We start from the raw sequence: 57,671 nt of genomic DNA, 5'->3' as shown, positions 1-57,671 counted from the left end.
TCGCGATTGGTGTCGTCGGCTTCGTGGTCTGGGCGCACCATATGTACACGGTCGGCCTGTCGCTCGACACGCAGCGCTATTTCGTGTTCGCCACGATGGTCATCGCGGTTCCCACAGGTATCAAGATCTTCTCATGGATCGCGACCATGTGGGGCGGTTCGATCACCTTCCGCGCACCGATGCTGTGGGCAATCGGCTTCATCTTCCTGTTCACGGTCGGTGGTGTGACGGGCGTTCAGCTCGCCAATGCCGGTCTCGACCGTGCACTGCACGACACCTATTACGTTGTGGCGCACTTCCACTACGTGTTGTCGCTCGGCGCTGTCTTCGCGATCTTTGCGGGCTGGTACTACTGGTTCCCGAAGATGAGCGGCTACATGTATAACGAGTTCACCGCGAAGCTGCATTTCTGGGTCACCTTCATCGGCGTGAACCTGATTTTCTTCCCGCAGCATTTCCTCGGTCTCGCTGGCATGCCGCGCCGTTACATCGACTATCCGGATGCCTATGCAGGCTGGAACATGGTGTCGTCCTACGGTTCCTATATTTCGGGCTTTGCCGTGCTGATCTTCCTCTACAATGTCTTCGAGGCATTTGCGAAGAAGCGTGAAGCAGGTGCAAACCCTTGGGGCGAAGGCGCAACCACGCTGGAATGGCAGCTTCCTTCCCCGCCGCCGTACCACCAGTGGGAACAGCTGCCGCGCATCAAGTAATCGTGCGAAGGGCGAGGTCTGCAAAAGACTTCGCCCTTTCCAACAAATTGTGCTAAAGGCGGGCGACATTCTGTTCCGCCCATCGCGTTATGACCGTACTGGCAGGTTTGGCCTGCCGACAATTGCACGGCATTTCCGGCAGGAACGGATGTTCTCCGGGAGGGACAAGTTGTGTTGGTTGTCGAACTGCATCGAACAAGATGCGGTGGTCGGACCGGTGAATTTGAGGTTATTGAAGTCTAATGTCGCTGGTGGAAAAAAACGTAAGCGTTTCGGGCCCGAATGACGCAGTCGCGTTCTCGGAGGCAACGGCGCGGGACTATCTGGTTCTGCTGAAGCCGCGCGTGATGTCCCTTGTGGTATTCACGGGGCTGGTCGGGCTTGTCCTTGCTCCGGGCACGATGAATCCTGTTCTGGCTGCCATCAGCATTTTGTGCATCGCAGTCGGCGCTGGCGCGTCCGGTGCGCTGAACATGTGGTACGACGCCGATATCGACGCGGTGATGAAGCGTACCCGTAACCGCCCGATTCCGGCCGGTGTGATTGCGCCCAATCAGGTTCTGGCTTTCGGTCTGACGCTGTCGGTCTTCTCGGTGCTGACGCTCGGCCTGATGGTCAACTGGCTGTCGGCAGCGCTTCTGGCCTTCACCATCTTTTTCTATGCCGTCATCTATACGATGTGGCTCAAGCGTTCGACGCCGCAGAATATCGTCATTGGCGGCGCTGCAGGCGCGTTCCCGCCCATGATAGGCTGGGCAGCGGCAACGGGCGAGATCACCTGGGACAGCGTTGTGCTGTTCATGATCATTTTCCTCTGGACGCCGCCGCATTTCTGGGCGCTGTCGCTGTTCTCGACCAATGATTACGAAGCAGCGCGCATTCCGATGATGCCGAATGTGAAGGGCGAGCTTTCGACGCGCCGTCAGGCGATGTTCTACACGCTGCTCATGGCGCCGGTGGGCGTATTGCCATGGGTGATGGGTTTTGCAGGCCCGGTTTACGGCGCCGTATCGGTGCTGCTGGGCGGAGCCTTTGTTTATTATGCCTGGCGCATGTGGATGGCCGCATCGCAGCCCGCCATGCTGGTGGCCGCGCGCAAGCTGTTTCGCTTTTCGCTGGTGTACCTGTCGGGCCTGTTCGCGGTTATGCTGGTTGAGGCACTGACGTTGAAGGCGCTTCATGCCTTTGGAGTGTTGTAATGGATAAGACGGTAGAAAAGCCGGTGCCAGTATCGGTACATGAGAAGCTGGAACTGGTCGTACCGACCGAACAGCAAAAGAAAGCCCAGCGCAACCGGTCCTGGGGACTGGCAATTGCTTTGGCGCTGTTCGTGCTGCTCGTCTATGTCGGTACGATAGCGAAACTGGGTGCCAATGTTCTGGTACGGCCGCTCTGACGAAAAGTTCGGGTTAGGCTGTTTCGGGAGGGAAACTGGGAGGAGACCATGGCAGATCAGCAGGATAAAGACGAAAAGCTCAAGCGGCAGCAGCGTTCCAACCGGACCATTGCCATTGCCTGCGTGTCTTTCTTCGTTTGCATGATCGGCGCAGCCTATGCGTCTGTTCCGCTTTACACGCTTTTCTGTCAGGTCACGGGTTATGGCGGCACCACGCAGCGTGTCGAACAATATTCCGATACGATCCTCGACAGGACGATCAAGGTGCGTTTCGACGCCAATACGGCCAATGGTCTGCCTTGGGATTTCAAGCCCGTACAGCGCGAAGTGACGGTGCGTATCGGCGAAACCGCCATGATCAAGTATGAAGGGCGCAACCTGTTTGATCAGACGACCTTTGGCCGGGCGAGCTTCAATGTTTCGCCGGGTCGTGCTGGCGCTTATTTCAACAAGGTCCAGTGCTTCTGCTTCACGGATACCACGCTGAAGCCGGGCGAAGACATGGAAATGCCGGTGGTTTTCTTCGTCGATCCGGAGATCGTCAACGATCCCGATCTGAAGGATGTGAAGACCATCACGCTTTCATACACCTTTTTCCCGATCGAAAAGCCGAAGCCGGTTGCTGACGCGAAGCCGGCGACGAAGACCGAAGCTGCGACGAGCAGCGGGGGATAAAGGGACACGAGTTTCGATGCGGCACATAATGCCGCAAAGACAAATGCGACGACTGGTTTTATTGTCGGATTCGGACCGTCGGTAAAACCGCTTGATTATTGACGGTATGCGGCATCTGGTCAGGGAGCCATCTGACGCAAAACATGGTCGCGCTTGCGTGTGTCCCTTCGTGGATTTCAGCAGGCAGGCACGAGAGAGGAGCCCCTCAGGGGATTACGGGGAGAGACATGGCGGACGTACACGAGAAGAACCACGATTATCACATTATAGCGCCCAGCCCTTGGCCGTTCCTGAGCTCGATGGGCGCTTTTGTGCTCGCAATCGGCGGCATCGCCTGGATGCGTTACATCAATTCGAGTGAGCTGCCATTCTTCGGGCACAACCTCGTAACGCCGTGGCTTTTCTTCATCGGCCTCGCAATCGTGCTGTATTGCATGTTCGGCTGGTGGTCGGACACGATCAAGGAAGCGCATGAGGGTCATCATACCCGTGTGGTGTCGCTGCATCTGCGCTATGGCATGATCATGTTCATCGCCTCGGAAGTCATGTTCTTCGTGGCATGGTTCTGGGCGTTTTTCGATGCAAGCCTTTTCCCGAATGAAGTGCATCAGGTAGCACGCGCCACGTTCACGGGCGGTGTCTGGCCTCCGAAGGGTATCGAGGTTCTCGATCCGCTTCACCTGCCGCTCTACAACACCGTGATCCTGCTTCTGTCGGGCACGACCCTGACCTGGTCGCACCATGCGCTGCTGCATAACGACCGCAAGGGCATGATCACCGGCCTCGCTATCACCGTGGTGCTCGGCATTCTGTTCTCGTTCGTGCAGGCCTATGAATACATGCACGCTCCGTTCGCGTTCAAGGACTCGATCTACGGCGCTACCTTCTTCATGGCCACCGGCTTCCACGGTTTCCACGTGATCATCGGCACGATCTTTTTGCTGGTCTGCCTGTTCCGCGCAATCGGTGGCGATTTCACGCCGAAGCAGCATTTCGGTTTCGAAGCTGCCGCCTGGTACTGGCACTTCGTTGACGTAGTCTGGCTGTTCCTGTTCTTCGCAATCTATGTCTGGGGTGGCTGGGGTGCGCCGATGCACGGCGGCTGATTGGCCGTAATCTGAATTTCGAGGCGGCCTTGGCAACATGGCCGCCTTTTGCTTGTCTGGAGCAGTATTGAAATGAAGGAGCGCGCTATGCCTGATGCCAATCTCTATCCGCCGGTTGATCCGATCAAAAGCGGTATGGCCGGGCGCTGCCCGCGCTGCGGCGAGGGAAAGCTCTTCAATGGTTTTTTGACGGTTGCGCCGCGCTGCAATTCCTGCGGGCTTGATTATTCCTTCGCGGATTCCGGTGATGGCCCAGCGGCCTTCGTGATCCTGATCATCGGCTTTATTGTCGTCGGGCTGGCGCTTTGGATGGAAGTCAATGTTGGCCCGCCGTTGTGGGTGCATTTCATCCTGTGGGTGCCGCTGGCGATCATCCTCAGCCTTGTCGCCATGCGATGGATGAAGGGTATTCTGATCAATATGCAATATCGCAACAAGGCTGCCCCCGGCACGATACAAACAAATGCTGACAGCCAGCCGGATACGAAAGAATGACAGAGCGCCAGTTTTCCCATCGTTTTCCCTGGGGTGTTGTCATCGCGTCCGGCATCGCGCTGATCATTCTGCTCGTGCTCGGCACCTGGCAGGTGGAGCGGCTGTTCTGGAAGGAAGCGCTGATCGCTTCCACCAATGAGCGCATCAAGGAACCGCCCTTGTCGCTGGCGGATATGGAAAAGCTCTATAAGGAAAAGGGCACGGTCGAATATCTGCCGGTCACGGTGTCGGGCACCTTCATGCATCAGGGCGAGCGGCATTTCCTGTCCACCTATGAAGGCGCTGCGGGCTATAATGTCTATACGCCGCTGATGCTGGAAGATGGCCGCTTCGTGCTGGTCAATCGCGGTTTCGTTCCCTATGAGAAGAAGGACCCGGCCACCCGCGCCGACGGACAGCTCGACGGACCGGTGAGCATAACCGGGCTGGCGCGTGATCCGCTGTCGGCGAAACCGGGCTTCTTCCTGCCGAATAATGATATCGCTAAGAATATCTTCTTCTGGAAAGATTGGGCGGCTATGGCGGAAAGCGCCGATCTGCCGGATATCAATCAGGTCGTGCCGTTCTTTATCGATGCCGACAACAAGCCCAATCCGGGCGGTCTGCCCATTGGCGGTGTGACGATCATCGAATTTCCCAACAACCATCTGCAATATGCCGTGACGTGGTATGGTCTCGCACTGGCGCTGCTCGGGGTGGTTGGAACGTGGCTATGGCGCTATCGAAAACAGCCAAGGGGTTGACTTTAGCCGCGTTGCGGCCCAACTCCGTGTCTACAGACCTTAGATTTTAGTCACGCCGAACCCGCGAGCTTCTTCATGACCGATCAGCGCCCCCCACTGGAAATCCGCCTTTGCGGTCCGCGCGGCTTTTGCGCCGGTGTCGACCGGGCGATCCAGATCGTCGTGCTGGCACTGAAAAAATATGGTGCACCGGTCTATGTCCGCCATGAGATCGTGCATAACCGCTATGTTGTCGAAGGGCTGCAATCCCGCGGCGCAATCTTCGTCGAAGAGCTTGATGAAATCCCGGCGGAGCATCGCGATCAGCCGGTGGTTTTCTCCGCCCATGGCGTGCCGAAATCGGTGCCTGCCGATGCGGAATCCAAGAACCTCTTTTATCTCGATGCAACCTGCCCGCTGGTTTCCAAGGTGCACAAGCAGGCCATGCGCCATCAGCGGCTTGGACGCCATGTCATTTTGATCGGTCATTCCGGCCATCCGGAAGTCATCGGCACGATGGGCCAGCTGCCGGAAGGCGCGGTCACGCTGATCGAGACGGTCGAGGATGCCCGTAGCTGCCATTTTGCCGATGAGGATAATCTGGGCTTCGTCACGCAGACAACGCTCTCGGTGGACGATACGGCAGGCATTATCGAGGAATTGCAGGCGCGCTTTCCCAATCTTTCGGCACCAGCGGCAGAATCGATCTGCTATGCCACCACCAACCGTCAGGATGCGGTGCGCGCGGCAGCACCGGGCTGCGATCTGTTCCTGATCGTCGGTGCGCCGAACTCGTCCAATTCGAAACGTCTGGTCGAAGTGGCGGAGAAGGCGGGCGCGCGCATGTCCATGCTGGTGCAGCGCGCCGCCGACATCGAGTGGGACAAGATCGGCGATATTTCTGTTGTCGGTCTTTCGGCAGGCGCTTCCGCACCGGAAATCATCGTCGATGAAATCATCGCATCGTTCCGCGATCGCTTCGATGTGCGTATCGAACTGGCGGAAACGGCAGTGGAAACCGAGAACTTCCTTGTGAATCGTGAAATTCGCGATGTGGAACTGACGGTGCAGGATATGGCATTCGTCAATGGCGAGAACAGGGTTGCCGGTATTCCGAAGCTGGCGCCCCAGATCATGCCTAAGATAATGCCCAAGGTCATATAGGGGAAATAAACGGCATGGCCGTCTATACTGATATCAATGAGATCGAACTTGGCGCATTCCTGCAGCAATACGATATCGGCACGCTGACTTCCTATAAGGGCATTGCCGAGGGTGTGGAGAATTCCAATTATCTCCTGCACACGACATCCGGCTCCTTCATTCTGACGCTTTACGAAAAGCGCACCAACCGTGAAGATCTGCCATTCTTTCTGGGTCTGATGCAGCATCTGGCGCAGCGCGGTCTCGACTGCCCGCAGCCGGTGGTGCGCAGCGATGGCGAAACGATTGGCGAACTTGCCGGCCGTCCGGCGGCCATTGTCACATTCCTCGAAGGCATGTGGATGCGCAAGCCAACCGTCGCCCATTGCGAGGCCGTGGGTGAGGGGTTGGCGCGCATGCATCTTGCAGGCGAGGATTTCGCCATGCGCCGCCGCAACGGGCTCACGCTGCCTGACTGGCGTCCGCTTTGGGACATGTCGCGCGAACGCGCAGACACGGTCGAGCCGGGTCTGGTCGAGGAAGCGGAAGCCGACCTCGATTTTCTGGAGAAAAACTGGCCTGCCGATCTGCCGCAAGGCGTGATCCATGCGGACCTGTTTCCTGATAATGTGTTTTTCCTCGGCGACAAGCTATCGGGCTTCATCGATTTCTATTTCGCCTGCACCGACATTCTGGCCTATGACGTCGCCATCTGCCTGAATGCATGGTGCTTCGAAAAGGACTTTTCCTACAATCGCACCAAGGGCGCGGCCCTTTTGCGCGGTTACACGTCGATCCGTCCGCTTTCGACGGCGGAAGCCGACGCGCTGCCTGTGCTCTCGCGCGGTGCTGCAATGCGCTTCATGCTGACGCGGCTTTATGACTGGCTGACCGTCCCTGATGGCAGCTTCGTCATGAAGAAAGACCCGATGGAATATGTGCGCAAGATGCGCTTCCACCGCCAGATCGTTTCGGCTGCCGAATATGGGCTGGAACCGCAGGGAGCGGATGCGTGAAGCAGATCGAGGCTTACACCGACGGCGCCTGCTCAGGTAATCCGGGCCCCGGCGGCTGGGGCGTGGTGCTGCGCTGGAACGGCAACGAGAAAGAGCTGAAGGGCGGCGAGGCCGACACCACCAACAACCGTATGGAGTTGATGGCGGCGATTTCTGCGCTATCCGCACTGAAAGAACCTTGCGAAGTCGATCTCTATACGGACTCGGTCTATGTCCGCGACGGTATTTCCGGCTGGATTGAAGGCTGGAAGCGCAATGGCTGGAAAACGGCGGCAAAGAAGCCGGTGAAGAATGCCGAGCTATGGCAGTTGCTGGATGAGGCGCGCAAGCCGCACAAGGTCAATTGGCATTGGGTCAAGGGCCATGCCGGTCATCCGGAAAACGAACGGGCCGACGAGCTGGCCCGCGCCGGTATGGAGCCGTTCAAATATGGCGGTCGCAAATCGCTGAAGGTGCAATAAGCGCCGGGTAAAACGATGTTTTGGGTATGAGAAAAGGGCGGTTTTCACCGCCCTTTTTGAATTTGATCAAAGCTGTTCGAGAATTCCGGCAGCAGCTGAAGTGACGGCCTGACCGGCCTGTTCTTCGATATTGAGCGTCTTGACCACACCGTCTTCGACGATGGCCGAATAGCGCTTGGAGCGAATGCCAAGGCCGCCAGCGGTTGCGTCGAGTTCAAGGCCTGCTGCCTTGGTGAAGGTGGCCGAACCGTCTGCCAGATAGAGGATCTTGCCTTCGCCGCCGGTGCTCTGTGCCCAGGCGCCCATCACGAAGGCGTCGTTGACGGCGATCACGGCGATCTGGTCCACACCCTTGGCGAGGATTGCATCGCGATTGTCGAGATAGCCCGGCAGGTGGTTGAGGCTGCAGGTCGGCGTGAAAGCGCCCGGAACGGCAAAGAGAACGACCTTCTTGCCCTTGAAGACTTCGTCGGTCGTCACTTCCTTGACGCCGTCCGCAGTCTTGACCTTGAAGGTTGCTGCCGGAAGCGTGTCGCCAACTTTGATCGTCATCTGTTTTCTCCTGAGGGCAGGGGACAAATCGCCGTCTGGTCCGCTGCCTGATTTTAAAACTGTCACTACCGCACCGCGAAGCGCGAGCCGCGACAGTTAAACCGATAATGGGGCGCTCGACAATTTCAAAACGCTGATGTCGCCATCAAAATAGAGGAGGGTCGGCAGCCGCTTCAGGCGAAGCAGAAATCGGCGGGATCAGTCGAGCGTGACCTGTCCTGACACTGCCTTGCCATTCTGCACGATGGTGTAGTCGACGGTGGCATACCGCGCATCACCCTTGACCTTTATCGTGAAGTTGCGACCGTCGGAGGTGACCGGATCGGACAGGCGAAGCGTGTCGCTGGCGACAAAAAGCTCGGCGGGCACTTTCGGGTCCGGTACGGCCAATGTGAAGATTGCGGTGTCCTCATCGCGCTTCACGGCGCTGACACCGAAAGTGGGAGAAGCCGTGGCCGGAAGACGCCCGAATGCTGTTTCCACGATGGTGCGCGCGGCAATGGCCTGCGGCTCGGGAGATTCAACACTTTCGCTCACGGGGAAGTCGAACTCTGCCTGCACGGGAATGCAGATATGTTCGCAAACGCCGAGAAAGGCATGGCCCTTGAGACGTGTATCATTGGGCTGCAGCTTGAAGATAATAGGCAGAGAAACCGGCTTCTTATAGCCGATGCCATCATCGTCACCACCGAACCGCACCGGCGCGGGATAATCGATCTGGGCGTTGGCGTTTCCGTCGAGATTGATCTGTGGCGGCACACCGGCATCGCCCGGATTGCGCCAGTAGGTTTTCCAGCCGGGCTGCAACTCGATCTGCAGCGCGCCGCGTATCTCGCGCTCGGGCCCGGCTTCAGCCGAAACCGTACCATCCTCAATGATGACGCGCACACGCCCGCCAGGAGTTTCCGTCCAGGCGGAGGTCGAAGCATATGCTGGCAAAGCTGAGGCTGCCAGCAGGCCGAGAGCGAGAATATTCAAGCGTGTTTTCATGACTTAAAAATGAAATGAAATCATGGTTGCTTCAAGTCCAACATTGTTGGGAGCAATTATATTTTTGCGTCCTTTGAAGACAAATTTGCGACGCCCATTGTTATTTTCTACAGGCTTGCTACCTTCATCACTATGACCACGATGCGGAAGCCAAACCAGGAGCAGGGGTTCTTAAACGGGCAATTCCTGCTTGCCATGCCCGGCATGAGCGACGAGCGTTTTGCCCGGTCGGTGGTCTATATCTGCGCCCATTCCGATGAGGGCGCGATGGGTTTCATCATCAACCAGCTTCAACCGATCGGGTTCCCAGATATTCTGCGCCAGATCGGCGTGATTGACGAGGATGAGCTGATTATACTGCCCCAGCGCACACAGCATATGGTGGTGCGCAATGGCGGGCCGGTGGATCGCACGCGCGGCTTTGTGCTCCATTCCGACGATTACATGGTTGATTCCACCATGCCGGTTTCTGAAGAGGTCTGCCTGACAGCAACGGTCGATATTCTGCGCGCCATTTATGGCGGCAAGGGCCCGTCGCAGGTTTTGATGGCGCTGGGTTATTCCGGCTGGGCGCCGGGGCAGCTCGAAGCGGAACTCGCCGATAATGGCTGGCTATGCTGTGATGCGCCGCTCGACATGCTTTTCGACAGCGACATCGAAGGCAAATATTCGCGCCTCATGATGCATATGGGCATCGACATGTCACGGCTGGTTTCCGACGCGGGACATGCTTGAGTTAGGGGAGTAGGGCAGTAAGGGAGTAGGTCAAAAGGACTTGCTTCAGCCCATCCGATTCGGTTTTTATTCCCCTATTCCCCTATTCCCCTATTCCCCTATTCCCCTATTCCCCTATTTCACGCTGCTGCCGCTTCCAGCTGTTCCTTGATCATACGGGTGGCATCTTCGCGGCTCGTTGGCTGGCCGAACATGAAGCTCTGCACATATTCGCAGCCCATCTGGCGAAGCTGGAGGGCGTCGCTTTCGCTCTCCACTCCTTCTGTCACGACCGCCAGACCCAGATCATGCGCCATGCTGACGATGGAACGCAGCAGGGTGGTCTTCTGCGGCTGGTCGCCCTTCACGAAGGAGCGGTCGATCTTGATGATGTCGAACGGGAAGCGTGTCAGATAGGCGAGCGACGAATAGCCGGTGCCAAAGTCATCCAGCGAGAGGCCGATCCCCATGGTTTTGAGGCGGGCCAGCACATGGGCTGACTGCTCTGGATTTTCCATGAGGACGGATTCGGTCAGTTCCAGCTTCAGGCTGCCCGGATTGAGGTGAATGCGCGACAGCACAGAGCGGACATCGTTGATGAGGTCTTGCCGGATCAGTTGCGTGGAAGACAGGTTGACCGAGACGAACAGGTCGAGTTTCGGGAACTGTTCCTGCCAGGCGAACAGGTCTTCGGCAGCGCGCTGGATGGCAAAAAGGCCAAGCTGCACGATCAGGCCGGAATTCTCGGCAATCGGAATGAATTCCGACGGAGAGATTGCGCCACGGCGCGGATGTTCCCAGCGCATCAGCGCTTCGAAACCGGCGATGGTGCCTTCGTCGAGCTTGACGATCGGCTGGTAGGCCATGCTGATTTCATCGCGTTCAAGTGCGCGGCGCAGATCGGATTCAAGCTGCAGCTTGTCGCTGCCGATGGCGCGGAAAGCCGGGCGGAACGGCTCAATCCGGTCGCCGCCAAAGCGCTTGGCCTGATACATGGCCAGTTCCGCATCCTTCACGAAATCCTCCGCTGTGGTGGCGGTTTTCGTCCAGGTGATGAGGCCGACAGAGGCAGTCAGGACGATCTCGCGCTTGGCATAGGCAATCGGCGCGCGGGTGGCCTGACGCAGCGCTTCCGCAAAGGCTGCGATGCGGCCCGGATCGCTTTCGGAGGCAAGCAGCAGGCCGAACTGGTCGGAAGACAGGCGCGACAGCGTGTCCTGCGGCTTCATCAGGCGGGCCAGACGGCGCGAAATGGTGAGAAGGATCGTATCGCCTGCCGACATGCCCAGACTGTCATTGACCTGCTTGAAACGGTCGATATCGATCATGAACACGGTCGGATGCAGATTGCTCTCGCCGCGCGCCATGTTCATCACATTGCTCAGGCGGTCGAGGAAAAGCTCGCGGTTGGGCAGGCCTGTAAGATTGTCGTGCACGGCATCGTGCAGCAGACGCTCTTCGGCTTTCTTCTGTTCTGTAACGTTGACCAGCGTGCCGACGCAACGCACGACTTCGCCATCCGAACCGATCACCGGACGGGCACGCAGCGCGTACCAGTGGTAATGGCCGTCATTGGCGCGCAGGCGGAAGATCTGGCCGATGCGTCCGCGACGGTTTTCCAGAATGGCGTCGAGCGTCGAGCGGAAACGGTCGCGGTCGTCGGAATGCATGACTGGCAGCCAGTTGCGCACCGGACCCTGCAAACTGCTTGCCGTATTGCCGAGCTGGTTGGCGATGTCCGGCGTCGTGACCACGCGGTCGCGTGGCACATCCCAGTCCCAGACGATGTCGCCCGCGCCGATGACGGCGAGCGCCTGCCGTTCCATGTCGGACAGCAATCCTTGCTGGAGCGCGCCGCCTGCAAAGGCGTGCTGCATGACGGTAAAACCGATCAGAAGCACGATAAGGACAAGACCACCGCCAAGTGCCGGCTGGACAATGTCATTGTCGAGGCGACCGGTGACGGCCATCCATGCGCCGAGCAGCCATATCAATGTGAGAAGCCAGGCGGGTATCAGCATGACCGCCCGGTCATATCCCTTCACCGCGAGATAGCCGATGATTGCGACACCGGAAACGACGGTGAGTGCGAGCGAAATACGGGCAATGCCCGAAGCGATGGGCGGATCAAAAACCGCAACACCAGCAAGCGCCAGCAGGCCCAGAACCCATGTCACCGCGCCATAGCTGAAATGGTCGTGCCAGCGGTTGAGGTTGAGATAGGCGAATAGGAAAATCACCAGCGAGGCGGCCAGCGCCACCTCTGTACCTGCGCGCCATATCTGTTCATTTCCGGGCGTGATTTCCATCAGCTTGTTCCAGAAGCCGAAATCGACGCAGATATAGGCGAGAACCGCCCAGGCCAGCGCCGCCGTGGCGGGGAACAACGAGGTGCCCTTGACGACGAAAAGAATGGTCAGGAACAACGCCAGCAGGCCCGAAATGCCAAGCAGGATGCCACGATAGAGTGTGTAAGAATTGACGGTGTCCTTGTAGGCTTCCGGCTCCCACAGGTAGAGCTGTGGCAGATTATGCGAGGAAAGCTCGGCAACGAAGGTAACGACGCTGCCTGGATTGATCGTGATGCGGAACACATCCGCGTCGGCGCTTGGCTGGCGGTCGAGCGCAAAGCCTTCGCTGGGGGTGATCGACGCAATACGCGGCGAGCCGAGATCCGGCCAGATGATGCCGGATCCGACGAGACGGAAATGCGGCGCGACGATCAGGCGGTCGATCTGCTGATCGGTTGGATTGGCGATGGAGAAAGCGGCCCAGTCGCCGGATGCATTGCTGTTCTGGTCGGCCTGCACTTCGATGCGGCGCACAATGCCATCGGGGCCGGGCGCGGTGGAAACCTGAACGCTTTCACCCTTGTTGCGCAACAGTTCAACGGCGCGCGACAGATCAAGGGCGGTGTCGTCCTTAGAAATCTTGATCGGTTCGACGGCAGACGCATGGACGGTCGAAAAGGCCAGAAGGACGATCAGCGCGAGAAAACGCGCGGCGTTCTGGAATAGCTTTTCAGAAAGACCCCTCACGAGCGTTCAACCTTGCCATTGATCATGCGGCTATCCAACATACGTTTGTCGCTTTCTATGAGGGCAAACAGCAGGTGGTCCTGCCAGAAGCCATTTATCTTGAGATAGGAGCGCAACAGTCCTTCTCTCTGAAATCCGGCTTTTTCGAGAAGCCGGACCGAACGTACATTATGGGGAATACAGGCAGCTTCAACCCGGTGCAACCGCAGTTGGTCGAATGCAAAGGGGATAACCAGAGACAGTGCCTCGGTCATATAGCCTTTGCCCGCGAAAGGAGCGCCGCTCCAATAGCCGATCATGCCGTTCTGTCCTACTCCGCGGCGGATATTGCCTAGCGTGATACCGCCGAGAATGCGGTTGTCGCTGTTGCGGAAAATGAAGAAAGGGTAGCCGGTTCCGGCAGAAATTTCTTCCTGAAAACGCCGCATCCGGTAGCGGAAGGCGCTTTTCGTCAGATCGTCGTCGGGCCAGGTCGGCTCCCATGGAGACAGAAAGGCCCGGCTTTGCTCACGCAAATTCGACCAGCCCGCAAAATCGCCCATCATGGGCTCGCGCAGATAAATGCGCGGTCCACGCAAAATAGTCGGATTATTGCGCCGGAACGAAAGGCCGATCATGACAGGATAGGGCAATAAGGCAGTAAGGTAGTAAGGCAATAGGGAAAGATGAAGGCATTCACCGAGCTAAACATACTGTCCTACTCCCCTACTGCCCTATTGCCTTATCTTAAACAGCTATCTTCCTCTTATGCGCATTGGTCGAAAGCGCATCGGACAGATCGTCAAAGCTCATCAGGCGGCCAACCGGACCGACGCCTGCGATGGTCGGCTTGTTGTCGAGGAACAGGCGACCTGCGAGATCCGTCAGACGTTCTGGCGTGATCAGGGAAAGACGTTCCATCAGCTCATTATTGTCGACCGGGCGGCCATAGAGCAGGAACTGGCGGGCAAGCTGGCCTGCGCGGCTGGCTGCACTTTCCTGCGACATGAGAAGGCTGGCGCGATATTGTGCGCGGGCGCGGTTGACTTCCTCGATGCTGATCGAGTCCGCTGCCTTGTGCAGCTCGTCAATGATGACCGGAACCAGTTCGACCAGTTCGTCGCGACCCGTGGCGGCATGGATGCCGAACAGGCCCGTATCCGAAAAGCCCCAGTGGAACGCATAGACCGAGTAACACAGGCCGCGCTTTTCGCGCACTTCCTGGAAAAGACGCGAGGACATGCCGCCGCCCAGCACCATGGACAGGAGTTGCGAGGCATAGAAGTCGCGCACATGATAGGCGCGGCCTTCAAAGCCGATCAGCACCTGCGCATCCATCAATTCGCGGTTTTCGCGGAAATCGCCGCCGACATAGGTTGCAAGGTCGAGGGTCGGCGCCGTGTTGTGAGCGCGGAAGCCGCCGAGACGCTTTTCAACTTCCTTGACGAAAGCATCGTGGTCCACGCCGCCGGCAGCCGTCACGACCATGCGGTCGGCGCTGTACTGCTCGTCCATGTATTGGCGCAGGTCGGCAGAGGAAAAGGACATCACCGTGTCCGGCTCTCCGAGAATGGCGCGGCCGATGGGCTGGTGACGATAGGCGGTCTCGGTGAAACGATCGAAGACGATATCGTCCGGCGTGTCGTGCGCCGCGCCGATCTCCTGCATGATCACCTGCTTCTCGCGCTCAAGTTCGTCTTCGTCGAATTTTGATGCGGTCAGGATATCGGAGAGAATATCGATGGCGAGCGGCATGTCATCGCGCATTACGCGGGCATAATAGGATGTGGTCTCGACGCTTGTGGCGGCATTGATCTCGCCACCGACGTCTTCGATATCCGATGCAATTTGCCAGGCGGAGCGGTTTTCCGTTCCCTTGAAGGCCATATGTTCGAGGAGGTGGGCTATACCGTGCCGGTCGGCGGCTTCGTTTCTCGCGCCAGCTTTAACCCAGATTCCCAGCGCCACGCTTTCCACATGTGACATGGTATCGGTGGCTATCGTCAACCCGTTGGGAAGACGCGTTACTTCAACACCCATAAGCGAACTGCTCCCTGCATTCCCCGCTCTGATTTTCCTGGGCCCGATCCCGAAAACAGGTTTCATCATTCGGGGCCGGGCTCAAATTTCCTTTCCGGAGCCTCAGGCGTGAGCTCTGGAATGGCGGCTTACATATTCTTCCACGATTTTCAGGTCGTTGTGAAGAACTGTGAAGCTTTCTTTTCGTTGCATCAAATCCGACAACCATGCGGGAAGCTGCGGTTCGACACCGCATGCAGCCTTTACGGCGTCGGGGAATTTGGCCGGATGCGCGGTGGCGAGCGCCACCATCGGAGCAGCGCCGGACACATTTTCGCGAGCCACTTTCACGCCGATGGCGGAATGCGGATCGAGAAGATAGCCGTTATCGGCCAGAACCGACTTGATGGTCTCCGCCGTTTCCGCAACCGTCGAGCGTCCAGCCGAAAATTCGGCCCGGATGGCCGAAAGCGGCTTCTCGGAAATGGTGAAGCCGCCGGACTGCTTCAGGCTCTGCATGAGGCCGCGCACTGCGTCAGCATCGCGGCCATGGGTTTCGAACAGCAGACGTTCGAAGTTGGACGAAATCTGGATATCCATTGACGGCGAGGTGGTCTGGGCCACGCCGCGCATTTCATAAGCGCCGGTGTCGAGCGTGCGCGAAAGAATATCGTTGTCGTTGGTGGCGACGATCAGGCGCTCGATGGGCAGGCCCATGCGCTTGGCCACATAGCCTGCGAAAATATCGCCGAAATTGCCGGTCGGAACGGTGAAAGAAACCGCGCGATCAGGAGCGCCGAGGCTCAAGGCGGCGGTAAAGTAATAGACCACCTGCGGCATGATCCGCGCCCAGTTGATCGAATTGACGCCCGAAAGTGACAGCGCATCGCGGAAGGCGAGGTCGTTGAACATGCCTTTCACGAGGTTCTGGCAATCGTCGAAATTACCTTCGATGGACAGTGCATGAACATTGGCAAAGCCCGACGACGTCATCTGGCGCTGCTGCACCGGCGAGACGCGGCCATTCGGGAACAGGATGAAGATATCAGTGTTGTCGCGACCGCCAAAGGCTTCGATTGCCGCGCCGCCGGTATCGCCGGACGTCGCGCCGACAATGGTCGCGCGTTCGCCACGGCTGGCCAGAACATAATCCATCATGCGCGCCAGAAGCTGCATGGCGACGTCCTTGAAGGCGAGCGTCGGGCCGTGGAAGAGTTCGAGAACGAATTCATTTGCGCCGGTCTGGACCAGCGGGCAGACGGCGTCATGCCGGAAGCTGCCATAGGCCTCGCGCACCATGCGCTCGAAATCGGCTTGCGGAATTTCGCCGCCGGTGAAAGGCGTCAGCACGGCAAGCGCGATATCGACATAGGATTTTCCGCGCAGGCTGCGGATTTGTTCCGGAGAAAATTGCGGATATTCCTGTGGCAGATAGAGGCCGCCATCGCGGGCTAGTCCGGCGAGCAATGCATCGCTGAAATCCAGGACCGGGGCTTCGCCGCGGGTGCTTACATATTTCATTTCGTCAGGCCTTCATTTCAGATCGGCTGCGCAAGTCTCATTCGACGCGCATCTTATTGGGATGCGTTTCAAAGCTGTGCAAATGCAATAGGGCGTCCATAAAAAAGCCGCAAGAAATTAAAACATCCCGGAGGGGATGGGGTTGCTCTTCGCGGCAAAAAACGGGAAAACGTCATCGCGCACTGTTTTGTGCGCAGTGGTATAGAGCATTTCCAGCAAAAGTGCGAAGCGGTTTTGCGTTGGATAATGCGACAGAGGAAGAGTTTGCATTTCCAGCAAAAGCGCGCAGCGGCTTTGCTGTTGGGAAAATGTGGCGGCGGAACAAATTGGGGTGGTCTGGCGATTTCAATGAAATGGCGGCGCTCTCAAACAAACAGATTAGTGCAGGGAAGCCCGATCTATGCAGAAAGCATCACAGAATCGTTCATCGTTGTTTCCAGTCTTTGCAACGGTTTTGCTCACGGCACTCGCTGGCTGCACGACCAGCGGCGGCGACAAGCCGGGGGCAACCGCATCTGCGGATCAGCCGCGGGTCAAGGCATCCGAACTTCGCGCTTATTGCCCGACGGTGACGCTGCGTGACGGGACTGCGTTCTTCAGCACCTATGCCAAGGGCGGCGACAAGGATCCGGCGCAGGTCATCTATCAGGCTTCGCTGACCGATGTGACGCGTGCATGCCAGTATGGCGATGGCACGATCACCATCGATGTGGCTGCCGCAGGCAAGGTTGTTCCGGGCCCGCAATATAAGAGCGGCACCATCACCATGCCGGTCCGCGTGGCCGTACGTCAGGGTGATCAGGTTGTCTATTCCAAGCTGCACAAGCAGACTGTCACGATCACCAACAGCGATACCGCAACCCAGTTTGTCTTCAACGACAAGGGAATTTCGCTGCCGATGCCGGACAGGCAGAATATCCAGATTTTCGTCGGCTTTGATGAAGGCCCGAATGCCAAGTGATTTTCGCGGCGCCTGACAGGGCGATGCGCGAATGAAAGCTCGAATGCACGGGAGAAATCTCGTGCATTTTTTGAAAGATTAATATTTAAAATGGGTTAGTAGAATAAATACATCCACATTCACTAATTAAAAGATAAATATATGTCCTTGGTTGGATGAGCAGAACATCATTTTGTGGGCCCACGACTTGGATTAATATCAAGTTTCTCCTCGAATCGGCGCAGCCGTTTTCCAGGCCGTCTTTACGGTTTTGTTCTAACGCGTGAAGGTCTTTTCAAGATTGTTTGTGTTAAAGAACAGTAATGCGATCGCTGCGCCACTGCATATTCAGGGTAGTCTGGCTTTTACCATGTGAGAATTGCGCTCGTGGCCGAATGAGGTGGGTAGGACCTTTCCACACAGTGGTTTTGCAGTTTCCGTCCAGACACACGCCTAACCGATCATTCGGGGGCTTGGTTCATCGGTCGACCTGAACAGAGGGCCGGTCACGCAGAAGGGCCAAAAGGGCAGGGTTGACGTAGAGGTTCTCGCGTCCCGCTTTGATCTCCTGAAGCAAGCCGTGGTCGGTGAGGGCCTTCAGATAGGTGGAGGCAGATTGACGTTTTGCTATGCCAGCCTGAACAAGATCCCTGATGCGGCAGTACGGGTTAACGAAGATGACTTCAGCCAATTCTCGTGAGTAGAGTTTCGGGAGATCTCGGCGAATTCTTTGGGCGGACTGATCCAGCAAATCACGAATAGCGTGAATACGCGCTGTTGACCACTCAGCCGTGTCACGAACAGCTTCGAGCATGTAGAGAATCCAAGGCTCCCATGCCTCTTCAGTGGTGACGGCTAGGAGCCGGTTGTAATAGTCGCTTTTGTTGTCAATGATATATCTGCTGAGGTAAAGGACGGGAATGTCGAGCAGCCCTTTGTCAACCAGATAGAGTAGGTTGAGGATGCGGCCCGTGCGGCCGTTACCGTCAATAAATGGATGTATGGCCTCAAACTGGTAGTGCATGACGGCCAGACGCACGAGTGGGTCAATTTCGTCAGCCTCATGAATATAGCGCTCCCAGTTGGCAAGCTTGCTCCGAAGCAATTCCTGTCCTTCAGGCGGCGAATAGATGACAGTGCCGGTGGCCTCGTTCATCAGAGCTGTGCCTGGCGTCGAGCGAATGTCGAGATCCACGCCTTTGATCCTGCGACAAACTGCGATAGCCGTGGACGTTGATACCGGGCGATCCCTAAGCGACTGAAACCCTTCGCTGAGAGCCGTGCGATAACGCAACGCCTCTTTTGTTGCGGGGTCGGCTTGATCTCCTGACTCGTTTGCGAAGCGGAACAGCCGATCTGTCGTGGTGACGATGTTTTCGATTTCGGAGCTTGCCTGCGCTTCAAGCAGAGGAATCGAATTGATGAGGACCGATTGGTTGGGGATAAGTTGTCCCGAGACGCGGAGCTCGGCAAGAGACGCTCTTGCTGCGATGCATGCCTTCAGAACAGCCTTTGTCTCAATGTCCTCGCGCGGCGGCAGGGATGGTAGATCATTATATGGGTTGTCTGGGCGGAATCTCATGTCGATCAATCCTCATTTTGCCGACGCAGGATGTTTAATATGTCGATAGCGTCGACAGGTCAGAATAATATGTCGATAAAAAATGACTTTATCGACATATTATTCTGACCGCGAGTCGTTTTTTCGATCCAAGGTGATCCGACAAAATCTTCGGTTTCAACGAGCAGGTATAATAGCGCTTTTACGAAGATGAGGAAACGGACGCGTTGGTAGTTGCATGAGGAAAGCGCCGAGAATGGCATTCTGATCAACGGAGAGGGCTGATTTTGCAGAAAATTCAATCCATTGGTCGAATTCTGGGTTCAGCTCAGTGAAATTAAGACATACGTGAAATCAAGTATTTAATCGCATTCTGTGAACATCCTAAAAGCGTAACGCACTTTAGCTAAAATTCGAATTAAATTGGATAGCGAAGTTCAAACGAAAAGCAACGAGTCTGCGCTAGTCTGCACCCATGAAACAGAAATTTGAACGTATTCTCGAACCGACGGACACCTGGGCGATCTTCGATACGTCCACGGGTGAACCCGTCATCATGGGGACCCGGCTGCTGATCGGTCTTGACGAGCAGGAAGCCGAAGAGCTGCTCGCCATCCTCAACGCGCCGCCGAAGGGGCGCAACAAGCGCTCTGCCGCCTGAGGCAGTGGGGTCGATAGCCCGGATGCTCGGGCTATCGCGATAATCAGATCAGACCGGGCGGTCTTGTCGGCACCTGTGCGTCAGGCGTCGGTCCAGATCGAAAGGGCTTCGATCACGCTGGGCAGGTCCTTGTGGCGGTGAATCACCGTCTCGGCGCCTGCGTCGGTCAGCCGGTCGGCATGGCCGGGATAGGTATGTGCTCCGCCCGTAAAGCCGATGACACGCATACCGGCAGCTCGCGCGCCCTGAATGCCGTGCACGGAATCCTCAATCACGATCACATTGCGCGGATCCACGCCGAAATGCTTGGCGGCATAGAGGAACACATCCGGGGCAGGCTTGGTCTTCTTGGTGCCGACTTCCTTGGCCGAAAAAATGTTGGGCGCGAAAAGGTCATAAAGCTCGACGCGCTTCAGCATCATTTCCAGCCGTGCGCTGGTCGAGTTGGAGCAGATGCACTTTGGCAGCTTCAGCGCTGAAACCACTTCCACGATATCGTCGACAGCCTGCACCTCATTTTTGAGGCGCTCGTCGAGAATGCTCTCCGATTTGTCGATCAGCGATGCGGAAAGCGCTATGCCTGCCTCGCGCTCGACCGTGAGCAGAATATCCTGCCAGGTGAGACCGGCGAAACGTTCGGCCAGTTCGTCGGCGGAAATCGGAAAACCAGCTTCGGTCAGAAGCACGGATTCAACTTCCGCAGCGATGATTTCGGAATCCACCAAAACGCCATCGCAATCGAAAATGATGAGGGACGGAGCCGCCATGTGGGTAGCCTTCTTCTTGGGAGGGGGACGCATTCACACTCGCAGGAACGCATCGGGAATTCAGCTACAACTTTATCGCCCCAGCGTCAAACCTCGCCAGAGACTTCGCGTCGTCTGCGGTCCAGCTCTTCACTATAGCGGCGCAGCGTATGGGCTTCACTCAACAGCCCCATGACTTTGCGTTCCTGCGCATTGTTGACCACGGCAAGCGCTTCGCTTTCGGAACGGTCAAACCGCACGACAGCTTCCTTGGCGTTCATCTGTGGCAACAGGAATTCATCCTGATACTTCAAAAGCTCGCTGATGCTGTGGTTTTCCGAACTGTCGAAACTATCGGCATAGACTTCCGGTACCGGGATCATGCCGACATAGCGGCCTTGCGCATCCACCGCGATAACGCGCTGGGTGGAGCCCAGCGGGAAATCATGGCGGAAGGTTTCAATATCCGTGTCGATCAGCACGGTGCGCACATCGTGACGCATCATGCGGCTGACGGTCAGATTGCGTATCCAGCCGATATCATGTGCCGAGCGGATGGCTTCGCCGCGCAGATGGAAGCGCCAGGTGGCGAAGGAGTAGCCGAAGGTCTTGCGGACCATCAGCGAGGAAGACACAACGGCTCCAAGCACCAGCATGGAAATCGGAAAGTCGCCGGTCAGTTCCAGCGCCAGAAAGGTCATCGTCATAGGGCCGCCGACAATCGCGACGGCAAGCGAGGACATGCCGATCACGGCATAGACTTCCGGCGCAAGCGTCAGGCTGGCGGGCAGCACCACGCCTGCCACGGCTGCGAAAAGCTTGCCGGTCAAAGCACCCAGAAACAGTGATGCAAAGAACAGGCCGCCGCGAAAGCCGGAGCCGATGGAGATTGCGGACGCCAGCGACTTTGTCAGGATCAGCAGCAATAGCGCCGAGATGGTGATATTCGCATTGAGGTCGAGATGCAGCGCGCCGTGGCCGGATGCCAGAACCTGCGGCGAGAAGAAGGCGATCAGCCCGACGATCGCGCCACCGATGGCGGGGGTGAGAACATTGGGCAGAAAGCTGCGTCGGGTGATTGTTTCGACGAAGGTCACGCCGCGCATGATCAGAATGGCAATGCCCGCAGAGACGAAGCCGAGCAGCAAAGCGGGCACGTAATCGCGTGGCGTGATGGCGTCGATATGGCCGATATCGATCAGGAAAGGCGCGCCGCCAATGGCTTGCGTCACCAATGTGCCGACAATCGCCGCAACGACGACCGGGGCCAGCGTGGCGATGGAGTAAACGCCGATGATCAGTTCGAACGCATAAAACGCGCCGGTGAGGGGGGCGTTGAACGCGCTGGCAATGGCCGCCGCAGCGCCGCAACCGACCAGCGTGCGCAAATCAGCCCGACGCAGCTTGAGCGCGCGCCCGATGCGCGAGGCGAAGCCGCTTGCCAGCTGTGTATAGGCGGCTTCCAGCCCGACCGAAGCGCCAAAGCCGTTGGAAATCAGGTTCTGCCCGACGAGGATAAAACTGTCGGTCAACGACAGGCGTCCGCCATGCAACGCATTGGCTTCGATGGGATCGACGATCGGACGCTTGCGCCATCGCGCCAGAACCCAGATGACGACCCCCATGAGAATACCGCCAGCCAGCGGGGCGATAAAGGCGCTTGGATAGAGCTGTGCCGCAGAACTCAGCTTTTCACCGGGTTCGAGCGCAAAAAGCGCCTGATGCATCCACTGCGATATGCCACCAATGGCGGCAACGGCCAAACCGGAAATGATGCCGATCACGACACCGGCGATGACGAGGCCGATTTCGCTGCCGCGCACAACGGCACGCATGCGGAAGGGAACGAAAAAAACTCTCAGATAACGATTGTGGCGCAGTTCTGCGAAATTCATATGCAAAGACCTGACAGGCACCGCTTCGGTCGGCTTAGTTTCTCCGAAGGCTGGATTGTTCGCAAATCATATACGCAAATGAATAACCGAGCCTTATTGGACACGACGCATTACCGGTCGGCCTTTGCATTTCGATGAAGGCGTTAAGATGGCAGCCGCGAAAATGTTGCTGATTGTTTGAAACGAAAAAGCCCGGAAAGCCGGGACTTTGCCGCCTTTTTAAGAAAAGGTTTACGATTTCAATCACTTGGCGTTAACGCCATATTTACCCTACCCGGTAACCATAAGGACAAGTTTTCGCGTCCACAGGTAATCGAGTATCCCATGTCCCTAGTACGTCTTGCCCATGAGTTGCCCATCGAGGCCCCGCGTACCGCCTGGCTCGACTCCATCATCAAGGGTGATTGCGTTTCCGCTCTGGAGCGCCTGCCGGATAATTCCGTCGATGTCATCTTTGCCGATCCGCCATATAATCTCCAGCTCGGCGGCGATTTGCATCGCCCGGATCAGTCGATGGTCAGTGCTGTTGACGATCATTGGGATCAGTTCGAGAGCTTTCAGGCCTATGACGCGTTTACCCGCGCCTGGCTGTTGGCCTGCCGCCGCGTTCTGAAGCCGAATGGCACAATCTGGGTTATCGGTTCCTATCACAATATTTTCCGCGTCGGCACGCAGTTGCAGGATCTGGGCTTCTGGCTCCTCAATGATGTCATCTGGCGCAAGACCAATCCGATGCCGAATTTCCGTGGCCGTCGTTTCCAGAACGCGCATGAGACGCTGATCTGGGCATCGCGCGACCAGAAGGGCAAAGGCTACACCTTCAATTATGAAGCCATGAAGGCTGCCAATGACGATGTGCAGATGCGCTCGGACTGGCTGTTCCCGATTTGCACGGGTTCTGAACGCCTGAAAGACGAGAACGGCGACAAGGTTCATCCGACGCAAAAGCCGGAAGCGCTTCTGGCCCGCATCATGATGGCTTCGAGCAAGCCCGGCGACGTTATTCTTGACCCGTTCTTCGGCTCCGGCACCACTGGTGCTGTGGCCAAGCGCCTCGGACGTCATTTTGTCGGCATCGAACGCGAACAGGCATATATCGAAGCCGCAACCGCCCGTATCGATGCGGTGGAGCCGCTCGGCAAGGCTGAGTTGACGGTCATGACTGGCAAGCGCGCTGAACCGCGCGTCGCTTTCACCAGCGTATTGGAAGCAGGTCTTCTGCGTCCCGGTACGGTTCTTTGCGATGCGCGCCGTCGCTTTGCCGCGATTATTCGTGCCGATGGCACGCTGGCCGCCAATGGCGACGCTGGCTCGATCCATCGCATTGGTGCGAAAGTGCAAGGGTTCGATGCCTGCAATGGCTGGACCTTTTGGCACTATGAAGTGGACGGCATTCTGAAGCCTATCGACGATCTGCGCCAGGTTATCCGCGATGAAATGGCAGTCGCTGGCGCATAACCAGCACCTTTTATTCTACCGCATTCTTGCGATTCCAAATGTTTCAATTTGGTAGCAAGATGCTCTATCGGACGGCCTCCAGCAAAGTCTGATCATGGGGCGCTCGGAGCGAAAGCTCCGGGCGCTTTCGTTTTTTAAAAGCTGAGGCCCAGAGATTTCAAATCGGCAGCAAGTTTCGGCGCGTCGGTAAAATGCACCGCCTGCCAGCCCGCGTCTTTCGCGCCATCGACATTGTGCAGCGAGTCATCGATGAAAAGCGTCGAGGCGGGGTCGAGGCCGAATGTCGCGACATGTGTCTCGTAGATTTCGCGGTCGGGCTTCAGCATCTTGACGTCGCCTGAAACAGTGACGCCACGGCTTTCCGTCAGGAATGGAAACCGCACCTGCGCTTCGCGGAACGTGTCGGAGGCGAAATTGGTGAGCATGGTGACGTCGTTCCCCGATGTGATCAGCCCGCGCAGAATGGCGACGCTTTCATCATAGGCATACGGCACCATGCGGGACCAGTTCTGCCTGAAAGCGAGAATCTGGTCGCGCCATTCCGGGTGAGTGCCGATCAACAGCGCTTCGGCATCCTGCCAGCTGCGCCCGCGATCCTGCTCCACATTCCACGCTCCGGTGCAAACGGTTTCCAGAAACCATTGCCGTCGCTCGGCTTCGGGAATGATATCGAGATAGGCAAGTTCGGGATCGTAATGGATGAGAACCTTGCCGATATCGAAAACCACATGTTTGATTGGAGTGGTCACAGCTTCTTCCTTTTGGGTTTGCCAGTCTGTTTGAATGCTTCCGGCACCGCCGCTGCGATGGCTTTCTTCATCACGGTGGGCAGGGCCTCTCCGGCCAATTCGTCCGGGGCCGACCACCAGCCATTGCCGGACATAGACTGGCTGACACCTGCGCTTACATTGTCGGCACGATAGACCGACAGCCGCAATTCGAAATGGGTGAAGACATGGGTGATGCTGCCGGACGGGGTCCATGACGCCGGAAAGGGGGCAGCATTGACCGTGGCATCTCCGTCAATACGCGCGGTCCATGGGCTGCCCGGCACTTCCGTCATACCTGCAAGCAGGCCTTCGCCTTTTCGTTTTTGTAGGAAAATGGCTCCATCTCCGGTAATCGCGACGAAGGCGGCACCGATGCGGATCGGCTTTTCCGCCTTTGGCGCCTTGACCGGAAATTCTTCCGGGTCGCGGGTGGCGAGTGCAACGCAATTATCATTGACCGGGCAGATCGCGCAGGCCGGTCGGCGCGGTGTGCATATTGTTGCGCCGAGATCCATCATGGCCTGTGCAAAGTCGCCGGGGCGGTCTGCTGGCGTCATCTCGGCCATCAGGGCACGGATTTGCGGCTTGGCGGCAGGCAAAGGCGTGTCGATGGCATAGAGCCGCGAAATGACGCGCTCGACATTACCGTCCACAACTGCGGCATTTTCGCCAAAAGCAATCGCAGCGATGGCTGCTGATGTGTAATCGCCGATGCCGGGCAGCTCTTTCAATGCTACCGCATTGTCTGGAAATTTGCCGCCATATTGTGTGGCGACGAGATCGGCGCATTTCTTGAGATTGCGGGCGCGTGAATAATAGCCGAGCCCCGCCCAGGCTCGCAAAATGTCGTCTTCGGTGGCGCTTGCCATTGCGCGCACGCTCGGCCAGCGTTCGACAAAAGCCGTGAAATAGGATTTCACGGCCTCGACGGTCGTCTGCTGAAGCATGATCTCCGACAGCCAGACCCGATAGGGATCAGGACGCATGCCACGTGCCTGTTCGGACGGCGTGACGCGCCAGGGTAGAACACGGTGGTGACGATCATACCAGGCCAGAAGCTGGCTGCTGGGTTTGGAACCGCTGTTTGGCTGACGAGAAGCGGTGATCGGGCGGACGGTATTGTTCAACGGCAAGGCAGCTTTCCCCGCAAGGTCTGTTTTCTGTAGTTGATAGAAAAAACATCGATGGTGTAAAGCCAAGCATGATCAGCACTTGGCAAAAGGGTCTGGCGCGCTACAAATCCTCCCATCGCGCTTTTGCCGTGGAAAGAGAATCAGTGATTAATTCCGTACCGGTTTATGTCATCAATCTCGCGCGTTCGCGAGACAGATGGGAGCGCTTGCAGAAAAGCGCCGACGCGTTTTCTCTCGATTTGCGGCGTGTCGAGGCTGTGGAAGGCAAGCTTTTGCAGCCGGACGAGCTTGGCGATTTCGACGAGGCCGGTTTCCGACGCTGCCACGGCAAGATTGCGATGCCTGCCGAGATTGGTTGCTATTTCAGCCATATTCGCGCGCTCGAAGTCATCGCCGCCGCCCCGGAACCTTTTGCGGTTCTGGTTGAGGACGACGTCCTTTTCACGCCCGCTTTTCAGCCCTTTATTGAAAAGGCTACGAAAATCAGCGGCTGGGATGCGATCAAGCTGGTCAATCATCGCACGGCGGCATTTCGGCCGTTTCGTCAGGTCGATGATGAGTTTGCAATCGGGCGTTGCCTGCACGGACCGCTCGGAAGCTCTGCAGCCTATGTCGTGACGCGTAAAGGAGCCGCAAAACTGCTGGATGCGATACGCCCCATGCGGGTGCCTTACGATGTTGCACTTGAACGGGGGTGGGCTGGCAAGTACGAGATTTTCACCACAGACAAACCGGTGGTGGAATTTTCCGATGCCGCGGTCTCGACAATCGCACAGGGACGATCAGTTTACGCTAAAAAACGACTGCCGCCATACAAAAGGCTAACTACGCTTTTGTTCAGGTCTGCCGATTATGTCAGGCGAATCGTTTATGCACTTGCCAAGAGGCAACTCAAAGGGGCGGTCCATTGAGCTATTTTAAAAAATCCTTTTTATTTCGTCGCAAGGTTGATCCCTGGGTCCTTGGCGTGGCCTCGGCGACGATGCCAATTCGGGTCGGAGTTGGCCCTTTGATTTTATTCGTATTCTCCTGCATCGGCATTTACATGGCTTGTGGTCGCCATGCGGTTGCCCGGCTACATTGCAAGAAATTCTATATTTTCATTCTGCTCTATGCGGCCTGGTCGCTTGGGCTGATCCTGTTTCGCGGTGAACCGTTCAACGATAACCGGCAGATCGGCTATACGCTGCTGATCGCCGTTTTCGCATTCGCCGGCTCCGGCATGGCTTTGATCCGCGATCCACTCCGCGCCTATGTGATTGGCGCACGCGTTGGTGTTATTGTCGCGACCATCACGGCATTGTACCTTGCCGTCACGGCTGGGGGGCGTATCGGCATTGGCGGCAATCAGGCGGTTTTCGCATTCGTCGTTGGCGTTTCGGCTATCTCTGCGGCTATCCCTTTGCGTCATGCATGGCGGTATTTGCCCAACGGACCGCATTGGCTGGTGCTGGGGCTGGCGGCCGTCCTGGCCTCGGAAACCCGGGCGGTTATTGTGGTTTTGCCGATCTTTGCGGCGGTTGAGATTGTTTTCTTTTTGAAGCGTTTCAGCATCCGTCAGCAGGGAAGCGTTTACGCTGCACTTGCTGTCGCTTTGGGGGCGCTGATTGTTGTGGGACCAGTCGGCGATGTCATCTCGAAGCGCTTTTCGGGCATGATCGAATATTACAACACCGGTGACAGCAAGCAGTGGGAAGACAAGATTTCCGCCGATATTCGCGAGGTGCTTTGGAAAAGTGCCAGCAAGATCATCGTGGATCACCCGATTGCAGGTGTCGGCTCCTATTCGAAAATGAACGAAGTGCGAGCGGAGGCCGGGGACAAGGCCGAAATGCTGGCCGGGTTCCGCCATGTTCACAACACGGTTCTCGATGAATTGCTGAACGATGGTATCGTCGGGCTGATCTTCATGACCGGCGCCTTCCTGTCCATTTTCATCTATCTCTGGCGCACGGCTGATAGCTGGGCGATGCGCAGGGCGCTGATCTATTTCGCAGTGGTCAGCGGCAGCTATGGCATGCTGCACAATCCACTGCTGCATGAAGTTACGATCTCGGCGACCATGTTCTTCCTTGCGGCGCTGAATGCAGCCGCGTCCCGTCGCGTCATGGCCGCACGGCGTGCCGGTCTTGAAACGTGCATATTCGGAAGGAAGTCGATTGCATGAAAGCGATAGTCACAGGGGCAGCGGGTTTCATCGGATACCACACGGCGCAACGCCTGCTGGACGAGGGCTGGCAGGTTGTCGGCATTGATAATGTCAACGACTACTATCAGGTCGAGCTGAAGGACACGCGGCTCGCAAACCTCCATGCGCGCGACGGTTTTCGTTTCGCCAAAGCCGATATTGCGGACGGGGAAGCGATCAAGGCTGCCGTCGGCGCGGACAGGGATGCCGATGTGATCGTGCATCTGGCCGCGCAGGCAGGCGTGCGCTATTCCATCGAAAATCCGGCTGCCTATGTTTCGGCCAATGTCATGGGGCAGGTCAATATTTTCGAGACCGCGCTGAAGCTCGAAAAGCGTCCGCCTGTGGTCTATGCCAGCTCATCGTCGGTTTATGGTGCCAACGAGAAAATTCCTTTCTCGGAAAGCGACCCGGTCAATCATCCGGTTTCGGTCTATGCGGCGACGAAACGCTCCGGTGAATTGCTGGCTTTTTCCTATAGCCATGTGCACAAGCTGCATTCGACCGGGCTGCGCTTCTTCACGGTTTACGGCCCCTTCGGGCGACCCGATATGGCGCCATGGCTTTTCACTTCGGCTATTTTGAAAGGCGAACCCATCCGCGTTTTCAACAATGGCGAGATGCAGCGCGACTTCACTTTCGTGGAAGATATCGTCAGCGGCGTCGTTGGCGCGGTGAAGCGCATTCTGGACAAACCGGCCGAAACCGCGCCGGTCTATAATCTCGGTAACAACCGCCCCGTCATGCTGAATGATTTCATTGCGGCCATCGAGAAGGCGACGGGTAGAGAAGCGATCCGCAAGCTGGAGCCGATGCCTGCCGCAGACGTTCCGCGCACCTATGCGGATATCACGCTTGCCGCCCGCGATCTGGGGTTTAGCCCCAAGACCACGCTCGATGAGGGTATTCCTTTGTTTGTGGAGTGGTTTCGCGGCTATAATGGAGCGCGATGAACGAGCCAAAATCAAAACGCGGATTTCGACCGCTGGCGGACATGACATCGGGGCTGATGGACCCGATGCTCCAGAAACGTGCGGGCATCAATCTCTCGCTGTTGCAATCGTGGGAAGATATCGTCGGTCCGGCCATCGGCGCGACGTCACGCCCCTTGCGCATTCTCTGGCCGCGTCGCTTGCATGAAGACGATCCGTTCAAACCCGCTACGCTGATCATCGCCTGCGAGGGTTTTGCAGCCTTGCAGATCCAGCACGAGACGGGCGAGATCATCAGCCGGGTCAACGGTTTTCTAGGTTTTTCGGCGATTGGGCGCATTCGCATCGAGCAAAAGCCGCCCATGCTGCCACCGAAGCGCCGGGTAAAGCGGCTCGCTCCGCTGGCTCCCTCCGAAGAACGGCGGATCGACAAGGCGACGGACGGTATCGAAGATGACGCCTTGCGGGCGGCATTGGCTCGGCTCGGCAAGAATATTCTCGCCGAAAAGCGAGCCTCCGTTAAAAAATCGGACTAAACATACTCTGACCGCAGTAAAACCCGCTTGAGGTTCAGCGCGCGGCAAGAAATTTCATGCAATTGCAAAAACACTTATTTGCGATACAAGGTGCCATAAATTTGATGCAAGCCTTGGTCAGTTTGCAGCGAGTTGAATGAGGGGCTGGGTCTGTCGTTCTGAATATGGAGACAATGTCGGCGCTGTGCTAACTTTCATGTGAACGATGCGGGTCTGGTGAATATCTCTCTGCCGCCTTAGATTGTATATCGAAACAACCGAATGAAACAGGACTGGATGATTCGTATGCCTGCAGTGCTTAATCGCAGACACGTCATTTCTCTCGCTGGATCGGCTGCTGCCGGACTGGCTTTTGCAGGAGCTTCTGCAACCGGCGCTCTGGCGCAGGACCGTGCCCCGGAAGGCACTGTCGATGCGGCCAAGATTGCCGAACCGGGCAAGCTCAAGGATATGGTCTACGGCAAGGCCGATGCACCGGTAACGATCATCGAATATGCATCGCTGACCTGCCCGCATTGCGCAGATTTCACGATCAATACCTTCCCGAAAATCAAGGAAAAATATATCGATAGCGGTAAGGCGCGGCTCATTTTCCGCGAGTTCCCGTTCGATCCGCGCGCAACTGCTGCTTTCATGCTCGCACGTTGCGCCCCGGAAGATCGTTATTTCCCGATGGTCGACGTGTTCTTCAAGCAGCAGCAGCAGTGGGCAACCGCCGAAGATGGCGAAGCTGCCCTGCTGCAAATCGCAAAACTTGCCGGTTTTACACAGGAGTCCTTCAAGGCTTGCTTGACGAACCAGCAAGTTCTCGATGATGTGAGAGCAACGATGGAGCGTGGATCGAAGGATTTCGGAGTCAATGCGACGCCGACTTTCTTCATAAACGGACAAAAATACGCTGGAGCCCTTTCGGTTGATGAGATGTCGGCAATCATCGACAAGCTTATCTGACCCGTTTTCCTGGATGAAAAGCGGACGTATCACTGCGTCCGCTTTTGTCGTTTCTGGAATGGGTGATAAAGTTGGGGGAGTTTGCTGATGCGCTTCTCCAAACTACGCCTTGTCGGTTTCAAGTCTTTCGTCGAACCCATGGAGTTCGTGATCGAAGGCGGGCTGACGGGTGTCGTCGGGCCAAATGGCTGCGGCAAATCCAATCTCGTTGAAGCTCTGCGCTGGGTTATGGGTGAAAACTCATACAAGAACATGCGCGCTTCCGGCATGGATGATGTGATTTTCTCCGGTTCCGCCACGCGCCCGGCGCGCAACACGGCGGAAGTGACGCTTTTCCTCGATAATTCCGACCGCACGGCTCCGGCCAGCTATAATGATGCCGATGAGTTGCAGGTGTCGCGCCGTATCGAGCGCGAGGCTGGCTCGGTCTATCGCATCAATGGCAAGGAAGCCCGCGCCAAGGATGTGCAGCTTCTCTTTGCCGATCAGTCGACGGGCGCACGTTCGCCGTCCATGGTCGGGCAGGGGCGCATTGGCGAGCTTATTCAGGCGAAGCCGCAGGCACGCCGCGCTTTGCTGGAAGAAGCTGCCGGTATTTCCGGCCTGCATACGCGCCGCCACGAAGCGGAATTGCGCCTGCGCGCTGCCGAGGGCAATCTCGACCGTCTGGACGATGTGGTCGGTGAATTGGGCAGCCAGATTGAAAGCCTGAAGCGGCAAGCCCGTCAGGCCAATCGTTTCAAGGCGCTTTCCGCCGATATCCGCCGTGCTGAAGCCGCCTTGCTGCATCTGCGCTGGAGCCAAGCCAAGGTTCAGGAAGGCGAGGCGCAAAGCGCCTTGTCGGCTTCCACTGCGACTGTAGGCGATATGGCGCAGGCGCAGATGAATGCAGCGCGCGATCAGGCAGTCGGTGCGCATAAGCTGCCGGAATTTCGTGATGCGGAAGCCAAGGCCGCCGCCGCCTTGCAGCGCCTTTCGATTGCCCGCACCCAGCTTGATGAAGAGGACGGACGCATTCGCGCCCGCCGCGCCGAGCTGATGAAACGGCTGGAACAGCTAACCGCCGACATTGCCCGTGAAGAGCAGATGGTGCGCGAGAACGCCGATATTCTGGCAAAGCTCGAAGAAGAAGAACAGGAGCTTGTCGCTTCCAACGAAGCTTCCGGCGAGCGGGATGAGGAATTGCGCGCGCTGTTCGAGGAAGCGGAAATCCGCCTGACCGATAGTGAAGGCGCTCTCGCGCGGATCACGGCTGAGCGCGCGGAAGCAACCGCTGAACGGGCGCAGATCGAGCGCGCGCTGAAGGAAACGCAAGGTCAGCGCGACCGCCTTGCCGTGCAGATGGATAATATCGAGCGCGATATTGCATCTGTCGTGGAGCAGATCGGCGGTCTGTTTGATCCGGCGGAAAAGCGCATCGTGGTCGATGCATGTGCGGATGCTCTGGCAGCGGCGGAGGAAGCAGTTGTTGCGGCAGAAGAGCTGGTCGCAGGCGCACGCGAAGTGGAAGCGGCAAGCCGCCAGCCATTGAACGAAGCGCGCACCGAACTGAACCGTATCGAGACCGAAGCACAGACGCTGGCGCGCATCCTCAATGCTGGCGAAACCGGCCAGTTTCCGCCTGTGGTGGAAGAGCTGCGGGTCGAAAAGGGCTATGAAATTGCACTGGGTGCGGCGCTTGGTGAAGACCTCGACGCGGCCAGCGATGAGCATGCCCCGGTCTACTGGGCTTATAATCCGGCGCCTGAAGCCGATCCGGTCTTGCCGCAGGGCGCTACCCCGCTTGACCGGCTGGTCGATGGGCCGCAGCAGCTACGTCGTAGACTGGCGCAGGTTGGTGTCGTGTCGGACAGCGACGGTCAGCGTTTGCAGGCGCTCTTGCGTCCCGGCCAGCGGCTGGTAAGCAAGGCTGGTGCGCTGTGGCGCTGGGATGGCTATACGGCGAGCGCCGATGCGCCGACGCCGGCTGCACAACGACTGGCCCAGAAAAACCGGTTGAGCGAGCTGGAGCAGGAATCGATCGTCGCTCGCAGACATGTCGAGGAGGCCGAACAGGCCGTGCATCGCGCCGAGGCTTCGGTGCGCGAAGCTGTCGAGCATGAACGCGTTGCGCGCGACCAGTGGCGGACCAACCAGCGCAAGCTGGACGAGGCGCGTGAAGCGCTGGCGGTCGCCGAGCGTGCGGCAGGGCAGCTTGCAACCCGCCGTTCGGCATTGGATGAATCCAAGGCGCGGCTGGAAGAGAATCTGGAAGAAGCGCAGATTCGTGTTGCGGAAGCGGAAGACCGGCTCGGTGATATGCCGGATCTGGAGGCCATTGCGCAACGTCTTGCGGCGCTGACAAGCGAAGTTCTGTCCGACCGCACGGCTCTGGCCGAAGCGCGCGCCGCTTATGAAGGGCTGCGTCGCGAAGCCGAAGCGCGGTTGCGTCGTCTGGACATGATTGCGCTAGAGCGGCGCAACTGGATTTCCCGTGCGGAAAATGCCGACCGGCAGATTGCGTCGCTGAACGACCGCCGCACGGAGACGGCGGACGAGGCTGAAGGTCTGGCCGAAGCGCCTGACGAGATTGAAGCACGCCGCCGGGCGCTCCTGAACGAGCTTTCGCTGGCCGATGATCGCCGCAAAGAAGCCGCGGATATTCTGGCTGCGGCTGAAACCGCTCAGGCCGAACTCGACAAGGCTGCAACGCTCGCCATCCAGCAACTGGCCTCAAGCCGCGAGCAGCGTGCCCGCGCCGAGGAACGTCTTGCCGCCGCAGAAGAGCGACGCAAGGATGCGGAAGCCCGCATCGTCGAGGCGCTGAACTGTGCGCCGCATGAAGCCATCCGCCACACAGGGCTGAAGGCCGACGATCCGATCCCTGATCCTGATCAGCTGGAGCGCCAGCTGGAGCGGCTCAAGATCGAGCGTGAGCGGCTTGGCGCGGTGAACCTGCGCGCCGAAGAAGAAAGCCAGGAGCTTTCGGATCGTCTCGATGCGATTGTGTCCGAGCGCGAGGATGTTATCGAGGCGATCAAGAAGCTGCGTCAGGCGATCCAGAGCCTGAACCGCGAAGGACGCGAGCGTCTGCTGGCCGCCTTCGAGGTGGTGAATGTGCAGTTCCAGCGCCTGTTCACGCATCTGTTCGGGGGTGGTACGGCGGAACTGCAACTGATCGAAAGCGACGATCCGCTGGAAGCCGGGCTTGAAATTCTCGCCCGCCCGCCCGGCAAGAAGCCGCAGACGATGACGCTGCTTTCAGGTGGCGAGCAGGCGCTGACGGCCATGGCGCTGATCTTTGCGGTGTTCCTCACCAATCCGGCCCCGATCTGCGTGCTGGACGAAGTGGACGCGCCGCTCGACGACCACAATGTCGAGCGCTATTGCAACTTGATGGACGAGATGGCGGCTTCGACCGAAACGCGTTTCGTGGTCATCACGCACAATCCGATCACCATGGCGCGTATGAACCGTCTGTTCGGCGTCACCATGGGTGAGCAGGGCGTTAGCCAGCTTGTTTCGGTCGATCTGCAGACGGCGGAACGCCTGCGCGAAGCAAGCTGATCACGCTTCGCATTTTTCGGGATGTGCTCCAGACCTGGCGTCTATTCTTCTTCCCCGTCTTCATCTTCATCGTCGTCATCAGATTCGATGACTTCCCAGATAAAGGCGTGAAGGCGGTCTTCAATACTCTTTTTGGAAGCGCCGGCGGCTTCCATTTCGCGTTTGATCCGGAAGAACCGATCCTTGTCGGATTGGGATAAGTATCGCGCTGCGGATTCGAGGGCTGACAAGGACGTGGACATGGGCTGCTCTAATTTTCACTCCATACTGCGAGTTCATTACCCGCCGGATCGGTGAAATGAAAGCGGCGTCCGCCTGGAAACGCAAAGATCGGCTTGACGATGGTGCCGCCAGCTTCCGTCACGGCTTGAAGCGCGGTTTCGAGCCTCAGCGCATAAAGCACGGGTAGCGGCTTCATTGTCGCTTGCGGGTCGGCGTCAAAGCCGCCGTCCAGCCCTTCGGAATAGGCGGAATAGGTCGGACCGTAATCGGTGAACGACCAGCCGAATGCCCGCGCATAGAAACTCTTTGTTGCGTCGAGCGAGCCATTGGCTGCGGGCATTTCCAGATAATCGAGTTTGCCAGTGATGCGCATCGCACTCTCCATTCGTTCATTGTTTGTTCTTATTTCTGCGACATCCGGTGAGGAGAGTCAATCTTCCTGTGTGGATATCAGCTGTCTAATTGATTCCATTGTCGGGGCTCGTCTTTCTTGTCGGTGCAGACAATGTGATCGCATGAGAAATGGACGCAGTTTCAGGGAGCGATTGCGTCTTGTGCAGGTTGTCATGAACCGTTCGTGTTTCTGGCGGCTTCGACCTTGAGAACATTCCCTAAAAGGTTCTTTGGCTTTTTGTTCGCCGCCTTCATTTTCCCAGCCACCTTGTCTTTGGCTTTAACGAAACCGCACCGTCACATCTTCGAAAAGGTGATTAAGTTTCGCATCGGCGGACCTATTTCCGCCAGTCATGTCTTTGGGATTGAGCCAGTTTAATTGTAATCAGTTTAATACGTTTGGCTGTGTCTCAAATTGCTCGTGATACGTAAAAATACAGATAAAATGGCGTATTTTTTCTCTTTTCCAGAGTTCGGCATCAAATTTAACTAAATAAAAAAAGATAGTAAAATGCTTTGAGCTGTGCGATTATCCAAACTGTAGTGCCGAAATTCCAACCTCATTGTCATCCCAAATAGGGGGCTTTTGGAAGGTAGCAGGATTGAGTTGGTTGGCACGTTTGTGAGGTCAGGAGTTAATCGTGGCAATCATGTTCGTCAGAGCACAGATGATCAGCAGAGGGGCAGGACGTAACATCATCTCTGCGGCCTCTTATCGTCATCGCACCCGGATGAGAGACGAACAGACCGGAACTTCGTTTAACTATCGTGGTGGCGACGATGATTTGGTCCATGAAGAACTGGCTTTGCCGGAAGATGTCCCTGCCTGGCTGCGCTCAGCCATAGAGGGCAAGACCGTCGCCGGGGCCAGTGAAGCCTTGTGGAACGCCGTCGATGCATTTGAGACGCGGGCGGATGCGCAACTTGCCCGTGAGTTGATCATCGCGCTGCCGGAGGAACTGACACGGGCGGAGAATATTGCCCTGGTTCGGGAGTTCGTCAGGGACAATCTGACTTCGAAGGGTATGATTGCGGACTGGGTCTATCACGACAAGGATGGTGATCCCCATATTCATCTGTTAACTGCGCTCAGACCTCTGACAAAAACTGGCTTTGGTCCTAAATATATGCCGGTTCTCCAGCCTGACGGGAAACCACTACGTGAAGTAAAGTCGAATCGCCATAACGGGGATATTGTCTATAGATGTTGGGCTGGTGACAAAGAGACCATGAAGGCGTGGAAGGTTGCCTGGGCAGATACGGCCAGCCGTTATCTTGCGCTCGCTGGTCATGATATTCGCCTTGATGGGCGCTCTTATGCTGAGCAGGGTCTGGATGGAATTGCCCAGAAACATCTTGGGCCAAAAAAGACCGCTATGTTGCGCAAGGGCGTGGAGATGTATTTCGCGCCGGCCGAGCTTGCGCGTCGGCAGGAAATGGCTGATCGGTTGCTTGCTGACCCAGGACTTGTCCTCAAGCGTCTTGGCAATGAGCGCTCAACCTTTGATGAGAAGGATATCGCCAGGACACTGCATCGCTATGTTGATGATCCGGGTGATTTTGCCAATATTCGCGCGAGGTTGATGGCGTCAGACGATCTTGTGCTGTTGAAGCCGCAGCAGGTGGACAGGCAGACTGGCAAGGCAATCGAACCTGCCGTTTTCACCAGTCGCGAGATTTTGCGTGTTGAATATGACATGGCGCAGTCGGCGGAGGTTTTGTCAAAGCGAAAGGGTTTTGGGGTCGCCGATGTGAAGATTGCAGCTGCCGTCCGGAGCGTCGAAACGGCGGATCCGGGAAAACCGTTCAGGCTTGATCAGGAGCAGATTGATGCGGTCCGTCATATTGCTGGCGATAGTGCCATTGCTGCTGTTGTAGGACTGGCAGGAGCCGGCAAGTCGACACTTCTTGCCGCTGCCCGTGTCGCCTGGGAACATGAGCATCGTCGTATCTTTGGAGCGGCCCTGGCCGGGAAGGCTGCGGAAGGTCTGGAGGACAGTTCCGGCATCAAATCGCGAACCCTTGCCGCCTGGGAACTTGCCTGGGAGAATGATCGAGACCGCCTCAAACGTGGAGACGTCTTTGTCATCGATGAGGCCGGCATGGTGTCATCTCAGCAGATGGCACGCGTTTTAGAGGCGGTTGAGAATGCCGGTGCGAAAGTCGTTCTGGTTGGAGATGCGATGCAGCTTCAGCCAATCCAGGCCGGTGCAGCCTTCCGGGCCATAGTGGAGCGGATTGGTTTTGCCGAGCTTGCCGGTGTGCGTCGTCAGCGGGAGGTCTGGGCACGCGGTGCCTCCAGGCTCTTTGCACGCGGCAAAGTCGAAGAGGGGCTCGATGCCTATGCTCAAAAGGGGCACATAGTGGCGGTTGAACACCGTGCTGAAGCAGTCGAGCGTCTTGTTGCCGACTGGAGCGACGCGCGCAGAGAGGCGATCGCACAGTCGCGGACGGCAGGCAAAGATGGAAAGCTTCGCGGCGACGAGATGCTCGTGCTTGCGCATACCAATGAGGATGTAAAACGCCTCAATGAATCCCTGCGCAGCGTCATGAACAGGGAAGGCGCTCTGACAAACGCTCGTGCGTTTCGCACGGAGCGCGGGGTTCGGGAATTCGGCTGCGGTGACCGGATCATCTTTCTGGAAAATGCCCGCTTTGTTGAAAAGCGCGCAAAGCACCCTGGTCCGCAATATGTCAAAAACGGTATGCTCGGGACTGTCGTTTCGACCGGTGACGCGCGTGGGTGTCCGCTGTTATCGATCCGTCTCGACAATGGCCGGGATGTGATGCTCAGCGAGGATAGCTATCGCAATATCGACCATGGCTATGCTGCGACCATCCATAAAGCGCAAGGTACGACCGTCGACCGGACATTTGTGCTCGCCACCGGCATGATGGACCAGCATCTGACCTATGTGTCGATGACCCGTCATCGTGACCGCACCGATCTCTATGCCGCACGCGAGGATTTTGCGTCGAAACCGCAATGAGGCAGGAAATCGCGTGTTGATCATGCAGCCGGTGTTGCCGGCGAACTGATTGCGACCGGTATGGCGGAGTTCCGGCCACAGGATAAGGATGCGGATCAAAGTCCCTATGCTGATGTGAAGAGAGATGACGGAACCGTGCATCGGCTCTGGGGTGTCAGCCTGCCCAAGGCACTGTCCGACGGAGGGGTGTTGGAAGGCGATACTGCACTTCTCCGAAAGGACGGTGTTGAAATCGTCAAGGTCAAAATCGCTGTCACAGACAAGGAAACCGGCCAGAAGAGTTTTGAGGAACGCGAAGTCGAGCGAAACGTCTGGACGGCAAAGCAGCTCGAACCCGCAGCCTCGCGTCGAGAGCGGATCGAGCGCGAAAGCCATAGGCCGGAACTGTTCGGGCAACTGGTTGAACGTCTTGGCCGTTCAGGTGCCAAAACCACGACGCTCGATTTTGAAAGTGAGGCCAGTTACCGGGCGCATGCGCATGACTTTGCCCGCAGGCGTGGTATCGACACGCTTGCCGGAGTTGTGGCCGCAATAGAAGAGCGTGTCGGACAAAAGCTGGCGTGGCTTGATGACAAGCGCGGGCAGGTGGCAAAGCTTTGGGAACGGGCGAGCGTGGCGCTTGATATCAGGATCGAACGCGAGAAAAGCGTTTCCTATAATGAGCAGCGTTCAGAAAACCTTGCAGCACGAGCAGCGGAAACATCAGAGCAACGCGGCGAAGACGGCGCATATCTTCTTCCACCGATAATCCGGTTCGCCCGCAGCCTCGAAGAGGATGCCAGACGTGCGCAATTACATTCGGATCGCTGGAAGGAACGGGAGGTCATTCTTCGCCCTGTGCTGGAGAAGATCTATTCGAAGCCTGACGGAGCGCTGGCCAGGCTCAATGCCCTTGCGTCAAACCGGCAAATAGAACTACGTGGCCTTGCCGAAGATATTGCCGCTAAACCAGAACGTCTTGGCCAGCTCCGGGGATCGGATCGCCTTTTTGACGGCGGTGCTGCTCGCGATGAGCGTAAACAGGCGCGCGCCGCGCTGACAGAACTCCGCCCTCTGGCGCGGGCCCATGCAACGGAATTCCGGCGTCAGGCGGAACGCTTTGGCAAGGGCGAAGAGCAACGCCGCGCCTGTATGGCGCTGTCGATCCCCGCACTCTCAAAGCAGGCAATGGCCCGCCTTGTCGAAATTGAGAAGGTGCGCGAGCGCGGTGGACCCGACGCCTATAGGACGGCCTTTGCGCATGCTGCGGAAGATCGTTTGCTGGTCCAGCAAGTGAAGGCGGTCAATGAGGCGCTGACCGCGCGTTTTGGCTGGTCGGCCTTTACGCAAAAAGCTGATGTCCTGGCTGAACGTAATATATTCGAGCGCATGCCGGAGAACCTTGATCCGGATCGGCGCGAGAAACTGACGCGTCTCTTTGCTGTAGTGCGCCGCTTTGCAGACGAGCAGCATCTTGCGGAAACAAAGGACCGCTCGAAGGTCGTTGCAGCTGCCAGCATCGAGACAGGCGCGAAAACAAATGCCGTGTTGCCGATGCTTGCAGCCGTGACGGAGTTCAAAACACCAATTGAGGACGAGGCAAAGGTGAGAGCGCTCACAGCCAACCATTACGGCCACAATCGCGCAGCCCTTGCCGAAACAGCAGCCAGCATCTGGCGTGATCCGGCAGGTGCCGTCGACAAAATAGAATCTTTGCTCGTGAAAGGCATTGCCAGTGGGCGGATTGCAGCAGCCGTTGCCAACGATCCGGCAGCCTATGGCGCTTTGCGTGGTTCTGGCCGCATCATGGATAAGTTTCTTGCATCCGGGCGTGAACGAAAGGAAGCGCTTCTGGCTGTTCCAGACGCAGAAAGCCGTGTTCGGTCACTGGGTGCATCTTACGCGACGGCACTGAGCAACGAGACCAAAGCGATCACCGGGGAGCGCCAGCGCATGGGAATTGCCATTCCAGGTTTGTCACCTGCAGCCAACGAGGCATTGCGTGAGCTCACACAGACAATGAAGAAGAAGGGCGCAAATCTCAAAGTGGAGGCTGGGTTGCCCGGCGCCGATATCCTGCAGGAATTCGCCACTGTCAGCCGCGCGCTCGATCTGAGGTTCGGCTATGATGCCGTCCGGAGCGGGGAGAAAAACCTCATAAACGGCATACCGCCATCCCAGCGCCGGGCATTCGAGACAATGCAGGAACGTCTGAAGATCGTACAACAAACCGTTCGCATACAGGCAAGCCAGCAAATCGTAGCAGAACGTCGGCGTCGCAGCATCAATCGGGGACGTGGTGTCATCCGATAGTTGCCTTGGGAAAACGACAGGAAGTCCAGCATGGTCAGTCATCTTGCCAAAAAAGCTGATCGTGCTCGGCCGCTCCCGTCTGACGTTCAATGCCGGAGTGCTGTCGTTCGCATCCTCTACACCAATCGCTGGCACCCTCCCGCAAAGCGGGGGCGTTCAACGGACCCATGTCGGCCATTGAAGAAGCGCTAGTTGGCGGTTCATGAATGTCTAACGCGAAGAGGGAAGTGCTTTTAACGGGGTCTCACTCATCTTCGTTAGGTGAACGGCACATACTTTCTCGACCACGGCGATGAGCAGGTTCGTTTGTTTCAAAAGCCAGTGTAGTGCTTCTTCTGTGATGTCAAAATGCGGAGAATAGCGCGCCTTCACATAAGCTTCATTGACGATATTGAACCACGCCTTGTAACGCTGTTGATCTTGCGGCCATGCCTTGGCCAGTTCATTGCGTTGCCCTTCTGCAAGCCGACGCAAGAATTTCAGGTTGTGTGAAGCCGGAGAGTAGTTTGTTGTTACCAACAGGAAGGTGGAATAAGCCTGTTCTATGGCCTGATGAAGGATGAAGGTTGCTTCTTTAAGGTCACCCCTCCTGCAGCAGAAATCCCGCCGTTTTTGCAAAAACTCTTGCATGCGGTAGCCGATCATCAAAATATTCCTTAGCGATACGATAGGCGTCTTCCGGATTGAGAATGCCGGGCTGGGCAAGGGGCTCGGGATCAAGTTCGTAGAGGACGATGCCTTCTTTGCGAATGTCAGTGAAGAAATATCGTCCTTCCTTAATTCGCGTGTTCACCTCGCGCAACGAATGGACGATGAAGTTTACCGGTGTCTGCACATCCCGCAGGCGCATAAGCCGATCCTCGGTTTTGCGCCAGAACTCAAAGTCCGTCAGTTTCCGGTTGTTGACGATGATCAGCAGATCAAAATCAGAGCGGTAGCCTTTGCCGGTATGCGGCTCATCCACCTGTGTGCCGCGCGCATAGGACCCAAAAAGAATCACCTTGACGATACGACCGCGCTTCTTGAACTCAGCCGAACCTTCCTTGAGCGCATCCTCGAATTCCTCGAAGATAACTTCCAGCACGCGCTGCAACTCACGCTGCTTTACGTGAGGCAAGTGATCAATACGGTCTTTCATCAGCACGGGCGCACCTGTCGGTTTAAGTAACGGTTAAGATATGTCATGCGTCGGTTCAGAATGCAAAAGTCGATGTTGATGATCAACTAAGCTATTGAAAAAAGTTATAAAAATATTCGTCTTATTCAGAGACATGCAATCGATCTATTTGAATGTTAAAGGATTTAGGTTAGGCGCGAGCGAAACGTTTGAAGTACATTGAACATCTATTTGAGACTTGGCCACTTATCACTCCAAACTGCCAACTCATTACCTGCGGACCGGCGTCAAAGCCCCCGTCCAGCCCTTCGGAATAGGCGGAATAGGTCGGACCGTAATCGGTGAACGACCAGCCGAATGCCCGCGCATAGAAACTTTTTGTTGCGTCGAGCGAGCGATTGGCTGCGGGCATTTCCAGATAATCGAGTTTGCCAGTGATGCGCACTGCATCCTCCAAGTGTTCGTTATTTGTTCTTATTTTTGCGGTATCCGGTGAGGAGAGTCAATCGTCCTGTGTCGATATGGACTGTCTAATCGATTCTATTGTCGCGGCTTGTCTTTTTTGGTTGGCAGCAGCCTTGTGGATCGCATAAGCAACGGAAGCAGGTTCTGGGAGTACTTGCAATTGTTGCAAGCCTTTTATGAACCGGTCCTGCATAAAGGGAGGCCATAATGGCGAAGTGGGTGTACACATTCGGCGACGGCAAGGCAGAGGGCGCTGCGAGTGATCGCAATCTCCTCGGCGGCAAAGGAGCGAACCTGGCTGAGATGAGCAGCCTTGGTCTGCCCGTACCGCCAGGCTTTACTATTACCACCGAGGTCTGCACCTATTATTACGACCACGATAGCAACTATCCGTCCGAACTGGACGAGCAGGTGCGTTCCGCGCTTTCCCATATCGCCAAGGTGACTGGCCGCAATTTCGGCGATGCCGACAAGCCGTTGCTCGTGTCGGTTCGCTCCGGCGCGCGGGCTTCCATGCCCGGCATGATGGATACGGTGCTCAATCTTGGCCTCAACGACGAAACCGTGCAGGCTATCGCCCGCGAAGCGGGTGACGAGCGCTTCGCCTATGATAGCTACCGTCGTTTCATCCAGATGTATTCGGATGTGGTGCTGGGCGTCGATCATGGTTTCTTCGAAGAGATTCTTGAAGACAAGAAGGACGATCTCGCTGTCGATGTCGACACGGCGCTGACGGCTGAAGACTGGAAAGACGTCATCTCGCTCTACAAGGCCAAGGTCGAGGAAGAGCTGGGTCAGCCTTTCCCACAGGACCCGCACCAGCAGCTTTGGGGTGCTATCGGTGCTGTTTTCTCCAGCTGGATGAATGCACGCGCCATCACCTATCGCCGTTTGCATAGCATTCCGGCGGCCTGGGGTACGGCGGTCAATGTGCAGGCCATGGTATTCGGCAATATGGGCGAGACCTCCGCCACGGGCGTCGCCTTCACCCGCAACCCGTCGACCGGCGAGAAGAAGCTTTACGGCGAATTCCTCGTCAATGCACAGGGCGAAGACGTTGTGGCGGGCATTCGCACGCCACAAAACATCACCGAGGAAGCGCGTATCGCTGCCGGTTCCGACAAGCCGTCGCTTGAAAAGGTGATGCCGGAAGCCTTTGCGGAATTCCTCAAAGTCGCGGACCGTCTGGAACAGCACTATCGCGATATGCAGGATCTGGAATTCACCATCGAGCGCGGCAAGCTCTGGATGCTCCAGACCCGTTCGGGCAAGCGCACTGCCAAGGCTGCCTTGAAAATGGCGGTCGAAATGGCTGGTGAAAAGCTGATCACCGAAGAAGAAGCCGTGCTGCGCATCGATCCGGCAGCGCTGGATCAGCTGTTGCATCCGACCATCGATCCCCGTGCCGAGCGTCAGATCGTCGGTCAGGGCCTGCCTGCCTCTCCGGGCGCTGCGACGGGTGAAATTGTCTTCTCGTCGGAAGATGCCGAACAGGCAAAATCGGAAGGCCGCAAGGTCATTCTGGTTCGTATCGAGACCAGCCCGGAAGACATTCACGGCATGCATGCGGCAGAAGGCATTCTGACGACACGCGGCGGCATGACCAGCCATGCGGCGGTCGTGGCGCGCGGCATGGGTAAGCCTTGCGTTTCGGGTGCAGGATCTTTGCGCGTTGATTATCGCAACGGCACCATGCTGGCTGCCGGACAGACCTTCAAGAAGGGCGATGTCGTCACCATTGACGGTTCGAGCGGGCAGGTGCTGAAGGGTGCCGTTGCCATGCTCCAGCCAGAGCTTTCCGGTGACTTCGGCCAACTGATGGAATGGGCCGACCGTCAACGCCGCATGAAGGTGCGCGCCAATGCGGAAACCCCTGCCGATGCCCGCACGGCGCGGTCTTTCGGCGCGGAAGGCATTGGCCTTTGCCGCACCGAGCATATGTTCTTTGACGGAAGCCGTATCGTTGCGATGCGTGAAATGATCCTCTCCGACAATGAAGAAGGCCGTCGTGCAGCGCTGACCAAGCTTTTGCCGATGCAGCGTTCGGACTTTGCCGAGCTGTTCGAAATCATGAAGGGGCTGCCGGTCACGATCCGTCTGCTCGATCCGCCGCTGCATGAATTCCTGCCGCATACGGATGAGGAAGTTGCCGAAGTGGCCAGCTCCATGGGCGTGGATGCAGTGAAGCTGCGCGAGCGCGCCGAAAGCCTGCACGAGTTCAACCCGATGCTCGGCCATCGCGGCTGCCGTCTGGCGATTTCCTATCCGGAAATTGCGGAAATGCAGGCGCGGGCGATTTTCGAGGCAGCCGTTGAAGCAGGCAAGAAGACCGGCGAGCCGGTCGTGCCGGAAGTCATGGTGCCGCTGGTCGGTCTCAAGGCGGAGCTGGATTTCGTCAAGGCGCGCATTGATGCCGTGGCGCAGGATGTCATGAAGGAAGCGGGCGTCAAGATCGACTATATGGTCGGCACGATGATCGAACTGCCGCGTGCCGCCTTGCGGGCAGCAGAAATTGCCGAAACGGCAGAGTTCTTCTCGTTCGGCACCAACGACCTGACCCAGACCACCTTCGGCATTTCGCGTGATGATGCGGCAGGCTTCCTCACCACCTACCAGCAGCGTGGCGTCGTGGAGCAGGACCCGTTCGTGTCGCTCGATGTGGATGGCGTGGGCGAACTGGTGCAAATCGCTGCCGAACGTGGACGCAAGACGCGCGACAAGATCAAGCTTGGCATTTGCGGCGAGCATGGCGGCGATCCATCGTCGATTGCCTTCTGCGAAAAGACCGGGCTCGATTATGTCTCCTGCTCGCCGTTCCGCGTGCCGATTGCACGACTGGCAGCGGCACAGGCCGCAGTGCGCAAGGCGTAACATCAAAGAAAGCGCCCCGGAGAAATAGGGGCGCTTTTGCGGCAAAATCAGTGGGAAATCAGCCTGACGGGCTGGTTTCCCACTTGCCGCGAGCGGGGAAAGTATCCAGAAACCAAATCGTTAGCGTGCCGGTCTGCTGTAAGCGGAGCGGCCCACTGGACAATATTACCCGACGTATTAAAATCCTTCGAAATTTACACTTTCAGAAGAACGGGCCATGCGTCGTTTCATTTCTGCGGCGGGGGCCGCGCTTGTTTTCATGTGCAGCGCGGCGGGCGCTATCGAGGTTTCACCGCAGGATGCGGCAAAACCGGAAAAGATTCGTATTGTAGAACCGCAGCTGCGCATAGCGCGGGGCGGGGCTGCAACGCCGCAAGTTGCGCTGACGCTCGATGCCTGTATGGGCAAGACGGATCACCGCATTCTCGATACGCTGGTCAAGGAGCGTATTCCCGCCACGATTTTTGTGACGGGGCGCTGGTTGAAACAGAATCCCGAAGCCTTTGCAGTGATGAGGGCCAATCCCGATCTGTTCGCGATTGAAGATCACGGCGCTATGCACATTCCGGCCATTACCAATGCGCCGACCATGTATGGCATCAAGACCGCAGGGTCGCTGGATGCCGTGCGCTCGGAAATTGAGGGCGGATCGACGGCAATTGTCGGGGCTGGTGCGCCAAAGCCGCAATTCTATCGCGATGCCACGGCTCGCTATTCAACCGACGCCGTGGCGCTGGCCACAAGTCTTAGCTACAAGATCGGCGGTTATTCGCTGAATGGTGATCAGGGCGCTTCGCTGCTGGCGCCGACAGTGGCGCGGCGGATTTCGGCAGCGCGCGACGGCGATGTGATCATCTCGCATATCAATCAGCCGACACGCTCGGCAGGTGAGGGCGTTGCCAAGGGCATTGTGGCGCTGAAGGCAAGGGGCATGAAATTCGTGCTGCTGCGCGATGTCGAAACGTCGATGACGCTGAACCCGGTGCCTGAGCATAATCTTCAGGCCGGTGTTCCGGCAGCGAAAAAGCCAGTCGCGGAAAAGGTGAAAGCGAAGGTGGATACGGGGAAATAGTGCATCTGGCCAAATGGGTTCATTTGGCTTTGCACATATGCGCTTCGATCAGCCGCCGTTCGTCTGTTCTTTGGGTGACAGGCTCTTCATGACGGCGGCATAGTTGCGGCCGAGGCTTTCGAAAAGCGCATTCTCGCCTTTTGGCGGTTCGACTGACAAGGTTGTGCCGTCATTGCGCAGCGTGACGAAAATCACCTGATCCTGCGGCTGACCTGCAATGGCGATTGCGCCGATGCGCTGGGCTTCGCTTGTGTCGAGTGCCGGCATGTTGAAAAGAACTTCGCCGCCGACACGTTCCGCAGCCTTGGCAAGGGCTGCGTCGAACCCCTCGATCAGCACGTCAATGGCGCCGAGCGCAAACTCCAGCTCGACGGCTTCGAGCGTCATCGTGCTCGCTTCAAGACTCGTCTGGGCGCTTTCTTCGGCGCTGCCCGACTGGGTCGTGGTGCCAATCCCGTTGGCACTGTTTTCAGGCGCATGGTTCATTCCGTCCTCTCCGACGAATCCGAAAAAAGCCCCCTAATAATTGATCATGCCCTTCATTAGAAGTTGCTGCAATGCTCTTTTGATTGATTTACCTCGCTTTTTTCTGTTAGGCGGCAATAGGGAGCCGGAAGTTGCTTACACTTCATGCGTTTTTACGGTGCCGTGATCGCGTATAGCGTGTGCCTTTTCGGCGAGTAGAGATGAATATGAAAGGCTGAACAGCGGGATGTTTTGCCGGGGTCGAATCTCTCTGCTATTCATAAGCGTGGCTGAATGTTGTGGCCGTTTTGGGATTCTGACGTTTTGTTTTTCACGCACATCTGGTCCGAAAACCGCTTTGCACTTTTCGGGATGTGCTTCTAGGGATCTAGATGAGAAAACTTCGCTATCAGCGGCGGCAGTCGCGTTCTGCGGTCTGGGCCTTGCGGTTTGGCGTCTTTGCTGCCGTGCTGCTGGTACTGGCGTTTTTGCTGCATCGCTTCTGGAAGCTTGAAACGCCTGATTTCGTCCTGGCTGCCGGATTGAGCGGCGCTCTGGCGTTGCTGGCGCTGCTTTGCGCAGCCAAGGGTTTTCGCAATCTCTGGGTCAATGGCGACAAGGGCGGGGCGCGGTCTTTCACGGGCTGCATGTTTGCCTGCATCGTGCTGGTGCCTCTTGGATTGCTCGGCGTTCTCTGGATCAGCTCGCCAGCGCTCTATGATATCTCGACCGATTTCGACACGCCGCCGCAATTTCCCACCAACATGCCGCACCGCCTGCAATGGATGAACCCGCTGACACCGGCAGTCAGCGGCGATGCACTGACGCAGCTCACCGCCTATCCCGATGTGCTGGGTCGCCGCTATGAGGCTGCGCCTGACCGGGTGGCGCAGGGCGTGCAGACGGTGTTGAAGAGTTTCGGATGGCAGGTAATCGCCAATGATGCGCCGTCGCCGGAAGAAAACGCCACACGCTTTGTGGCGACCGCACATAGTTTCATTCTCGGCCTCAAGAGCGATATCGTCATCCGGCTGCTGGATGAAGGTGAAGCCACCTATGTCGATATCCGCTCGCTCTCGCGTTACGGCAAGCGCGATATGGGGCAGAACGCGGCCTTCATCACCGATTTTCTTGGGAGCCTGGAAGGCGAAGTGAACAAGGCGCCTGCCGACGTTGAATAGTGCGACTTACTTGGGCTGGTAAATGCCGTCGAGCGATGGGTCGCCATCGGTCACGATTTCGCCGCGTCCGACCAGATCTTCCAGATGTGCCAGCACCGAAAGGGCTGCTGCGCCATGCAGGCGCGGATCGGTATCGCGATAGATCGCCCTTACCATGTCGCCGATAGTGCGATCGCCCTGAATGATCCGCTCAAGTATGGCGCGCTCGCGCATTTTGCGGTGCGCGCGCAACCCGCGCACAAAGGCTGCGGGCTTGGTCACTGCGCCGCCATGGCCGGGCAAGTAGACATGATCGTCACGGGCCAGCAGTTTTTCGAGCGAGGCCATATAATCGCTCATCGAGCCGTCCGGCGGTGCAACGATGGAGGTTGCCCAGGCCATGACATGATCGGCTGAAAACAGGATATCTGTGCCTTTCAGCCCGAAAGCCATGTGGTTCGCGGCATGGCCCGGTGTGTGGAGGCCTTCAAGGGCCCAGCCGTCGCCTTCAACTATACCGCCATCAGCGAGCACGATATCAGGCGCGAAATCCGTGTCGGCGCTGGCTTCAAGCGCATTGACCTCGCCCGCATGATAGGGGCGGGCAGGCCGGTGCGGGCCTTCGGCGACCGTCTTCGCGCCAAGCTCGTTTTTGAGGCGCTCGGCCAGCGGCGAGTGATCGCGATGGGTGTGGCTGACGAAAATATGACTGACAGGGCGTCCCGCAATGGCGGCAAGCAAGGCTTGATAATGGACCTCATCGACCGGTCCCGGATCGATCACCGCAAGCGTGTCGTGGCCGATAATGTAGCTGTTGGTGCCATGAAAGGTGAAGGCGCTCGGATTGTTGGCCGTCAGGCGGACAATCCCTTTACTTAGCTCAACCGGCTTCCCATATTCAGGAGAGAAACTACTGTCGAAAACAAGCGCCATGGAAGTCACTTCCAATTTATCTGTGGTGTCATTGTCGAAACGGCATAGGACTTATATAGTCGGGTTTCAAACGTTAACTGTCTGATACGGCAAGAATTGACGTCAGACGGTTGCGCGTTCGAAATTCGGAAATCGTATTCATCACGTTCAGGAGTTGGATATGCCGCATAGAGCCAAGTCACGCGTCGCTACCGCATCGCTCGCCGCCGAATCTCGTCAAACCAAACAACTGGCCCGAATATTCTCGTACATTTCGTTTGGCTTGATCGCGACGGCCCTCCTTGCGATTGTTTCCGGGGTGAAGGTTGATTTCATCTATATGATCATGGCGGTGCAGGCAGTTGCGCTCTTGGGCTTTTCAGCGCTCTACGGCTTTTCAAAGAAGAAGTGACACGCGCCAACGGCGCATGATTGTCAAACCTATCTTCCAATGGCTGCGAAGGCCGGATGACGTCCGGCCTTTATTCATATCTCGTTGAAACTGCTTCGCGATTGACAAGTGACGCCGGACGACGCTTTGTCATCCTCCCGTTCTGATTTGTGGGAGGCACAGTTGAAGGTTGAGACGCTGGCGGTAGAGCCGCTGACCAAGCAGGCATTCACACCTTTCGGTGATGTCATCGAGGTTGAAGGGGCGGAGCGACGTCTCATCAACAATGGTTCCACCGAGCGTTTTCATGATCTGGCCCGGGTTGAGGCAGATGGCACGGAAGCGCGCGTGCTGATCAATATTTTCCGTGGCCAGTCCTTTGAAGCGCCCATCGATATCGTCATGATGGAGCGTCATCCCTTCGGCTCGCAGGCCTTCATTCCGCTGGAACGGCGTCCGTTTCTCGTCGTTGTGGCCGAAGATGCGAATGGCAAGCCCGGGCGTCCGCGTGTTTTTCTTGCCAAGCCTGATCAGGGCGTCAACTATCTGAAGAATGTCTGGCATCATCCGCTTCTGGCGCTTGAGCAGAAATCGGATTTTCTCATCGTTGACCGTGCTGGCAAGGAGGATAATCTGGAAGAATATTTCTTCCCGGATGTCGTTTTCCGCATCCAGTCGGCCAAGCCAGACTGAAGTTTATCGAGGGGTAACATGGGTAGACTTTCCACGCACGTTCTCGACACAGCACATGGCAGCCCGGCTGCGGCAATGCGCATCGAGCTTTATCGGGTCAGCAAGGGCGCACCGGAACTGATCAAGCGCGTTGTCACCAATCTGGATGGCCGCACCGATGCTCCGCTGCTGACCGGCGACGAAATGCAGGTCGGTATCTACGAGCTGCAATTCCATGTGGCCGAGTATTTTGAAGGCCGCGGTGCCGATCAGGCCAATCCGCCTTTCCTTGATCTCATTCCGATCCGGTTTGCTATCGCTGACGTGGAGGGGCACTATCACGTGCCGCTGCTCGTCAGCCCATGGTCCTATTCGACCTATCGCGGCAGCTGACGGGCACTTATCCCCGCGTGGTTCACCAAGACTAGACTCCTCGCAGTATTACTCGAGGAGCCGAACATGGACGAAACACCCAATCTGAAACTTCCCTATATTCTGCCCAGTCAGGCGCAGAATCATGTCACGCATAATGAAGCATTGCGGCTGCTGGATGCGGTCGTAAATCTAAGCGTGAAATCGCGCACCCTGACCGCGCCGCCGACAACGCCCTCCGCTGGTGCACGCTATCCTCCGCTGGTGCACGCTATATTGTGGCATCATCAGCGACCGGCGCTTGGTCGGGCAAGGAAGGTACAATCGCCTCGTTCATTGACGACGGCTGGCTGTTCATTCAGCCCGCTACTGGCTGGCAGGCCTATATCGAAGCGGAAGCGCAGCTTTTGGTTTTCGACGGGGCGCAGTGGAATCCGGCAAGCGGTAGCGTGCCAGATACACTGTCTGTTTCGATGCTTGGCATTCAGGCAACGGCAGATACGGTCAATCGTTTTGCGGTTTCGTCGGCAGCGAGCCTGTTCAACAATGCGGGCGCTGGACACCAGATCAAGCTCAACAAGCAGGCGGCGACCGACACCGCCAGCCTTTTGTTTCAGACCAGCTGGACCGGCTATGCCGAAATGGGGCTGAATGGCAGCAGCGATTTCAGCATCAAGGTCAGCGATGATCTCGGCCAGTGGCGTCAGGCCATGTATGTGGATCGTGCGACAGGCAATGTCGCCATCGGAACCACTACCCCACTGACGCGGCTTGATGTCGATGGGCCGATCCGGCCAGCATCCTATTCCAAAATCAATCTGCCTCAGGCATCGAAACAAGGCACAGGCGCGATGGTCTATGTAACGGATGCATCGGCCAGCGCGCAGCTCGCTTATTCCGATGGTACGGCGTGGCGCAGCGTCAGAACAGGTGTTGCGATATCCTGAGGGGATAATCCCGCCCTATCTGTCTGGAAAATTGGAATTTTTCCGGACAGATTGTCTTTTTCAGACGCATTTTTGCCGCACGCGCGTTTTAACTGCCTGAAACATGTTCGTTAACTATATGCAGGATCAATTAAGATGGTTCGCGTTGCGGACTCATGCTAACGATTGCGGAAATGCGAGGGGCTTCATTGTTGGTTAAGGTAAGGAATTTTTGCCGCCGACAGTGTGGGTGATTGTTTCGCTCTGTTTTGAGAGCAGGATAATGCGCGTATGAGTTTGAGATATCCTTGGCAAAGGCTGGCGCTTTTGCCACGAATTACCAAGCAAATTATTTTGATGCTGAGCGATTGCGTTCTGCTTCTGCTGAGCGCTTATCTGGCGTTCGTTATCCGTTTGGGCTTTGTTTTCGCACCGAATAATGCTCAGCTTTTTCTGATCATCATTGCGCCCATTCTGGCAGTTCCGGTTTTCATCCGGTTCGGACTTTATCGTGCGATCATCCGCTATCTGGCAGAGCGTGCGATCTGGCCAATTTTTCAGGCGACTGCTGTTGCGGCTCTTTTCTGGGTTGCCCTGGTGTTTTTGATGGGGCTCTACGGCGGCGTCGGTCTGCCACGCTCCGTGCCGCTGCTCTACTGGCTGTTGAGCACCGTGCTGATCACGGCCAGTCGATTCGGCGCGAAGTGGTTGTTGCGCAATGCCGAAACCGGCCGGAATTTTACCAGTTCAGCGCTGATTGTCGGCGTCGGAGAGCCGGCGCGCCAGCTTGCAACAGCTTTGCGCAGCCACAGTGACACATTGGTGGTTGGCTTTGTTGATCCAGACGGGCAGCTCAAGGGGATGGATATCATTGGCCTGCGTGTTTACGCGCCTGAAGAAATCCCCGGCCTTATCGAAAATTACGGCGTTAAGCAGGTGCTGGTGTCTGAACCCTCGCTTGATCAGAAGCAGCGGCAGGATTTTGCGCGTCTGCTTGGGCGGCTTCCGGTCAATACGCGCATTCTGCCGCCGATTGCCGATCTGAGCGCGGGCAAGTATCTGGTTTCAGCGCTGCGCAATATCGAGATCGACGACCTTCTCGGCCGTTCGCCGGTGCCGCCAGATGCAGAACTGCTGCGCGAAGTGGTCGAAGGTCGTCGCATCATGGTCACAGGCGCTGGCGGTTCCATCGGCAGCCAGCTTTGCCGGACCATCGTGCAATGGAATCCCGAATGTCTGGTACTGTTTGAATCGAGCGAGTTCGCACTCTATCAAATTGAGCGCCAGTTGCGTCAGCTTGCTTCCTGCCAGATCGTGCCGGTGCTGGGTTCTGTGCGTGACCGCGCTTACGTCGAGCAAGCACTGCGCGATAACCGCATCGACACGGTTTATCACTGTGCTGCCTATAAGCATGTGCCCTTGGTTGAAAAGAACCCGTTGATCGGCATCTGCAACAACGTATTTGGCACACTGGACGTGGCCGCAGCGGCGTTGGCTACCGATGTTGAACGCATGGTGCTGATCTCCTCAGACAAGGCCGTTCGCCCGACCAATGTCATGGGCGCAACCAAGCGCTGGGCCGAGTTGGTCGTCTATTATTATGGCCTGCTGGCCGCACAAGTGGGTAAGCAGAAGGCGTTCTATTCGGTCCGTTTCGGCAATGTGCTTGGATCGAACGGTTCAGTTGTGCCGCTTTTCCGCGAGCAGATCGCCAATGGCGGTCCGATTACGCTGACCCATGAGGACATGACGCGTTATTTCATGTCGATCAAGGAAGCTGCAGAACTGATCGTCCAGTCAGGCGCGATAGCCGAATCCGGTGACACGGTGCTGCTGGAAATGGGCGAACCGGTCAAAATTCGCGATCTGGCTGAAAACATGATCCTGCTCGCCGGTTTGACCGTGCGCAATGGGGAGAATCCTGCGGGCGATATCGCCATTGAGGTTACGGGCATCCGCGAAGGCGAGAAGATGTATGAAGAGCTCTTCTACGATCCTTCGCAGGCGCAATCGACGCGACACCCGAAGATCATGCGCGCTCCAAAGGGAAACAAGGCCGCTGTGGATGTGCCTGAGAGCCTTCAGCGCCTTCAGGCGGCCATGGAAAGCGGTGATGTGGACGCTGTTCGCAAGATACTGTTTAGCGTCATAGCTTCCTGAAACGTCCGCGAAAGTCCAGAAGCAACACCAGCGTGGCTACTACCGCAACCAGCAGGAATGCCACGCGGGTGATGAGATGATCAAGCGCCAGCAGCGCGACGGCACAGGCAATCAGGATGAGATTGAGCAGTGCCACATGGCCGACAACCTTCAAGACGCTCCAGCCTGCGCGTTTGGCGACCTGATAAGCATGTTTCGAGTGGGCTTTCAGGATATTCTCGCCTTGGCCGAGACGCAAGATAATGGTCGAGCCCGCATCAAGGATATAATAAAGCGGCAAAATCAACGCCACGACGATATGAGTCTCGCGCGCCAGAAGAAGCAGGGCAGTGCCGGTGATGAGCCCGAGCGGCAAGCTTCCTGAATCGCCGAGGAAAACGCGGGCAGGGGGGCGGTTGAAGCATGCAAAGCCAAGCAAACCACCCGCAGTTGCTGCGCTCAGTCCACCGCTTTCCATGCCCGCAACGCCAAGCGCTGCCAGCAGAGCGATACCCGCCAGCGGCAAACCCAATCCGGCGACGGTCATCAGATCCAGGCCGTCCATGAAGTTCGTGACATTGATGGCGATAAGAAGCGCAAATACGATCAACGCAGCTTCCAGCCAATGTGGCAGCACATCCTCTAAAAGCCGGAAGTCAGGTCCCAGGCCATAAAGGACAAGGCTGGCAGCCAGAAGCTGCGATCCGAGCCGAATTATCTCGGAAAGCTCATAACGATCATCCAGTCCGCCCACAATCCACAGCAAGGTCGATGCACCGATGAGGCAGAGCAACAGCCTGTTGGCAATTTCGAGATCAGCCCCGAAAATCAGCAAAGTCGCCAGCGTCGCCGGTATCAGAGCCAGTCCGCCAATCTGCCTGGCTGCCACGGTGTGATTGGAGCGCAAATTCATGCGCGCTGCCAAAAACGTCGCCGGCAGAAGGCGTGAAAGGATCACAAGCCCCAGAACGCACAGAACTGCACTGAATAGAAAAGCGATTGCTAAGAAAAGCATAGGGATACCGACGGCAAATGAAGCTGATAGCAGGGATTATCAGCTTTGTTGGTCTGCGCAAATCCCTGCTTTCATTGACGGTGGAAGAAGCGAGCTGATTGAATGATTATGACGCTCGAACTGGTAGTTTGCGCATTGCCGTTGATTTCGCGATTAGGCGATTGCGCTTGCCAAATGAAGCGGCTATAAGGCCGCGCAACCGATTGCTTCGGTTTGATTTGTTGGGGCGTAGCCAAGCGGTAAGGCAGCGGTTTTTGGTACCGCCATTCCCTGGTTCGAATCCAGGCGCCCCAGCCAAAATGTAGTATTGAGTTTCCTTTTCGGTCAGTTTTAATCCGCAGACGCGTGCTTAATCAAGAGCGTCTATTCAGTTGACGTCCTAGTCACCTGAATCTAAAGTTCGGTTCATTGTTTTCTGGCAGAAACGCTTGACCGACGCGAGGATTTGATCGGCAGATTTAACCCATTTGTAGGGTGCGGGGCTTTCGTTGTGTGCTTTGATGAAGGCAATAATGTCAGCCTCGAGTTCTGCTGTTGAACGGTGTGCGCCACGCTGTAACTGCTTTCGCGTCAGTTCTGCAAACCAACGTTCGACCTGATTAATCCAGGATGCCGACGTAGGTGTGAAGTGAACATACCAATGAGGTCGCCGCGCGAGCCAGGCTTTGATCTTAGGTGTCTTGTGGGTTGCATAGTTATCCATCACCAGATGCACGTCTGGCCCGTCGGGCAATTCGGCGTCGATCCGTTTTAGAAAGTCAAGAAATTCAGCGGCTCTGTGACGCTTGTAGCAACGACCGATTACCGCGCCAGTGGCAACGTCGAGCGCGGCAAATAGGGAAGTTGTGCCATTGCGCACATAAGTATATGTCCGCCGTTCAGGGATACCCGGTGCCATTGGCAGAACTGGCTGTTCACGATCCAGCGCCTGGATTTGCGACTTCTCATCTACGCATAGAACAATCGCGCGATCTGGTGGCGACATATAAAGCCCAACAATGTCCTGGACCTTGTCAACAAACAGCGGATCGGTGGACAGTTTGAATGTCTCCGATCGATGTGGTTGCAAGCCAAAGGCTCGCCAGATCCGCCGGATAGTGGTGTGCGAAAGCCCGCTATTGGCCGCCATCGAACGGATGGACCAGTGCGTGGCATCTGTGGGTATAGTGTTCAATGTACGCTCAACAACCTGAGCAACCTGCGCATCGGAAACCGTTCGCGGTCGACCTGCACGATACTCATCTGTCAGACCCTCGATGCCATCCTGTGCAAACCGGCGGCGCCACTTACCAACAGTATGTTCGTGAACACCCAAGCGTTCGGCAACCTCCTTGCTGTGCAGACCCTGGGCGCACAGTAAAATCATCTGGCAACGATCTGACAAGGAACGGGGCGCTTTATGCTTACGCACCTGGGTTTCAAGGAAGTTTTTGTCCGCCTCGTTTAGAACGACGAGGTTCGCTGGCCGGCCAATCATGATAAAAACTCCTGTTCCTCTGACAGAAGCTAAACAATATGAGGCTTACTTTAGTTCCACCTGACTAGGCCGTGCACTCATAAATAGGCCAGCTATTTGAATTGATTAGTGCTTCAAAGCCTTGGATTTCGAGGTCTTTGATGTCACGTAGCCGCTTTGAACTCACAGAATGGGAATGGTCGATTATTGCGCCGCTGTTATCGTGCAAACCACGTGGCGTGCTTGGGTTGACGATCACATGGTCCTCAATGGCATTCTGTGGTGTTTCCGCACCGGGTCATGATGGTCGGAAATACCGGAGCGTTACGGTGTTGCAGCGACTTGCTACAACCGGTTTGTTCACTGGCGTCGTGCCGGTGTCTGGAATAGGCTGCTTAAGGCTGTCTCGCAGGCTTCTGACGGCGACATCGTGATGATCGATGGCACCTGTGTTCATGTTCACCAGTACGGAGCTACAGGAAAAAGGGGGGCACCGACCATGGTTACATTGGACGTTCCCACGGCGGCCTCACAAGCAGAATCCACGCGATTGTTAATGCGGAAGGCTGCTCGGTCAATCTTTGCCTGATCGGCGGCAGGTTGCCGATTGCTCTCAGGTCGAGGGTCTCACTGAACGCATCAAAGCGGGCGGTACGCTGCTTGTGCACAAAGCTTACGATGCCGATGCCACCCGCAAGGGCGTCTTCGCATTTTCGCCACGGGTATATCGCTAGAGAAATCTGTTCGAGCGCTTCTTTAATCACATCAAACACTGTCGTGGTATAGCCCCGCATTACGACGAAAACCCTGACAATTTCCTAGCTGCAATTAAACTCATCGCATTCCGCATCTGGCGCAACAGTTTATGGGTCTCCGTTATGGGCAGCGTAGGCGAATTTGAGCCAGAATCCCTGCGGTGGTGCTTGAACCATGCTGATAAAGCTCTCTACGAGCTGTCCGTATCGCGGGTGGCAATGGGTGCGGTAGGCAAGATCATCACGAATGGCATCAGCATCATCAACTTTGACACAAGCTGTCGTTGCCGTAAGCGCGATCTGCCAGCAATATCTGACTCGGCCCGACCGCCTCAAACATATCGACCGCCGAGCGCCCATCATGCGTTTGTATCGCGGTCAGTTTCAGATGGATCGGACAGCCAACCGCATCAGCAAATGCATGGATTTTGGTTGTCATGCCACCACGTGAACGTCCCATGCAACGGGATCGCTCATCTTTTTTGGCCGTTGGCTGCGTGTTAATGGACTCGGAGCGAAGAACTGTCGATCATCTGAAATCGTCGTTGTAAGGTAACGGCCCGATTGCTACCGCCTGTTGAAGCAAGGCCTCGTGACGTAAGACACGTCTTTAGCGACGTCGTTAATGACGTGTCTTGCGATTGAGGTAGACAATGCGGATGGAGATACTGGGCCACGAACGCCGACGTCGGTGGCGGGTCGAAGAGAAGCTTGCGATAGTCAGGTCGGTTGGGGTTGATGGCGCGACAGTCACAGAAGTTGCGCTCCGTCACGATGTATCGCGGCAGCAGATTTATATGTGGCGTAGCGAGTTGAAGAGGAAGGGGCTTCTGCCTGCGTCGGTAGAGCCGTTGTTTCTTCCCGTTGATTTGACTGCCGCTCCGCTCGGTTGTGAGGCGAACAGTTCCGTCGATGCTTCATCCTCAATGGTTGAATTGCAATTGCGCTGCGGCCGTCGACTTTGTTTTGGCAGCCAAGTGGAAGGCGCAGTGCTGACGCGGCTGATCCGGGCGGTGGAACACGAGGCCAATAGAAGTTGGACGCCGGAATTGGTTATTCGCGGGCGCTGATACTGGCGCGGAAACTCTGGCACGCGCCATGACGATCATTGAAACGGCGAAGATGAACGGCATCAACCCGCAAGCCTATCTGGCCGATGTGCTCGACCGCATTCATCATCACAAGATCAATCGGCTCGATGAGTTGCTCCCATGGAACTGGGTGCCTCTCGTGGCAGAACATGCTGAGGCAGCCTGATGGCCACGGTCACGTTTGTCTACACCACAGACTATGTCACCGAAATGCTCGAAGAGGATGCTGACCTTCTGTATGCGATCATCCGCAATGACGATAACCTGACCTATGGAAACATAGTCACTGTCGTAACCGGTGACGATCAAACCACTTCCGCTTTGACGAACGACGGCATCGATGAACTCAGACAGATGCTGGCCGACGCGCGTCAATCAGCCCAAAAATGGCAAGAATTCCTCGAATGCTTTGTCGATGACGAAGAGATCGTCGCCCGCGTCAAGACATATTCCCCACGGTAACAATCGGGCCGTTACGTTGTAAGTTTCTCATGTCGCATTGAGAATACGCCCCAATGCCCGGCAAGACGCCAGCGGTTAAAACGGTTCGCGACGATCGTATAGAGCGTACCGGTGTTCCGCTCTCACGTTGTCCTCGCAGCTCTAATCTGTGATCGCATATCCATGGACGAACAACAACGAATGGCCCAATATGGGCATCGGCGGCATCACACCCCACAGAAACTAAAAATAGCTGCGCAAATTCTACCGCGGAGCCCCGTTAAAAACAGGTAGCTAGTGTCCTGTCCCGCAAATAGCTTTACAAATATCGCAAATGGGCTGAAAATTCGTTGTCTGCAAGGAGAACGGATATGGCGCGTATTGGTCGACCGCAGGAACGCATACTTTGCCTGAGTGAAGGCGAGCGCGAGGAGCTGGAGCGCATCAGTCGCTCCCATTCGGCACCGCACAGTGTGGTTCGCCGTGCACAGATCGTGCTGGCCTGTTGATTTGCACTGAGAAGTGACCCGGCATTGCCGGATATTGTCATCGAGAATTGACCCATGTTTTGAACCTTGCTCCGCGTGTTTTTAACGG

Annotated in this window: 47 protein-coding genes, 1 tRNA gene and 6 pseudogenes (1 of these 54 running past the window's edge); 35 read left to right on the top strand and 19 right to left on the bottom strand. The window is 56.8% G+C overall.

Translation table 11 applies throughout. From position 1 onward, the window contains the following. The 10 genes from ctaD to rnhA form a co-directional block, all read left to right on the top strand. A protein-coding gene (ctaD, locus tag FHW00_RS10010; protein ID WP_078338071.1) for a cytochrome c oxidase subunit I crosses the window boundary here: on the top strand, positions 1 to 713 show its 3' portion. 946 nt of this gene lie to the left of the window's left edge; the window shows 713 of its 1,659 coding nt (coding positions 947–1,659); its start codon lies beyond the left edge, outside the window; its stop codon occupies positions 711 to 713. A gap of 242 nt (positions 714 to 955) precedes the next feature. Beyond that, on the top strand, positions 956 to 1,912 hold the full coding sequence (locus FHW00_RS10005; RefSeq protein ID WP_078338072.1) for a heme o synthase: 957 nt from the start codon (positions 956 to 958) through the stop codon (positions 1,910 to 1,912). After that, complete coding sequence (locus FHW00_RS10000) at positions 1,912 to 2,109, top strand: hypothetical protein (RefSeq protein ID WP_078338073.1); 198 nt, start codon at positions 1,912 to 1,914, stop codon at positions 2,107 to 2,109. Before FHW00_RS10005 ends, FHW00_RS10000 begins: the two co-directional genes overlap by 1 nt. A 48-nt stretch (positions 2,110 to 2,157) precedes the next feature. Continuing rightward, positions 2,158 to 2,784, top strand: coding sequence for a cytochrome c oxidase assembly protein (locus FHW00_RS09995; protein WP_078338074.1), 627 nt, complete (start codon positions 2,158 to 2,160; stop codon positions 2,782 to 2,784). Positions 2,785 to 3,011: 227 nt separating this feature from the next. Then, the gene (locus tag FHW00_RS09990) at positions 3,012 to 3,890 is read left to right on the top strand and encodes a cytochrome c oxidase subunit 3 (RefSeq protein WP_078338075.1); all 879 of its coding nucleotides are present in this window, start codon (positions 3,012 to 3,014) and stop codon (positions 3,888 to 3,890) included. Positions 3,891 to 3,977: 87 nt separating this feature from the next. Continuing rightward, entirely contained in the window at positions 3,978 to 4,385 is a 408-nt protein-coding gene (locus tag FHW00_RS09985) for a DUF983 domain-containing protein (protein ID WP_078338130.1), read from the top strand. Beyond that, positions 4,382 to 5,128, top strand: coding sequence for an SURF1 family protein (locus FHW00_RS09980; protein ID WP_078338076.1), 747 nt, complete (start codon positions 4,382 to 4,384; stop codon positions 5,126 to 5,128). Before FHW00_RS09985 ends, FHW00_RS09980 begins: the two co-directional genes overlap by 4 nt. A 75-nt stretch (positions 5,129 to 5,203) precedes the next feature. Then, the gene (gene ispH / locus FHW00_RS09975; protein ID WP_078338077.1) at positions 5,204 to 6,271 is read left to right on the top strand and encodes a 4-hydroxy-3-methylbut-2-enyl diphosphate reductase; all 1,068 of its coding nucleotides are present in this window, start codon (positions 5,204 to 5,206) and stop codon (positions 6,269 to 6,271) included. A 14-nt stretch (positions 6,272 to 6,285) separates the two neighbouring features. Next, positions 6,286 to 7,266 (top strand): homoserine kinase, encoded by a 981-nt coding sequence (locus tag FHW00_RS09970; protein ID WP_078338078.1) that lies wholly within the window; start codon positions 6,286 to 6,288, stop codon positions 7,264 to 7,266. Further along, positions 7,263 to 7,727 carry a ribonuclease HI gene (rnhA, locus tag FHW00_RS09965; protein WP_078338079.1) on the top strand — a complete coding sequence of 155 codons (465 nt, stop codon included), beginning with the start codon at positions 7,263 to 7,265 and terminating at the stop codon, positions 7,725 to 7,727. Before FHW00_RS09970 ends, rnhA begins: the two co-directional genes overlap by 4 nt. Before the next feature lie 66 nt (positions 7,728 to 7,793). Here rnhA and FHW00_RS09960 read toward each other — a convergent pair whose 3' ends face one another. Both FHW00_RS09960 and FHW00_RS09955 read right to left on the bottom strand, forming a co-directional pair. Further along, on the bottom strand, positions 7,794 to 8,279 hold the full coding sequence (locus FHW00_RS09960; protein WP_078338080.1) for a peroxiredoxin: 486 nt from the start codon (positions 8,277 to 8,279) through the stop codon (positions 7,794 to 7,796). A 198-nt stretch (positions 8,280 to 8,477) separates the two neighbouring features. Continuing rightward, positions 8,478 to 9,269 carry a protein-disulfide reductase DsbD domain-containing protein gene (locus FHW00_RS09955; RefSeq protein WP_182514650.1) on the bottom strand — a complete coding sequence of 264 codons (792 nt, stop codon included), beginning with the start codon at positions 9,267 to 9,269 and terminating at the stop codon, positions 8,478 to 8,480. Between the two features lie 132 nt (positions 9,270 to 9,401). Here FHW00_RS09955 and FHW00_RS09950 point away from each other — a divergent pair, with 132 nt between their 5' ends. Then, positions 9,402 to 10,004, top strand: a complete 603-nt coding sequence (locus tag FHW00_RS09950; RefSeq protein WP_078338081.1) for a YqgE/AlgH family protein — start codon at positions 9,402 to 9,404, stop codon at positions 10,002 to 10,004. 119 nt (positions 10,005 to 10,123) lie between these two features. On the opposite strand, the gene FHW00_RS09945 is transcribed toward FHW00_RS09950, so the two are convergent. From FHW00_RS09945 to thrC, 4 genes are all read right to left on the bottom strand, one after another. Then, positions 10,124 to 13,021, bottom strand: coding sequence for a sensor domain-containing phosphodiesterase (locus tag FHW00_RS09945; RefSeq protein ID WP_078338082.1), 2,898 nt, complete (start codon positions 13,019 to 13,021; stop codon positions 10,124 to 10,126). Further along, complete coding sequence (locus FHW00_RS09940; protein WP_078338083.1) at positions 13,018 to 13,638, bottom strand: GNAT family N-acetyltransferase; 621 nt, start codon at positions 13,636 to 13,638, stop codon at positions 13,018 to 13,020. Before FHW00_RS09940 ends, FHW00_RS09945 begins: the two co-directional genes overlap by 4 nt. 109 nt (positions 13,639 to 13,747) lie before the next feature. Then, complete coding sequence (locus FHW00_RS09935; protein WP_078338084.1) at positions 13,748 to 15,040, bottom strand: M16 family metallopeptidase; 1,293 nt, start codon at positions 15,038 to 15,040, stop codon at positions 13,748 to 13,750. Between the two features lie 102 nt (positions 15,041 to 15,142). Further along, entirely contained in the window at positions 15,143 to 16,540 is a 1,398-nt protein-coding gene (thrC, locus tag FHW00_RS09930; RefSeq protein WP_078338085.1) for a threonine synthase, read from the bottom strand. A 400-nt stretch (positions 16,541 to 16,940) separates the two neighbouring features. Between thrC and FHW00_RS09925 the strand changes: the two genes are divergently transcribed. Beyond that, positions 16,941 to 17,501, top strand: coding sequence for a hypothetical protein (locus FHW00_RS09925; RefSeq protein ID WP_078338086.1), 561 nt, complete (start codon positions 16,941 to 16,943; stop codon positions 17,499 to 17,501). 457 nt (positions 17,502 to 17,958) lie between these two features. Here the strand turns inward: FHW00_RS09925 and fic are convergent, their stop codons facing one another. Next, the gene (fic, locus tag FHW00_RS09920; RefSeq protein ID WP_078338087.1) at positions 17,959 to 19,062 is read right to left on the bottom strand and encodes a protein adenylyltransferase Fic; all 1,104 of its coding nucleotides are present in this window, start codon (positions 19,060 to 19,062) and stop codon (positions 17,959 to 17,961) included. A gap of 454 nt (positions 19,063 to 19,516) precedes the next feature. On the opposite strand from fic, the gene FHW00_RS09915 reads away from it, so the two are divergent. Then, positions 19,517 to 19,702, top strand: a complete 186-nt coding sequence (locus tag FHW00_RS09915; RefSeq protein WP_078338088.1) for a hypothetical protein — start codon at positions 19,517 to 19,519, stop codon at positions 19,700 to 19,702. Between the two features lie 80 nt (positions 19,703 to 19,782). Here FHW00_RS09915 and FHW00_RS09910 read toward each other — a convergent pair whose 3' ends face one another. Together FHW00_RS09910 and FHW00_RS09905 are read right to left on the bottom strand one after the other, a co-directional pair. Then, positions 19,783 to 20,469, bottom strand: coding sequence for an HAD family hydrolase (locus tag FHW00_RS09910; protein ID WP_078338089.1), 687 nt, complete (start codon positions 20,467 to 20,469; stop codon positions 19,783 to 19,785). An 86-nt stretch (positions 20,470 to 20,555) separates the two neighbouring features. Beyond that, positions 20,556 to 22,343: a chloride channel protein gene (locus tag FHW00_RS09905; protein ID WP_182514649.1), complete on the bottom strand. Its 1,788-nt coding sequence runs from the start codon at positions 22,341 to 22,343 to the stop codon at positions 20,556 to 20,558. A gap of 324 nt (positions 22,344 to 22,667) precedes the next feature. Here FHW00_RS09905 and FHW00_RS09900 point away from each other — a divergent pair, with 324 nt between their 5' ends. Further along, complete coding sequence (locus tag FHW00_RS09900; RefSeq protein WP_078338090.1) at positions 22,668 to 23,801, top strand: site-specific DNA-methyltransferase; 1,134 nt, start codon at positions 22,668 to 22,670, stop codon at positions 23,799 to 23,801. A 134-nt stretch (positions 23,802 to 23,935) separates the two neighbouring features. Here the strand turns inward: FHW00_RS09900 and FHW00_RS09895 are convergent, their stop codons facing one another. Further along, positions 23,936 to 24,550 (bottom strand): HAD family hydrolase, encoded by a 615-nt coding sequence (locus tag FHW00_RS09895; protein WP_078338091.1) that lies wholly within the window; start codon positions 24,548 to 24,550, stop codon positions 23,936 to 23,938. Beyond that, a complete protein-coding gene (gene mutY, locus FHW00_RS09890; protein ID WP_078338131.1) occupies positions 24,547 to 25,677 on the bottom strand; it encodes an A/G-specific adenine glycosylase in 1,131 nt (376 codons plus the stop codon). Before mutY ends, FHW00_RS09895 begins: the two co-directional genes overlap by 4 nt. A gap of 170 nt (positions 25,678 to 25,847) precedes the next feature. Here mutY and FHW00_RS09885 point away from each other — a divergent pair, with 170 nt between their 5' ends. From FHW00_RS09885 to FHW00_RS09860, 6 genes are all read left to right on the top strand, one after another. Continuing rightward, positions 25,848 to 26,615, top strand: coding sequence for a glycosyltransferase family 25 protein (locus FHW00_RS09885; RefSeq protein WP_078338132.1), 768 nt, complete (start codon positions 25,848 to 25,850; stop codon positions 26,613 to 26,615). 98 nt (positions 26,616 to 26,713) lie between these two features. Continuing rightward, the gene (locus tag FHW00_RS09880) at positions 26,714 to 27,871 is read left to right on the top strand and encodes an O-antigen ligase family protein (protein WP_445557897.1); all 1,158 of its coding nucleotides are present in this window, start codon (positions 26,714 to 26,716) and stop codon (positions 27,869 to 27,871) included. Beyond that, positions 27,868 to 28,845 (top strand): SDR family NAD(P)-dependent oxidoreductase, encoded by a 978-nt coding sequence (locus FHW00_RS09875; RefSeq protein ID WP_078338093.1) that lies wholly within the window; start codon positions 27,868 to 27,870, stop codon positions 28,843 to 28,845. Before FHW00_RS09880 ends, FHW00_RS09875 begins: the two co-directional genes overlap by 4 nt. Further along, positions 28,842 to 29,360: a DUF721 domain-containing protein gene (locus tag FHW00_RS09870; RefSeq protein ID WP_078338094.1), complete on the top strand. Its 519-nt coding sequence runs from the start codon at positions 28,842 to 28,844 to the stop codon at positions 29,358 to 29,360. Before FHW00_RS09875 ends, FHW00_RS09870 begins: the two co-directional genes overlap by 4 nt. A gap of 285 nt (positions 29,361 to 29,645) precedes the next feature. Beyond that, on the top strand, positions 29,646 to 30,311 hold the full coding sequence (locus tag FHW00_RS09865; protein ID WP_078338133.1) for a DsbA family protein: 666 nt from the start codon (positions 29,646 to 29,648) through the stop codon (positions 30,309 to 30,311). A gap of 87 nt (positions 30,312 to 30,398) precedes the next feature. Further along, a complete protein-coding gene (locus FHW00_RS09860) occupies positions 30,399 to 33,857 on the top strand; it encodes a chromosome segregation SMC family protein (RefSeq protein WP_078338095.1) in 3,459 nt (1,152 codons plus the stop codon). A 250-nt stretch (positions 33,858 to 34,107) separates the two neighbouring features. On the opposite strand, the gene FHW00_RS09850 is transcribed toward FHW00_RS09860, so the two are convergent. After that, positions 34,108 to 34,452: a VOC family protein gene (locus tag FHW00_RS09850; RefSeq protein ID WP_078338097.1), complete on the bottom strand. Its 345-nt coding sequence runs from the start codon at positions 34,450 to 34,452 to the stop codon at positions 34,108 to 34,110. A gap of 661 nt (positions 34,453 to 35,113) precedes the next feature. Between FHW00_RS09850 and traA the strand changes: the two are divergent. Then, a pseudogene (gene traA, locus FHW00_RS09845) lies at positions 35,114 to 39,754 on the top strand (Ti-type conjugative transfer relaxase TraA). Between the two features lie 210 nt (positions 39,755 to 39,964). On the opposite strand, the pseudogene FHW00_RS09840 reads toward traA, so the two are convergent. After that, positions 39,965 to 40,892 (bottom strand): annotated as a pseudogene (locus tag FHW00_RS09840) (nucleotidyltransferase and HEPN domain-containing protein). 262 nt (positions 40,893 to 41,154) lie between these two features. After that, positions 41,155 to 41,316, bottom strand: a pseudogene (locus tag FHW00_RS09835) (VOC family protein); the annotation flags it as partial. Between the two features lie 227 nt (positions 41,317 to 41,543). Between FHW00_RS09835 and ppdK the strand changes: the two are divergent. Beyond that, positions 41,544 to 44,207 carry a pyruvate, phosphate dikinase gene (ppdK, locus tag FHW00_RS09830; protein WP_182514648.1) on the top strand — a complete coding sequence of 888 codons (2,664 nt, stop codon included), beginning with the start codon at positions 41,544 to 41,546 and terminating at the stop codon, positions 44,205 to 44,207. Positions 44,208 to 44,424: 217 nt separating this feature from the next. After that, complete coding sequence (locus FHW00_RS09825) at positions 44,425 to 45,279, top strand: polysaccharide deacetylase family protein (protein ID WP_078338098.1); 855 nt, start codon at positions 44,425 to 44,427, stop codon at positions 45,277 to 45,279. Positions 45,280 to 45,327: 48 nt separating this feature from the next. On the opposite strand, the gene FHW00_RS24530 is transcribed toward FHW00_RS09825, so the two are convergent. Next, positions 45,328 to 45,666 carry a hypothetical protein gene (locus FHW00_RS24530; RefSeq protein WP_280992107.1) on the bottom strand — a complete coding sequence of 113 codons (339 nt, stop codon included), beginning with the start codon at positions 45,664 to 45,666 and terminating at the stop codon, positions 45,328 to 45,330. Between the two features lie 470 nt (positions 45,667 to 46,136). Here FHW00_RS24530 and FHW00_RS09815 point away from each other — a divergent pair, with 470 nt between their 5' ends. Then, a complete protein-coding gene (locus FHW00_RS09815; protein WP_078338099.1) occupies positions 46,137 to 46,925 on the top strand; it encodes a DUF1499 domain-containing protein in 789 nt (262 codons plus the stop codon). A gap of 6 nt (positions 46,926 to 46,931) precedes the next feature. Here FHW00_RS09815 and FHW00_RS09810 read toward each other — a convergent pair whose 3' ends face one another. Beyond that, on the bottom strand, positions 46,932 to 47,837 hold the full coding sequence (locus FHW00_RS09810; RefSeq protein ID WP_078338100.1) for an MBL fold metallo-hydrolase: 906 nt from the start codon (positions 47,835 to 47,837) through the stop codon (positions 46,932 to 46,934). 160 nt (positions 47,838 to 47,997) lie between these two features. On the opposite strand from FHW00_RS09810, the gene FHW00_RS09805 reads away from it, so the two are divergent. The 5 genes and pseudogenes from FHW00_RS09805 to FHW00_RS09785 all read left to right on the top strand — a co-directional run bounded on the left by FHW00_RS09805 (position 47,998) and on the right by FHW00_RS09785 (position 52,337). Beyond that, positions 47,998 to 48,228, top strand: coding sequence for a hypothetical protein (locus FHW00_RS09805; RefSeq protein WP_078338101.1), 231 nt, complete (start codon positions 47,998 to 48,000; stop codon positions 48,226 to 48,228). Positions 48,229 to 48,390: 162 nt separating this feature from the next. Further along, positions 48,391 to 48,900, top strand: coding sequence for an ureidoglycolate lyase (locus tag FHW00_RS09800; RefSeq protein WP_078338102.1), 510 nt, complete (start codon positions 48,391 to 48,393; stop codon positions 48,898 to 48,900). An 18-nt stretch (positions 48,901 to 48,918) separates the two neighbouring features. Next, complete coding sequence (uraH, locus tag FHW00_RS09795) at positions 48,919 to 49,272, top strand: hydroxyisourate hydrolase (RefSeq protein WP_078338103.1); 354 nt, start codon at positions 48,919 to 48,921, stop codon at positions 49,270 to 49,272. A 66-nt stretch (positions 49,273 to 49,338) separates the two neighbouring features. Continuing rightward, a pseudogene (locus FHW00_RS09790) lies at positions 49,339 to 50,198 on the top strand (DUF2793 domain-containing protein). 270 nt (positions 50,199 to 50,468) lie between these two features. Next, the gene (locus FHW00_RS09785) at positions 50,469 to 52,337 is read left to right on the top strand and encodes a polysaccharide biosynthesis protein (protein WP_078338104.1); all 1,869 of its coding nucleotides are present in this window, start codon (positions 50,469 to 50,471) and stop codon (positions 52,335 to 52,337) included. Here the strand turns inward: FHW00_RS09785 and FHW00_RS09780 are convergent. Then, entirely contained in the window at positions 52,324 to 53,331 is a 1,008-nt protein-coding gene (locus FHW00_RS09780; RefSeq protein WP_078338105.1) for an MraY family glycosyltransferase, read from the bottom strand. The genes FHW00_RS09785 and FHW00_RS09780 overlap by 14 nt on opposite strands. A gap of 222 nt (positions 53,332 to 53,553) precedes the next feature. Here FHW00_RS09780 and FHW00_RS09775 point away from each other — a divergent pair. Continuing rightward, positions 53,554 to 53,628 (top strand) — tRNA-Gln (locus FHW00_RS09775). A gap of 82 nt (positions 53,629 to 53,710) precedes the next feature. On the opposite strand, the gene FHW00_RS09770 is transcribed toward FHW00_RS09775, so the two are convergent. Continuing rightward, positions 53,711 to 54,808 (bottom strand): IS630 family transposase, encoded by a 1,098-nt coding sequence (locus tag FHW00_RS09770; protein WP_078338106.1) that lies wholly within the window; start codon positions 54,806 to 54,808, stop codon positions 53,711 to 53,713. Between the two features lie 140 nt (positions 54,809 to 54,948). On the opposite strand from FHW00_RS09770, the pseudogene FHW00_RS09765 reads away from it, so the two are divergent. Continuing rightward, a pseudogene (locus tag FHW00_RS09765) lies at positions 54,949 to 55,641 on the top strand (IS5 family transposase); the annotation flags it as partial. A gap of 163 nt (positions 55,642 to 55,804) precedes the next feature. Here FHW00_RS09765 and FHW00_RS09760 read toward each other — a convergent pair. Then, positions 55,805 to 55,981, bottom strand: a complete 177-nt coding sequence (locus tag FHW00_RS09760) for a hypothetical protein (RefSeq protein WP_182514655.1) — start codon at positions 55,979 to 55,981, stop codon at positions 55,805 to 55,807. Between the two features lie 214 nt (positions 55,982 to 56,195). On the opposite strand from FHW00_RS09760, the gene tnpA reads away from it, so the two are divergent. The 4 genes and pseudogenes from tnpA (at position 56,196) to FHW00_RS09740 (ending at position 57,583) form a co-directional block, all read left to right on the top strand. Continuing rightward, positions 56,196 to 56,612, top strand: a complete 417-nt coding sequence (tnpA, locus tag FHW00_RS09755; RefSeq protein ID WP_139364359.1) for an IS66-like element accessory protein TnpA — start codon at positions 56,196 to 56,198, stop codon at positions 56,610 to 56,612. Continuing rightward, positions 56,566 to 56,799, top strand: a pseudogene (locus FHW00_RS09750) (transposase domain-containing protein); the annotation flags it as partial. The gene tnpA and the pseudogene FHW00_RS09750, both read left to right, overlap by 47 nt. After that, complete coding sequence (locus tag FHW00_RS09745; protein ID WP_078338107.1) at positions 56,799 to 57,095, top strand: hypothetical protein; 297 nt, start codon at positions 56,799 to 56,801, stop codon at positions 57,093 to 57,095. The pseudogene FHW00_RS09750 and the gene FHW00_RS09745, both read left to right, overlap by 1 nt. A 350-nt stretch (positions 57,096 to 57,445) precedes the next feature. Beyond that, positions 57,446 to 57,583: a hypothetical protein gene (locus tag FHW00_RS09740; protein WP_176168305.1), complete on the top strand. Its 138-nt coding sequence runs from the start codon at positions 57,446 to 57,448 to the stop codon at positions 57,581 to 57,583. Positions 57,584 to 57,671 lie beyond the last annotated feature (88 nt).

It is taken from the genome of Ochrobactrum sp. P6BSIII (assembly GCF_014138065.1).
In the GTDB taxonomy this organism is placed as follows: domain Bacteria; phylum Pseudomonadota; class Alphaproteobacteria; order Rhizobiales; family Rhizobiaceae; genus Brucella.
This window is presented reverse-complemented; position numbering and strand designations above follow the sequence as displayed.

Excerpts from the sequence above, each read along its gene's own strand:
- FHW00_RS09865 (WP_078338133.1), top strand. The coding sequence starts at position 29,646 with ATGCCTGCAGTGCTTAATCGCAGACACGTCATTTCTCTCGCTGGATCG.
- FHW00_RS09815 (WP_078338099.1), top strand. The coding sequence starts at position 46,137 with ATGAGAAAACTTCGCTATCAGCGGCGGCAGTCGCGTTCTGCGGTCTGG.
- FHW00_RS09905 (WP_182514649.1), bottom strand. The coding sequence starts at position 22,343 with ATGAATTTCGCAGAACTGCGCCACAATCGTTATCTGAGAGTTTTTTTC.
- FHW00_RS09760 (WP_182514655.1), bottom strand. The coding sequence starts at position 55,981 with ATGACAACCAAAATCCATGCATTTGCTGATGCGGTTGGCTGTCCGATC.
- FHW00_RS09980 (WP_078338076.1), top strand. The coding sequence starts at position 4,382 with ATGACAGAGCGCCAGTTTTCCCATCGTTTTCCCTGGGGTGTTGTCATC.
- FHW00_RS09925 (WP_078338086.1), top strand. The coding sequence starts at position 16,941 with ATGCAGAAAGCATCACAGAATCGTTCATCGTTGTTTCCAGTCTTTGCA.
- FHW00_RS09915 (WP_078338088.1), top strand. The coding sequence starts at position 19,517 with ATGAAACAGAAATTTGAACGTATTCTCGAACCGACGGACACCTGGGCG.
- FHW00_RS09985 (WP_078338130.1), top strand. The coding sequence starts at position 3,978 with ATGCCTGATGCCAATCTCTATCCGCCGGTTGATCCGATCAAAAGCGGT.
- FHW00_RS09990 (WP_078338075.1), top strand. The coding sequence starts at position 3,012 with ATGGCGGACGTACACGAGAAGAACCACGATTATCACATTATAGCGCCC.
- FHW00_RS24530 (WP_280992107.1), bottom strand. The coding sequence starts at position 45,666 with ATGACGCTCGAAGCCGTCGAGCTGGAGTTTGCGCTCGGCGCCATTGAC.
- FHW00_RS09850 (WP_078338097.1), bottom strand. The coding sequence starts at position 34,452 with ATGCGCATCACTGGCAAACTCGATTATCTGGAAATGCCCGCAGCCAAT.
- FHW00_RS09875 (WP_078338093.1), top strand. The coding sequence starts at position 27,868 with ATGAAAGCGATAGTCACAGGGGCAGCGGGTTTCATCGGATACCACACG.
- uraH (WP_078338103.1), top strand. The coding sequence starts at position 48,919 with ATGGGTAGACTTTCCACGCACGTTCTCGACACAGCACATGGCAGCCCG.
- FHW00_RS09870 (WP_078338094.1), top strand. The coding sequence starts at position 28,842 with ATGAACGAGCCAAAATCAAAACGCGGATTTCGACCGCTGGCGGACATG.
- FHW00_RS09780 (WP_078338105.1), bottom strand. The coding sequence starts at position 53,331 with ATGCTTTTCTTAGCAATCGCTTTTCTATTCAGTGCAGTTCTGTGCGTT.
- FHW00_RS10000 (WP_078338073.1), top strand. The coding sequence starts at position 1,912 with ATGGATAAGACGGTAGAAAAGCCGGTGCCAGTATCGGTACATGAGAAG.
- ispH (WP_078338077.1), top strand. The coding sequence starts at position 5,204 with ATGACCGATCAGCGCCCCCCACTGGAAATCCGCCTTTGCGGTCCGCGC.
- FHW00_RS09910 (WP_078338089.1), bottom strand. The coding sequence starts at position 20,469 with ATGGCGGCTCCGTCCCTCATCATTTTCGATTGCGATGGCGTTTTGGTG.
- tnpA (WP_139364359.1), top strand. The coding sequence starts at position 56,196 with ATGCGGATGGAGATACTGGGCCACGAACGCCGACGTCGGTGGCGGGTC.
- FHW00_RS09950 (WP_078338081.1), top strand. The coding sequence starts at position 9,402 with ATGACCACGATGCGGAAGCCAAACCAGGAGCAGGGGTTCTTAAACGGG.
- fic (WP_078338087.1), bottom strand. The coding sequence starts at position 19,062 with ATGAGATTCCGCCCAGACAACCCATATAATGATCTACCATCCCTGCCG.
- FHW00_RS09935 (WP_078338084.1), bottom strand. The coding sequence starts at position 15,040 with ATGGGTGTTGAAGTAACGCGTCTTCCCAACGGGTTGACGATAGCCACC.
- FHW00_RS09805 (WP_078338101.1), top strand. The coding sequence starts at position 47,998 with ATGCCGCATAGAGCCAAGTCACGCGTCGCTACCGCATCGCTCGCCGCC.
- FHW00_RS09960 (WP_078338080.1), bottom strand. The coding sequence starts at position 8,279 with ATGACGATCAAAGTTGGCGACACGCTTCCGGCAGCAACCTTCAAGGTC.
- FHW00_RS09995 (WP_078338074.1), top strand. The coding sequence starts at position 2,158 with ATGGCAGATCAGCAGGATAAAGACGAAAAGCTCAAGCGGCAGCAGCGT.
- thrC (WP_078338085.1), bottom strand. The coding sequence starts at position 16,540 with ATGAAATATGTAAGCACCCGCGGCGAAGCCCCGGTCCTGGATTTCAGC.
- FHW00_RS09785 (WP_078338104.1), top strand. The coding sequence starts at position 50,469 with ATGAGTTTGAGATATCCTTGGCAAAGGCTGGCGCTTTTGCCACGAATT.
- FHW00_RS09770 (WP_078338106.1), bottom strand. The coding sequence starts at position 54,808 with ATGATTGGCCGGCCAGCGAACCTCGTCGTTCTAAACGAGGCGGACAAA.
- FHW00_RS09740 (WP_176168305.1), top strand. The coding sequence starts at position 57,446 with ATGGCGCGTATTGGTCGACCGCAGGAACGCATACTTTGCCTGAGTGAA.
- FHW00_RS09810 (WP_078338100.1), bottom strand. The coding sequence starts at position 47,837 with ATGGCGCTTGTTTTCGACAGTAGTTTCTCTCCTGAATATGGGAAGCCG.
- FHW00_RS09825 (WP_078338098.1), top strand. The coding sequence starts at position 44,425 with ATGCGTCGTTTCATTTCTGCGGCGGGGGCCGCGCTTGTTTTCATGTGC.
- FHW00_RS10005 (WP_078338072.1), top strand. The coding sequence starts at position 956 with ATGTCGCTGGTGGAAAAAAACGTAAGCGTTTCGGGCCCGAATGACGCA.
- FHW00_RS09955 (WP_182514650.1), bottom strand. The coding sequence starts at position 9,269 with ATGAAAACACGCTTGAATATTCTCGCTCTCGGCCTGCTGGCAGCCTCA.
- FHW00_RS09970 (WP_078338078.1), top strand. The coding sequence starts at position 6,286 with ATGGCCGTCTATACTGATATCAATGAGATCGAACTTGGCGCATTCCTG.
- FHW00_RS09900 (WP_078338090.1), top strand. The coding sequence starts at position 22,668 with ATGTCCCTAGTACGTCTTGCCCATGAGTTGCCCATCGAGGCCCCGCGT.
- ppdK (WP_182514648.1), top strand. The coding sequence starts at position 41,544 with ATGGCGAAGTGGGTGTACACATTCGGCGACGGCAAGGCAGAGGGCGCT.
- FHW00_RS09860 (WP_078338095.1), top strand. The coding sequence starts at position 30,399 with ATGCGCTTCTCCAAACTACGCCTTGTCGGTTTCAAGTCTTTCGTCGAA.
- FHW00_RS09940 (WP_078338083.1), bottom strand. The coding sequence starts at position 13,638 with ATGATCGGCCTTTCGTTCCGGCGCAATAATCCGACTATTTTGCGTGGA.
- FHW00_RS09745 (WP_078338107.1), top strand. The coding sequence starts at position 56,799 with ATGGCCACGGTCACGTTTGTCTACACCACAGACTATGTCACCGAAATG.